This window comes from Streptomyces sp. NPDC041940 (genome assembly GCF_055589465.1).
The window spans coordinates 359,510-416,544 of sequence record NZ_JBVJBP010000003.1; the positions used below are offsets into that span (position 1 = coordinate 359,510).

48 protein-coding genes and 1 pseudogene (2 of these 49 running past the window's edge) are annotated in these 57,035 nt (G+C 70.5%); 25 read left to right on the forward strand and 24 right to left on the reverse strand.

From position 1 onward, the window contains the following. Nucleotides 1–344: the beginning of a molybdopterin-dependent oxidoreductase gene (locus ACZ6I3_RS08930; RefSeq protein ID WP_469412990.1), read on the reverse strand. It extends 889 nt beyond the left edge of the window; only the first 344 of its 1,233 coding nucleotides appear in the window; its start codon is at nt 342–344; the stop codon falls past the left edge of the window. Between the two features lie 81 nt (nt 345–425). Between ACZ6I3_RS08930 and ACZ6I3_RS08935 the strand changes: the two are divergent. Then, a pseudogene (locus ACZ6I3_RS08935) lies at nt 426–1,851 on the forward strand (hypothetical protein). Here the strand turns inward: ACZ6I3_RS08935 and ACZ6I3_RS08940 are convergent. Further along, complete coding sequence (locus tag ACZ6I3_RS08940; RefSeq protein WP_469412992.1) at nt 1,810–2,439, reverse strand: peroxiredoxin-like family protein; 630 nt, start codon at nt 2,437–2,439, stop codon at nt 1,810–1,812. The pseudogene ACZ6I3_RS08935 and the gene ACZ6I3_RS08940 overlap by 42 nt on opposite strands. A 70-nt stretch (nt 2,440–2,509) precedes the next feature. Here ACZ6I3_RS08940 and ACZ6I3_RS08945 point away from each other — a divergent pair, with 70 nt between their 5' ends. Further along, complete coding sequence (locus ACZ6I3_RS08945) at nt 2,510–3,124, forward strand: TetR/AcrR family transcriptional regulator (protein ID WP_469412993.1); 615 nt, start codon at nt 2,510–2,512, stop codon at nt 3,122–3,124. Nucleotides 3,125–3,146: 22 nt separating this feature from the next. Here ACZ6I3_RS08945 and ACZ6I3_RS08950 read toward each other — a convergent pair whose 3' ends face one another. The 6 genes from ACZ6I3_RS08950 to ACZ6I3_RS08975 form a co-directional block, all read right to left on the reverse strand. After that, complete coding sequence (locus ACZ6I3_RS08950; protein WP_469412994.1) at nt 3,147–4,358, reverse strand: NAD(P)/FAD-dependent oxidoreductase; 1,212 nt, start codon at nt 4,356–4,358, stop codon at nt 3,147–3,149. A gap of 102 nt (nt 4,359–4,460) precedes the next feature. After that, nucleotides 4,461–5,405 carry an RNA polymerase sigma factor SigJ gene (gene sigJ, locus ACZ6I3_RS08955; protein WP_469412997.1) on the reverse strand — a complete coding sequence of 315 codons (945 nt, stop codon included), beginning with the start codon at nt 5,403–5,405 and terminating at the stop codon, nt 4,461–4,463. Nucleotides 5,406–5,451: 46 nt separating this feature from the next. Continuing rightward, a complete protein-coding gene (locus tag ACZ6I3_RS08960; RefSeq protein WP_469412999.1) occupies nt 5,452–6,456 on the reverse strand; it encodes a TAXI family TRAP transporter solute-binding subunit in 1,005 nt (334 codons plus the stop codon). Further along, the gene (locus ACZ6I3_RS08965) at nt 6,453–7,844 is read right to left on the reverse strand and encodes a sensor histidine kinase (protein ID WP_469413000.1); all 1,392 of its coding nucleotides are present in this window, start codon (nt 7,842–7,844) and stop codon (nt 6,453–6,455) included. The genes ACZ6I3_RS08960 and ACZ6I3_RS08965 overlap by 4 nt, the downstream gene beginning before the upstream one ends. Before the next feature lie 26 nt (nt 7,845–7,870). Further along, on the reverse strand, nt 7,871–8,530 hold the full coding sequence (locus tag ACZ6I3_RS08970) for a response regulator transcription factor (protein WP_469413002.1): 660 nt from the start codon (nt 8,528–8,530) through the stop codon (nt 7,871–7,873). Nucleotides 8,531–8,552: 22 nt separating this feature from the next. Further along, nucleotides 8,553–9,902, reverse strand: a complete 1,350-nt coding sequence (locus ACZ6I3_RS08975; RefSeq protein ID WP_469413004.1) for an MFS transporter — start codon at nt 9,900–9,902, stop codon at nt 8,553–8,555. Nucleotides 9,903–10,147: 245 nt separating this feature from the next. Between ACZ6I3_RS08975 and ACZ6I3_RS08980 the strand changes: the two genes are divergently transcribed. Continuing rightward, on the forward strand, nt 10,148–12,604 hold the full coding sequence (locus ACZ6I3_RS08980; RefSeq protein WP_469413006.1) for a SpoIIE family protein phosphatase: 2,457 nt from the start codon (nt 10,148–10,150) through the stop codon (nt 12,602–12,604). A gap of 192 nt (nt 12,605–12,796) precedes the next feature. Beyond that, the gene (locus ACZ6I3_RS08985; protein ID WP_469413008.1) at nt 12,797–13,222 is read left to right on the forward strand and encodes a hypothetical protein; all 426 of its coding nucleotides are present in this window, start codon (nt 12,797–12,799) and stop codon (nt 13,220–13,222) included. Nucleotides 13,223–13,246: 24 nt separating this feature from the next. On the opposite strand, the gene ACZ6I3_RS08990 is transcribed toward ACZ6I3_RS08985, so the two are convergent. After that, entirely contained in the window at nt 13,247–14,434 is a 1,188-nt protein-coding gene (locus tag ACZ6I3_RS08990; protein ID WP_469413009.1) for a polyamine ABC transporter substrate-binding protein, read from the reverse strand. Between the two features lie 152 nt (nt 14,435–14,586). On the opposite strand from ACZ6I3_RS08990, the gene ACZ6I3_RS08995 reads away from it, so the two are divergent. Continuing rightward, nucleotides 14,587–14,997 carry an MmpS family transport accessory protein gene (locus ACZ6I3_RS08995; protein WP_469413011.1) on the forward strand — a complete coding sequence of 137 codons (411 nt, stop codon included), beginning with the start codon at nt 14,587–14,589 and terminating at the stop codon, nt 14,995–14,997. A 52-nt stretch (nt 14,998–15,049) separates the two neighbouring features. On the opposite strand, the gene ACZ6I3_RS09000 is transcribed toward ACZ6I3_RS08995, so the two are convergent. The 3 genes from ACZ6I3_RS09000 to ACZ6I3_RS09010 form a co-directional block, all read right to left on the reverse strand. Next, nucleotides 15,050–16,699, reverse strand: coding sequence for an alpha/beta hydrolase (locus tag ACZ6I3_RS09000; protein ID WP_469413013.1), 1,650 nt, complete (start codon nt 16,697–16,699; stop codon nt 15,050–15,052). 196 nt (nt 16,700–16,895) lie between these two features. Further along, entirely contained in the window at nt 16,896–17,066 is a 171-nt protein-coding gene (locus ACZ6I3_RS09005) for a hypothetical protein (RefSeq protein ID WP_469413015.1), read from the reverse strand. Continuing rightward, entirely contained in the window at nt 17,063–17,566 is a 504-nt protein-coding gene (locus ACZ6I3_RS09010; RefSeq protein WP_469413017.1) for an acyl-CoA dehydrogenase family protein, read from the reverse strand. The genes ACZ6I3_RS09005 and ACZ6I3_RS09010 overlap by 4 nt, the downstream gene beginning before the upstream one ends. A gap of 507 nt (nt 17,567–18,073) precedes the next feature. On the opposite strand from ACZ6I3_RS09010, the gene ACZ6I3_RS09015 reads away from it, so the two are divergent. The 4 genes from ACZ6I3_RS09015 to ACZ6I3_RS09030 all read left to right on the forward strand — a co-directional run bounded on the left by ACZ6I3_RS09015 (nt 18,074) and on the right by ACZ6I3_RS09030 (nt 21,390). Next, on the forward strand, nt 18,074–18,946 hold the full coding sequence (locus tag ACZ6I3_RS09015; protein WP_469413018.1) for an alpha/beta fold hydrolase: 873 nt from the start codon (nt 18,074–18,076) through the stop codon (nt 18,944–18,946). Nucleotides 18,947–19,093: 147 nt separating this feature from the next. Next, a complete protein-coding gene (locus tag ACZ6I3_RS09020; RefSeq protein WP_469413020.1) occupies nt 19,094–19,714 on the forward strand; it encodes a DinB family protein in 621 nt (206 codons plus the stop codon). A 189-nt stretch (nt 19,715–19,903) separates the two neighbouring features. Further along, nucleotides 19,904–20,728, forward strand: coding sequence for a hypothetical protein (locus ACZ6I3_RS09025; RefSeq protein WP_469413128.1), 825 nt, complete (start codon nt 19,904–19,906; stop codon nt 20,726–20,728). Then, nucleotides 20,725–21,390: a class F sortase gene (locus ACZ6I3_RS09030; protein WP_469413021.1), complete on the forward strand. Its 666-nt coding sequence runs from the start codon at nt 20,725–20,727 to the stop codon at nt 21,388–21,390. The genes ACZ6I3_RS09025 and ACZ6I3_RS09030 overlap by 4 nt, the downstream gene beginning before the upstream one ends. 10 nt (nt 21,391–21,400) lie before the next feature. Here ACZ6I3_RS09030 and ACZ6I3_RS09035 read toward each other — a convergent pair whose 3' ends face one another. Beyond that, entirely contained in the window at nt 21,401–21,772 is a 372-nt protein-coding gene (locus ACZ6I3_RS09035; RefSeq protein WP_469413024.1) for an antibiotic biosynthesis monooxygenase family protein, read from the reverse strand. Nucleotides 21,773–22,224: 452 nt separating this feature from the next. Between ACZ6I3_RS09035 and ACZ6I3_RS09040 the strand changes: the two genes are divergently transcribed. Further along, on the forward strand, nt 22,225–22,866 hold the full coding sequence (locus ACZ6I3_RS09040; RefSeq protein ID WP_469413026.1) for a superoxide dismutase: 642 nt from the start codon (nt 22,225–22,227) through the stop codon (nt 22,864–22,866). A gap of 197 nt (nt 22,867–23,063) precedes the next feature. On the opposite strand, the gene ACZ6I3_RS09045 is transcribed toward ACZ6I3_RS09040, so the two are convergent. Further along, nucleotides 23,064–24,428: an APC family permease gene (locus ACZ6I3_RS09045; protein WP_469413027.1), complete on the reverse strand. Its 1,365-nt coding sequence runs from the start codon at nt 24,426–24,428 to the stop codon at nt 23,064–23,066. A gap of 278 nt (nt 24,429–24,706) precedes the next feature. Here ACZ6I3_RS09045 and ACZ6I3_RS09050 point away from each other — a divergent pair, with 278 nt between their 5' ends. Beyond that, nucleotides 24,707–25,729, forward strand: a complete 1,023-nt coding sequence (locus ACZ6I3_RS09050; RefSeq protein WP_469413029.1) for a TerC family protein — start codon at nt 24,707–24,709, stop codon at nt 25,727–25,729. A 16-nt stretch (nt 25,730–25,745) separates the two neighbouring features. Here ACZ6I3_RS09050 and ACZ6I3_RS09055 read toward each other — a convergent pair whose 3' ends face one another. After that, a complete protein-coding gene (locus tag ACZ6I3_RS09055; RefSeq protein WP_469413031.1) occupies nt 25,746–27,227 on the reverse strand; it encodes an aldehyde dehydrogenase family protein in 1,482 nt (493 codons plus the stop codon). Nucleotides 27,228–27,634: 407 nt separating this feature from the next. Here ACZ6I3_RS09055 and ACZ6I3_RS09060 point away from each other — a divergent pair, with 407 nt between their 5' ends. Then, complete coding sequence (locus ACZ6I3_RS09060; RefSeq protein WP_469413129.1) at nt 27,635–28,984, forward strand: DEAD/DEAH box helicase; 1,350 nt, start codon at nt 27,635–27,637, stop codon at nt 28,982–28,984. A gap of 98 nt (nt 28,985–29,082) precedes the next feature. On the opposite strand, the gene ACZ6I3_RS09065 is transcribed toward ACZ6I3_RS09060, so the two are convergent. Then, entirely contained in the window at nt 29,083–30,093 is a 1,011-nt protein-coding gene (locus tag ACZ6I3_RS09065; RefSeq protein ID WP_469413032.1) for an Lrp/AsnC family transcriptional regulator, read from the reverse strand. 104 nt (nt 30,094–30,197) lie between these two features. Between ACZ6I3_RS09065 and ACZ6I3_RS09070 the strand changes: the two genes are divergently transcribed. Together ACZ6I3_RS09070 and ACZ6I3_RS09075 are read left to right on the forward strand one after the other, a co-directional pair. After that, nucleotides 30,198–31,514 (forward strand): metal-dependent hydrolase family protein, encoded by a 1,317-nt coding sequence (locus ACZ6I3_RS09070; protein WP_469413131.1) that lies wholly within the window; start codon nt 30,198–30,200, stop codon nt 31,512–31,514. Between the two features lie 12 nt (nt 31,515–31,526). Then, nucleotides 31,527–33,083: an AbgT family transporter gene (locus ACZ6I3_RS09075; RefSeq protein ID WP_469413033.1), complete on the forward strand. Its 1,557-nt coding sequence runs from the start codon at nt 31,527–31,529 to the stop codon at nt 33,081–33,083. Between the two features lie 61 nt (nt 33,084–33,144). On the opposite strand, the gene ACZ6I3_RS09080 is transcribed toward ACZ6I3_RS09075, so the two are convergent. Further along, complete coding sequence (locus ACZ6I3_RS09080; protein WP_469413034.1) at nt 33,145–33,792, reverse strand: TetR/AcrR family transcriptional regulator; 648 nt, start codon at nt 33,790–33,792, stop codon at nt 33,145–33,147. A gap of 204 nt (nt 33,793–33,996) precedes the next feature. Between ACZ6I3_RS09080 and ACZ6I3_RS09085 the strand changes: the two genes are divergently transcribed. Together ACZ6I3_RS09085 and ACZ6I3_RS09090 are read left to right on the forward strand one after the other, a co-directional pair. Then, nucleotides 33,997–35,061, forward strand: a complete 1,065-nt coding sequence (locus ACZ6I3_RS09085) for a medium chain dehydrogenase/reductase family protein (RefSeq protein WP_469413036.1) — start codon at nt 33,997–33,999, stop codon at nt 35,059–35,061. Between the two features lie 117 nt (nt 35,062–35,178). After that, complete coding sequence (locus ACZ6I3_RS09090; RefSeq protein ID WP_469413038.1) at nt 35,179–35,787, forward strand: ABC transporter permease; 609 nt, start codon at nt 35,179–35,181, stop codon at nt 35,785–35,787. A gap of 896 nt (nt 35,788–36,683) precedes the next feature. Here the strand turns inward: ACZ6I3_RS09090 and ACZ6I3_RS09095 are convergent. Beyond that, complete coding sequence (locus ACZ6I3_RS09095) at nt 36,684–37,301, reverse strand: TetR/AcrR family transcriptional regulator (protein WP_469413040.1); 618 nt, start codon at nt 37,299–37,301, stop codon at nt 36,684–36,686. Between the two features lie 187 nt (nt 37,302–37,488). Between ACZ6I3_RS09095 and ACZ6I3_RS09100 the strand changes: the two genes are divergently transcribed. After that, nucleotides 37,489–38,946 (forward strand): aldehyde dehydrogenase family protein, encoded by a 1,458-nt coding sequence (locus ACZ6I3_RS09100; protein ID WP_469413041.1) that lies wholly within the window; start codon nt 37,489–37,491, stop codon nt 38,944–38,946. Between the two features lie 123 nt (nt 38,947–39,069). On the opposite strand, the gene ACZ6I3_RS09105 is transcribed toward ACZ6I3_RS09100, so the two are convergent. Beyond that, on the reverse strand, nt 39,070–39,267 hold the full coding sequence (locus ACZ6I3_RS09105) for a ferredoxin (protein ID WP_469413043.1): 198 nt from the start codon (nt 39,265–39,267) through the stop codon (nt 39,070–39,072). Nucleotides 39,268–39,314: 47 nt separating this feature from the next. After that, the gene (locus tag ACZ6I3_RS09110; RefSeq protein ID WP_469413044.1) at nt 39,315–40,535 is read right to left on the reverse strand and encodes a cytochrome P450; all 1,221 of its coding nucleotides are present in this window, start codon (nt 40,533–40,535) and stop codon (nt 39,315–39,317) included. A 160-nt stretch (nt 40,536–40,695) separates the two neighbouring features. On the opposite strand from ACZ6I3_RS09110, the gene ACZ6I3_RS09115 reads away from it, so the two are divergent. Further along, nucleotides 40,696–41,367, forward strand: a complete 672-nt coding sequence (locus ACZ6I3_RS09115; RefSeq protein ID WP_469413046.1) for a TetR/AcrR family transcriptional regulator — start codon at nt 40,696–40,698, stop codon at nt 41,365–41,367. Further along, the gene (locus ACZ6I3_RS09120) at nt 41,364–42,416 is read left to right on the forward strand and encodes a threonine aldolase family protein (protein ID WP_469413048.1); all 1,053 of its coding nucleotides are present in this window, start codon (nt 41,364–41,366) and stop codon (nt 42,414–42,416) included. Before ACZ6I3_RS09115 ends, ACZ6I3_RS09120 begins: the two co-directional genes overlap by 4 nt. Before the next feature lie 54 nt (nt 42,417–42,470). On the opposite strand, the gene ACZ6I3_RS09125 is transcribed toward ACZ6I3_RS09120, so the two are convergent. Further along, entirely contained in the window at nt 42,471–44,237 is a 1,767-nt protein-coding gene (locus ACZ6I3_RS09125) for a sulfatase (protein WP_469413050.1), read from the reverse strand. A gap of 35 nt (nt 44,238–44,272) precedes the next feature. Further along, a complete protein-coding gene (locus tag ACZ6I3_RS09130; protein ID WP_469413052.1) occupies nt 44,273–45,223 on the reverse strand; it encodes a formylglycine-generating enzyme family protein in 951 nt (316 codons plus the stop codon). Between the two features lie 123 nt (nt 45,224–45,346). On the opposite strand from ACZ6I3_RS09130, the gene ACZ6I3_RS09135 reads away from it, so the two are divergent. Further along, nucleotides 45,347–46,612: a cytochrome P450 gene (locus ACZ6I3_RS09135; protein ID WP_469413054.1), complete on the forward strand. Its 1,266-nt coding sequence runs from the start codon at nt 45,347–45,349 to the stop codon at nt 46,610–46,612. Nucleotides 46,613–46,713: 101 nt separating this feature from the next. Here the strand turns inward: ACZ6I3_RS09135 and ACZ6I3_RS09140 are convergent, their stop codons facing one another. Together ACZ6I3_RS09140 and ACZ6I3_RS09145 are read right to left on the reverse strand one after the other, a co-directional pair. Beyond that, on the reverse strand, nt 46,714–47,676 hold the full coding sequence (locus tag ACZ6I3_RS09140) for an EamA family transporter (protein WP_469413056.1): 963 nt from the start codon (nt 47,674–47,676) through the stop codon (nt 46,714–46,716). 105 nt (nt 47,677–47,781) lie between these two features. Beyond that, a complete protein-coding gene (locus ACZ6I3_RS09145) occupies nt 47,782–48,759 on the reverse strand; it encodes a quinone oxidoreductase family protein (RefSeq protein WP_469413058.1) in 978 nt (325 codons plus the stop codon). 136 nt (nt 48,760–48,895) lie between these two features. Here ACZ6I3_RS09145 and ACZ6I3_RS09150 point away from each other — a divergent pair, with 136 nt between their 5' ends. The 5 genes from ACZ6I3_RS09150 to ACZ6I3_RS09170 all read left to right on the forward strand — a co-directional run. Then, the gene (locus tag ACZ6I3_RS09150; protein ID WP_469413060.1) at nt 48,896–49,240 is read left to right on the forward strand and encodes an ArsR/SmtB family transcription factor; all 345 of its coding nucleotides are present in this window, start codon (nt 48,896–48,898) and stop codon (nt 49,238–49,240) included. 254 nt (nt 49,241–49,494) lie between these two features. Then, nucleotides 49,495–51,942 carry a glycoside hydrolase family 2 TIM barrel-domain containing protein gene (locus ACZ6I3_RS09155; protein ID WP_469413062.1) on the forward strand — a complete coding sequence of 816 codons (2,448 nt, stop codon included), beginning with the start codon at nt 49,495–49,497 and terminating at the stop codon, nt 51,940–51,942. A gap of 30 nt (nt 51,943–51,972) precedes the next feature. Further along, on the forward strand, nt 51,973–54,081 hold the full coding sequence (locus ACZ6I3_RS09160; protein WP_469413064.1) for a hypothetical protein: 2,109 nt from the start codon (nt 51,973–51,975) through the stop codon (nt 54,079–54,081). Nucleotides 54,082–54,115: 34 nt separating this feature from the next. Beyond that, nucleotides 54,116–56,464 carry a glycoside hydrolase family 3 N-terminal domain-containing protein gene (locus tag ACZ6I3_RS09165; RefSeq protein ID WP_469413066.1) on the forward strand — a complete coding sequence of 783 codons (2,349 nt, stop codon included), beginning with the start codon at nt 54,116–54,118 and terminating at the stop codon, nt 56,462–56,464. A 182-nt stretch (nt 56,465–56,646) separates the two neighbouring features. Then, nucleotides 56,647–57,035, forward strand: the 5' portion of a protein-coding gene (locus tag ACZ6I3_RS09170) for a TetR/AcrR family transcriptional regulator (protein WP_469413067.1). Its footprint extends 229 nt past the window's final position; the window shows 389 of its 618 coding nt (coding positions 1–389); its start codon is at nt 56,647–56,649; its stop codon lies beyond the right edge, outside the window.

Below are 57,035 nucleotides of genomic sequence, written 5' to 3' on the forward strand. Positions count from 1 at the left end.
GGCGGCAGCGCGAACAGCCTCGGTACCACGGACCAGAGCTTGGCCAGCAGCACGGGGATCAGGGCGATGCCGAGGGTGACGTGGACGCCCTGGTTGAGCCGGTAGAGCCAGTGCGGGTTCGTCGGCCATGCGAACAGGTAGAAGCCCAGGACTCCCTTGTCCGGGGTCTTGTCGTTCACCGGCGACAGGCCCGGGTTGTACGCGGCGTAGGAGACCAGTCCGGTCACGAACAGCACGGTGATGCCGACGAGCAGGACGAGGCCCAGCACCGAGGTGAACCAGGGGCCGCGCAGGGGGCTGCGCCAGAAGCCCGGGGAGGAAGGAAGCCGTGGGTCGTCTCGCATGTCCCGACGGTAGGCCCGGACCACCCCCGGAAAGGGCAGGCGACCCATGACGAAACGCTGACGTCCGGCCCGGACAGCGGCATGCGCCCGCCCCGCCGACCTAGCGTTCCGACTGTGAACCGCTCCCTCCGCCGTGACCTGTACGCCGCCGGGGCCGCCGCGCTGCTCGTGACGGCGGCCGTACTGATCGGCCGCCATATCCAGGGCACCAGCCGCACGCTGTTCGTCGACTGGCCGCCCCTGCTGGCGTCCTGGGGGCCGCACGCGGGGCCCAGCCCCCCCCCCCCCCCCCCCCCCCCCCTCTCCCCCCCCCCCCCCCCCCCCCGGCACTCCCGCGGCCGTCCTGGTCGCGATCGCCACCGCGGCCTACGGTCCCACTCTCGCGGCCCGCCTCCCCTGGCGCGCTCTGCTGCCCGCCGCCTGGGGCACAGCCATGTCATGGATCTGCTCCCTCGCCCTGATCGACGGCTGGCACCGCGGCATCGCCCACAGGCTCACCAGCCGCTACGAGTACCTCCAGGTCATCGACCGTTTCGACGACATCCCGGCGGCGTTGCGGGACTTCACCCACCACATCCTTCTCGACTCCCCCGACAACTGGCCCGCCCATGTCGCCGGCCACCCGCCCGCGGCCACACTCACCTTCGTCCTGCTGGACCGGATCGGGCTGCGGGGCGGTGGCTGGGCGGGCATGTGGTGCGTCACCGTCGGCGCGACGGCCTGCGTCGCCGTGCTGGTCACGATCCGTGTCCTGGCCGACGAGACGCTCGCCCGCAGGACGGCCCCCTACCTCGTCCTGGCACCGGCCGCCGTGTGGATGGGCACCTCGGCCGACGCGTACTTCGCGGCGGTGGCGGCGTGGGCGGTGGCGCTGCTGGCACTGGCGGTCACGCGACGGTCGCTCTGGTGGGCGGGCGGATCGGGTCTGCTGTTCGGACTGACCTGCTACCTGTCGTACGGCCTCACACTCGTCGCGCTGATCGCGGCGGCGGTACTGGCGCTCGGCCGGCACGGGATCCGGGAGCGCCCCGCCCTGCTGGTGCCGCTGCTCGCCGGACTGGCCGTCGTTCCCACGGCGTTCACGCTCGCCGGGTTCGACTGGTGGGAGGCCTACCACCTGCTGGTCACGCGCTACCACCAGGGCGCGGGCGGCATCCGGCCCTACGGCTACTGGGTGTGGGCCAACCTGGCCTGCACGGTGCTCATCACGGGCCTGGCGACCGCGGCGGGCCTGCGCCGGGCGGGTGCGGTGCTGCTGCACCGCCGCACCGACACCCCCGACCGGGCCGCCGAGACCCGCCTCGCGCTCCTCGTGTCCGCCGCGTGCCTCGCCCTGCTGGTCGCCGACCTGTCCGGGATGAGCAAGGCGGAGACGGAACGCATCTGGCTGCCCTTCGCGATGTGGCTCCTCCCGGCGTGCGCGTTCCTGCCCGGCCCCCGCGCCTGGCTCAGCGCCCAGGCACTGCTAGCCCTGCTGCTCAACCACCTGCTGCTCACCGGGTGGTGAGGTCCGTACCGACGGACGCGGCGCTCGGTTCGCCAGTTCCAGCAGTTCGTCGACCGACCACTGGTCGTAGACGTGCTCGCCGTACTTGGCGGCGATGACGTGGCCGTCGGGCGCGATGAGGAAGTCGGCGGGAAGACCGAGCCGGCCGCCGTGCGGGCTGGTCGCGGGCAGGTGCTCCCGCCCGCGGACAACCTCCCGGACGCCGCTGAGGACCGCCCGCACGATCGGTGCCCAGGCCCGCGGGCTGAGCAGGGCGCGGGGCGAGCGTTCCACGCCGAACTCCGCGTACAGCCGTCTGGCGGGGTCGGCGACGACGGCGAACGGGAGACCGGGGGTGTGGGGCGACAGTTCCTCGGCGGGCGAGTGGAAGACCACGACTTCGCGTACACCGGCGGCCGCGATCTCCGCGTGACGCCGCACGATCGACCGCAGGTGCAGGTTGCAGACCGGGCAGCCGGCGAACCGCCGGAACTGGAGGTGGATCAGCCGGTCCGGGTCGGGAACGGCGACCTGGTCGCCGGAGACAGCGGTGAGCGTGCGTGCGTTCACGGTGGACCCTGGCTCCACCGGACTACGGGACAGGCGCATGGACGTTCCCTCCGTTGGCGTACGGTATACGCCTACCAGCGTAGGCGTATGCCGTACGCTGTCAACCGTCATGCCACGCCCGCGTTCCCTCACCCCCGATCAGCTCGCCTCGGCCGCCCTCGCCGTCATCGACCGCGACGGGCTCGCCGGGCTGTCGATGCGCGCCGTCGCCCAGGAGCTCGGCATGAGCACCATGGGGCTCTACCGCTACGTGCACGACCGTGAGGAGCTCGAACGGCTCGTCGTCGAGCTCGTGCTGAACGCCGTGGACACCGAGCCACCGGATCCCGACGCGTCATGCCGCGAGCGGATCGAGGTCATGGTGCGGCGTCTGCGCGACACCGTGGGTGCCCATCCGGCGGTCGTCCCCCTGACCATCACCCACCGGCACCACTCCCTCGGAGTGCTGCGCTGGTCGGAGACGGTGACCGCCATCCTCACCGAGGCGGGGATCGAGGGCGAACGCCGGGTCGTCGCCCTGCGCGGCCTGCTCGGTTACGTCATCGGAGCGATCCAGCTGGAACACCTCGGCCCCCTGTCCGGCCCGGGGACGGCGGACATCACCGAGCTGCCGCCCGCCGAGTTCCCCCACATGACCCAAACCGCGCGAGACGCCCGGAACATCGACGCGGACCAGGAGTTCCTGGGAGGGCTCGCCATGCTGCTCGACGGCCTCGGGGCGTGAGGCCGTCGGGCCGGCGGGCGCGTCAGGCCGCTGCCCTGAGCGGCGAATCCGCCCCGGCCGGCTGCCGAACGACGTGGCGGCGGCGGGTCGGCAGGCCGAGCAGCGGGTTGGCGACGCCCCAGGCCGCGCCCTTGCAGATCACTTCCTTGTAGACGGCGGCGAGCCGGCCCGTCAGGGCCGCCCGGACGGCGCGGTCGTCGGCGGTGACGTACTGGATCAGGCCTTCCTTGCGGCCCAGTGAGATGCACTGGTTGAAGTAGCGCAGCGGCACGTTCGGGAGCTTCCGGCCGGTCAGGCGGGCCGCGATGGCGTCGGCGGCCTGCCATGCCATGGGGGTGCCGGAGGCGCACGACATCCGCAGCGGCTTGTCACCGGGGCCCATGGCCAGGGCCGCGTCGCCGATGGCGTACACGTCCGGGTGCGAGACGGAGCGCATCGTCCCGTCGACCAGGATCTGGCCGGTGCCGGAGACGTCCAGGGTGGTGGCCTGCGTGAGCGGGTGGACGGCGAAGCCGGTGGTCCACACGGTGACGGCGGCGGGGATGGTCCCGCCGTCGGCGGTGGTGACGTGATCGGCCTCGACGCCGGTGACGGAGGCGTGCTCGTGGACGGTGATGCCGAGCTTGCCGAAGACCTTCCGTACGTGTCGGCGGCCCTTGGGCGAGAGCCAGTCGCCGAGTTCGCCGCGGGCGGCGAGGGCGACGTCGAGGTCCGGGCGGGCCTCGGCGATCTCGGTCGCGGCCTCCAGGCCGGTGAGCCCGCCGCCGACGACGACCACGGACTCTCCGGCGTCCAGGCGTGCCAGGCGCTCGCGCAACCGCAGTGCGCCGGGGCGGCCGACGATCTGGTGGGCGTGCTCGGCGACGCCGGGGACGCCCTGGTCGTTCCAGCCGCTGCCGAGGGCGTAGACGAGGGTGTCGTACGCCAGCTCCTCGGCCTGCGGCTCCCCGGCACCGTTCGCGTCGACGACGGTGACGGTCCCGCGGTCGGCGTCGACGCCGGTGACCTGTGCGAGCTTCAGTGCGACGCCGGTGCCCGCGAACATCTCGCTGAAGGGCCGGGGCCTGAGGTCCTGACCGGCCGCGAGCTGGTGCATCCGGACCCGCTCGACGAAGTCGGGCTCGGCGTTGACGAGGGTGATGGCGACGTCTTCACGGTGCAGCCGCCCGGCGAGGCGGCCGGCGGCGATGGCTCCGGTGTAGCCGGCTCCGAGGACGACGATGCGGTGCTGCATTTCGGGCTCCTGTCGTGAGCGGGATTCGCCCCTTGAACCGGGCGGCCCGTCGTTTCCTGACAGGAACGTCGTGTGAAGCACGTCACATCGTCGTCGGCGGGGTCAGAAGACCCTGAGCAGGGGATCTCCGTGGTCGGTGGCCGCCCACCGCCTGGTCGCGCGTTCGAGCTTGTCGGGGTTGACCTGGTTGCGGAACGCGGCGATGCCGTCGGCGGTGATCTCCAGACACATCACGCCGATGACCCGGCCGTCGAGGACCACCACCAGGGCCGGGTCGCCGTTTGCGGTCGTGGCGTAGACGTCCGGTGAGCCGCCGACCAGGTCGCGCTTGGCCTTGCCGGGCTTGAACAGACCCCGCATGAACTTGGCGACCGCGAGGGCACCCTCGAACGCCTTGGCGCGGGCCGGGACCTTCCCGCCGCCGTCGCCGACCGCGATGGCGTCCTGGGTGAGCAGCCGCACGAGCGGCTCGGTCCGGCCGCTGGTGGCGGCCGCGAGGAACTCGTCGACGACCCGTCGGGCGGTGGCCTCGTCGATCTCGGTGCGGGCCTTGCCGTCCGCGACGTGCTTCTTGGCGCGGTGGAAGATCTGCTGGCCGGCGGCCTCGGTGATGTCGAGGATCCCGGCGATCTCCCGGTGCGGGTAGCCGAACGCCTCGCGCAGGACGTACACCGCCCGCTCGTTGGGGGACAGGCGCTCCAGCAGGGCGAGGACCGCGTACGAGACCGATTCGCGCTGTTCGGCGGTGTCGGCCGGGCCGAGCATGGGGTCCCCGGCGAGCACCGGCTCGGGGAGCCACTGGCCCACGTAGGTCTCGCGCCGCGCACGGGCCGAGGTGAGCTGGTTGAGGCACAGGTTGGTGAGCACCTTCGTCAGCCAGGCCTCGGGAACCTCGACGCGGTCGATGTCGGCGGCCTGCCAGCGCAGGAAGGTCTCCTGCACGGCGTCCTCGGCCTCGCTCGCGGAGCCCAGGAGACGGTAGGCGATGGCCTCCAGGCGGGGCCTCGCTGCCTCGAACCGGTCCACGTCGTTCATGGTCAGGGCCATGACCGGGATCCTAGCCCGCGCGCGTCCGGCGGCCGAGGGACAGGCCCTACCCGTGCAGTTCGCGATAGGCGGCGACCGCCCCGGGATGCAGGGGTACGGCGCCCGTGGAGATCAGGCTGCGGGCGTCGAGGAACTGCGTGCCGAGGGCCGGGGCCGGGACCAGGCGGGCGGCCCGGCGGACCAGGACGTGGGTGAGGGCGGCGGCGACGGGGGCGGGGAGGTCGGGGCGGCAGAGCAGGAGGTTGGCCACGCCGATCGTGGGGACCTCGGGGGTCTTCCGGTACGCCCCGGCCGGCACCGACACCGCCTCCAGGCCCGACCCCGCCGGGCCGAGGCCGGCCCGCAGCCGGGGCAGCAGGCCGGACAGGGGCAGCAGCCGGATACCGGGGTCCGTGTCGAGCCCGGACAGCACGGGGAGCGGTACGCCCCCGGCGACGAGCAGGGCGTCGATCGTGCCGGCCCGCATCGCACGGGCCGCCTCCGGCATCAGCAGATGCCGGACCTCTACGTCGGCGCCGGGGGTCAGCCCCGCGACGCGCAGCAGCCGGTCGCCGAGCACCGCTCCGCCGGACGCGGCCGCACCCAGCGAGACGGTGCGGCCCGCCAGGTCGGTCACGGTGTGGAGGGGGGCGTCGGCGCGCACGGCCAGTTGCAGGTAGTTCTCGTAGACCCGGCCGATCGCACGCAGCGGGACACGGCGGCCGAACGGTGCGGTGCCGCCGTACGCCGCCCACGCGATGTCCGACAGGGCCGGTGCCACATCGGCCCGGCGGGCCTGGAGCAGCCGTACGTTGTCCACGCTGCCCTCGCTGGTGACCACCTCGCAGGACAGCCGCGGGTAGACGTCAGTGACCTGGGCGGCGAGCAGCCGGCCGAACGCCGTGTAGAAGCCGTCGGTCTCGCCGGTCGCGATCCGCAGCCCTCCCCGCGGGCCGCTGTCCGCGCGCCGTGCGTCGGCCGCCGCCGAACCCGCGAGCAGGCCGGTGCCCGCCACGCCGAGTGCGGCGCGCAGCGCGGTGCGGCGGGTCGTGCCGCGGACGGGGCCGGTCATGCCGGGTGCCCCTGCGGGAGCACGACCCGGACGCGCAGGCCGTGCGGTTCGGCCGCCGTGAACTCGACGTGTCCGGCGTGACCCGCCACCAGCCGCTCGGCGATCGCCAGACCGAGACCGCTGCCGCGTACCTCGCGGTGCCGTTCCGAGCGCCAGAAACGGGTGCCCGCCCGGGGGAGTTCGCCGGTCGCGAGGCCCGGCCCGTCGTCCCGTACCTCGAGCACCGCGTCCGGGCCCTCGACGAGACAGCGCGCCTCCACGCGGGCGCCGCTCCCCGCGTACTTGATCGCGTTGTCGAAAAGGATGTCGGCCACCTGGGCCAGCTCTCCCTCCGGACAGGCCATGAGAACGGCGGGGCCGGGGGCGAACTCCAGGCGGACTCCGGCCTGTTCGGCCACCGGCCGCCACAGTCCGGCCTGGGCCGCGGCGACCGCTGTCGCGTCGCAGCACGCCTTCCGCGCGTCCGTGACGGCCAGTTCGCCGGCCCGGTGCTCGGCGTTCGCGAGGGCGAGCAGGTCGTCGAGGAGGAGTTCCATGCGTTCGAGTTCGGACGTCACCCCGGTGTAGGTGCGGGTGGCGGAGGTGCGCAGATGGGGCTGGAGCGAGTCGACGCGCAGCCGCAGGGCGGCCAGGGGGTTGCGCAGCTGGTGCGAGGTGTCGGCGACGAGCCGGCGCTGCTGCTCCAGCGCGGTGGTGACCCCGTCGGCCATGCGGTTGAAGCCGGTGGCCAGCTGGCGCAGCTCCGGCGGGCCACCGGCCCGCGCGTGCTCGGGCGGCAGCCCGGCGGCCAGGGTGCCGACCGCACGGTCGAGGCGGTGCAGCGGCCGCACGACCCACCGCGTGGCCCGGCGGGCGAGCAGCACACAGGCCACGGCGAACAGACCGGCCCCGGCCAGGACGAGCGCCCAGCGCAGGGCGATGTCGTCCGCCGCGACCCGCACCGAGGCCCGCAGCACCACCGCGCCGGACACCCTGGTGCCGGTGCCCACGGGACGGGCGAGCAGCCGGTCGGCCCGGGACCAGGGCCGCAGCGTCCCGCCGGGGGAGACGGGCTGGTTGCGCAGCGCCGCGTCGACGAGCCGGGCGACGGCCGGGTCGGCGGCGCGCAGGCCACCCGTCTGCACCACCGGGGCGCGGCGGGCGTCGACGACCACGACGGCCTCGCCGTACAGCTCGGTGTAGCGCAGCACGTCGGCGGTGAGCGCGCCGGTGTCGTCGCTCTCGGCGGCCTGCTCGGCCAGCCCGGCGAAACGGTCGAGGTCGGCGGTGCGCGCCGCGACGAGCTGCTGGGTGCGCTGCGCCGAGGTGACGGCCAGCAGCGGGACGGCGAAGCCGGCCACGGCGAGGACCACGAAGGCCAGGACCACGGTGAGGACGCGGGTGCGCATGAACAGGGCCTGCCGTGAGAACCGGCTCAGTCGCCGAAGCGGTAGCCGAAGCCGCGGATGGTGGTCAGCACCTCGGGACGGCCGAGCTTGGCCCGCACCTGGGTGAGGTGTACGTCGAGCGAGCGCGACACGGCGAGGAACGCGTCGCCCCACACCTCGTCCATCAGCTGCTGGCGGCTGACCGCCGTGCCGGCCCGGGCCGCCAGCGCGGCGAGCACCTCGAACTCCTTGGTGGTCAGCCGCACCTCCGCGCCGCCGACCGTCACCCGGCGGGCGTCGAGGTCGACCTCGACGTCGGCGACGCGGACGGTGCGCGCCGCCGGGGCGGCGGGTGTCGTGGCGCGGCGGGTGACGGCCTCGATACGGGCCAGCAGCTCGGCCAGCCGGACCGGCTTGACCAGGTAGTCGTCGGCGCCCAGCCGCAGGCCGCGCACCACCGACCGTTCGTCGCCCCGCGCGGTCAGCACCACCACCGGCAGGGGGCTGACCGCGCGTAGCTTGCGCAGCACCTCCAGGCCGTCCAGGTCGGGCAGGCCGAGATCGAGCAGCAGCAGGTCCGCCTGCCGGTGGCGGGCGAGGACGTCCTCGCCGCGCCTGACCCTGGCCGGCGCGTGGCCGTTGTCGTACAGGGCCTCGGTCAGCGCGCCCGCCACACCGTCGTCGTCCTCGGCCAGCAGCACCCGCACGGCTGCCTCCCTTCCCGCTTCGTCAGTCGCGAGACCGGGAATGGTCCTCGTCCAGCGGCGACGCGTCGGAGGTCTCGCGCATCCGAATGTAGACGAGCAGCGAGATCAGGACACAGGCGGTCACGTAGTAGAAGTACCAGTTCTCGTGTCCGGCCTTCTTGAACCAGAGGGCGATGTACTCGGCGGTGCCGCCGAACACGGCCACGGTCAGCGCGTACGGCAGGCCGACGCCGAGCGCCCGGATCGAGGTCGGGAACAGCTCGGCCTTCACCACCGCGCTGATCGAGGTGTACAGGGAGCTGACCGCCAGCGGCCCGACCATGAGCAGGAACGCGTACACGGGGTCGCTGGTGTGCGACAGCAGGGTGAGCGAGGGCACCACCACCACGGTGCCCAGCGCTCCGAACGCGATCAGCAGGGGGCGCCGCCCCACCCGGTCGGAGAGCAGCCCCATCACCGGCTGGAGCAGGACGAACACGAGCAGTGCGAAGAAGTTGATCCAGGCGGCCGTCGGCTTGGCGATGCCGCTGGTGTTGACCATGAACTTCTGCAGGTAGGTCGTGTACGTGTAGAAGAACAGCGTGCCGCCCATGGTCAGCCCGACGACGACCAGGCACTGGCGCGGGTAGGACAGCAGCAGCCGCAGGCTGCCGCGGGCCGGGCCGTCCTGCTCCTTCTCGCCTTCCGAGGCGGCGCGCTCGAAGCTCTCGGACTCGTCCATGCCGCGCCGCAGCCACAGCACGATCACCGCCCCTGCGGCGCCGACGACGAATGCGATCCGCCAGCCCCAGGAGTCCATCTGCGCGGGGCTGAGCACCTGCTGCAGCGCGATCTGCAGGCCGAGCGCCGTCAGCTGCCCGGCGATGAGCGTGACGTACTGGAAGCTCGAGTAATAGCCGCGGCGGCCTGGCGTGGCCACCTCGGACATATAGGTGGCGGAGGTCGAGTACTCACCTCCCACCGAGAGCCCCTGCAGCAGCCGCGCGGTGACCAGGAGGACCGGCGCGGCGACCCCGATCGAGCCGTACGACGGGGTCAGCGCGACGATCAGCGAACCGGCCGCCATCAGCGTCACGGACAGTGTCAGCGCCGCGCGGCGGCCACGGCGGTCGGCGTAGCGGCCCAGCACCCAGCCGCCGATCGGCCGCATCAGGAAGCCGACCGCGAATACCGCGGCGGTGTTCAGCAGCTGGGCGGTCTGGTCGCCTGAGGGGAAGAAGACGGACGCGAAATAGACGCTGAACGCGGTGTACGCGTACCAGTCGTACCACTCGATCAGATTGCCGATCGATCCGCGCATGATGTTGCTGACGACCCTGCGTTCGTCGCGACGCGGCTTGCGCGCACGCTCGGCGGTGGTCTGTGTGGCCATCGGAACTCCCTTGTCTGCGGCCCGGAAGCACACAGAGTCGATGGCCCGAACAGGGCAGCTCAACGCCGGGAGCCAAGTCCTTACAGTCCCTTAGGGCTTCCCCGAGCCGAGTGATCGGCACGGGGACGGTGAGCGCGGAGATCCGCTCAGCTGGTGACCCCGAATGAATACTCAATTATCCTGGTTTGCACTCGATACCGTGTATAGCGATCAGGGTCCGGTGCTGCTCTGGGCAGGATGGCGCGATGACGCAACCGGGAACCACCGGGGACGAGCCGGTTGCGGAGCCGGCGCGGTCCGACGGCGAGGCGGCGACGGCCAAGGCGGTCGTGGACGCCCACGGCAGGCTGACCGGGTGGAGCGACGGCGCCCGACGGCTGCTGGGGTACGAGGAGCCGGAGGTCACGGGCCGTTCCGCGACCCTGCTCCTCACCGAAGCGCCGCCCACCGGCGCGCTGCGGTCCATCGCGGGACTGCGCCGGTGGAACGGCTCGGTGGACCTCCGCCACAAGGACGGCAGCCTCGTCCGGGTGAGCCTGCTGGCCCACCGCCGTGAGCCGGACCCCTCCCGCGACGGCCGAGGCACCGAGTGGCTTCTCGTCTCGCCGCTCACCCGCTCCCGTACGGAGCTCGACGAGGACAGCCTGCTCGGGTGGTCACTCACACAGTCCCCGTGCACCACGGCGCTCTACGACACGCGGCTGCGGCTGCTGCGGGCCAACGCGGACATGGAACGCGTGATGGGTCTGACCGAAGCCGAGATGCGCGGGCTACGGGTGTCGGAGATCGTCCTCGACGCGGAGAGCGACCGCACCGAGGACCTGATGCGGCGGGTCCTGGAGACCGGCGAACGACAGCAGCTGCGGGCCGCCCTGCACCTGTCCGGCGACCGGTGGGAGAGCCTGTGGTCGGTGACCCTGGCGCCGGTCCACGACCCCGGCGGCACGGTGCGGGGCGTCCTCCTGTCCGCCCACAACATGACCGCGGAGCACCTGGCCCGGCAGCGCCTCGCCCTGGTCGCCGAGGCCGGGGTCCGTATCGGCACCACCCTCGACCTGACCCAGACCGCGCAGGAAATGGCCGACGTCGCCGTCGGACAGCTGGCGGACTTCGTCACCGTGGACCTGCTCCCCGACATCGAGGACGACCAGGAACTGCGGGCCATGACCCTGCCCGGTCCGGTCATGCTGCGCCGGGTGGCCAACCAGTCGGTGCTCCCGGGCTGCCCCGAAGCCGTGGTGGAGCTGGGCACGGTCGCCGTCTACCCGAACGTGTCACCGGCGGCCGAGGTCCTCGCCTCGGGGCAACCCCTGATCCACGAGGTGACCCCGGCCGGGGTGGCCAGGTGGGAGAGCCAGGCCCCGGACCGGGCGGAACGGGTACGACGCTTCGGCTTCCACTCGGTCCTGGCGGTGCCGATGCGGGCCCGCGGCATCACGCTCGGCGTGGCCACCTTCACCCGGCACCGGACCCCGGAACCCTTCACGGAGGACGACCTGCTCCTGGGACAGGAGATCACCGCCCGGGCGGCTCTGAGCATCGACAACGCCCGCCGCTTCGACCGGGAGCGCACCACCGCGCTGACCCTGCAGAGCAGCCTGCTGCCGCAGGGACATCCCCGGCAGCCCGCGGTCGAGACAGCCTCGCGCTATCTGCCGGCCAGCGCGCAGGCCGGTGTGGGAGGCGACTGGTTCGACGTCATCCCGCTCTCCGGCGCCCGGGTGGCCCTCGTCGTCGGTGACGTCGTCGGGCACGGGATCCAGGCCTCGGCCTCCATGGGGCGCCTGCGCGCGACCGTGCGCACCCTGGCGGACGTCGACCTCCCGCCCGACGAGCTCATGACGCACCTGGACGATCTGGTGGACCGGCTGTCGGCCGAGGGCGAGGACGCACCCGGCAGCGTCGCCGACATAGGCGCCACGTGCCTCTACGCCGTCTACGACCCGGTCAACCGGCGCTGCTGCGTGGCCCGCGCGGGCCATCCCGCGCCGGCGCTGCTCATCCCCGGCAGCGAGCCGTTCCTGCTCGATCTTCCCGCCGGGCCGCCCCTGGGCCTTGGCGGACTGCCGTTCGAGTCGACGGAGATCGAGCTGCCCGAAGGCAGCCTGCTCGCGCTCTACACCGACGGTCTCGTCGAGGCGCGCGGACGCGACATCGACCAGGGGGTCGACGACCTGCTCAAGACACTGGCCCGGGCGGGATCCTCGCTGGAGAGCACCTGCGACGACGTGCTGCAGGCTCTGCTCCCGGACCGCGCGGCCGACGACGTGGCGCTGCTGCTGGCCCGGACCAAGGCCCTGGACGCGGGCCATGTGGCCACCTGGGACGTACCTCCGGAACCGTCCGAGGTGGCGCGGATCCGAAGCAGCGTCACCCGGCAGCTGCGGGAGTGGAACCTGGAAGAGGACGCGTTCGTCACCGAACTCGTGGTCAGCGAACTGATCACCAACGCCATCCGCTACGCCGAGCCGCCCATCGAACTGCGCCTCATCCTCGACCGCAACCTGATCTGCGAGGTGTCCGACACCAGCAGTACCGCACCACACCTCCGCCGCGCCCTCACCTACGACGAAGGCGGCCGCGGCCTGCTCCTGGTGGCCCAGCTCAGCCGGAGGTGGGGCACCCGCCACGCGCGCCGCGGAAAGACCATCTGGGCGGAACAGGCCCTGTCGGCCGGCGACTCCGGGCCGGCCGCGATGTGATCCGGCGGTGCCGGTGGCCTCGGACAATCCTTCGGACAACATCCGGACAGGCCTCCTGCCAGGCCGGACACCGAGGGCGCTTGTCCCGGACGGCTCACCTCTTGTCCGCACTTCTCCGCCCCGGCAATCTCTGTCTCGCCCGACCGAACGGGCGAGACAGAGATTCACCGCCGGCACAGGGGAGAAGAAGAATTGCGTATTCAACACGCTCTTGCGAGCGGGGTGTTCGCTTCCGCGCTCGTCCTGGGGGTCGCCACATCACCCGCCTCCGCGGCGGACGGTGTGCAGCGCGCAGGCCTGAGCTCCAAGGTTCCGGACGACCGTTACTGCGCGGTCAGCGACTGGGACGGCAAGGCCTGCTTCGACGGGTACGGCGAATGGTTCTACCTGCTGGACGACTACGACGACCACGTGCCCATCGCCATCAAGTGGAGCCACCAGAAATTCAACGGTACGTGGCGCAGCGGCGTCATCTACAGCGACCGCGGCCCGGGAGTCTGGACGAGCCTGAACAAGAGCTTCGAAGAAGGCCTCTTCGTCACCTACGAACTCTGCGACTTCGACGTGTCGACGAAGCAGGCGTACAACTGCGTCGGTCCGGGCTGGGGGCCCACGTAGGGCTTTTCGGGAAGTCCCGCAGCCCTACAGCCCTGCGATCCCGTTCCACCGCTTCCCGAACTCCACCCGCTCCGTCGACGTGATGTCACGTGCGACGGCGAGCCGGCCGCGCAGCCCCGCGTCAGGGAAGATCAGCGGGTTCTCGGCGAGCGCGGCCGTCTCCTCGTCCTTGGCGGAGGCGAGGACCTCCTGGGCGGCCGGGACCGGGCAGACGTAGTTGACCCAGGCGGCGAGTTCGGCGGCGACCTCGGGATCGTAGTAGTAGTCGATCAGCCGCTCGGCGTTCGCCTTGTGGCGGGCGAGGTTGGGGATCATCAGCGACTCGGCCCACAGCTCGGCGCCTCCTTCGGGGACGACGAACTCGATGTCCGGGTCGTCCGCCTGGAGCTGGATCACATCACCCGAGTACGCCTGACAGGCCAGGACGTCCCCGCTCGACAGATCCTTGATGTAGTCGTTGCCGGTGAAACGCCGGATCTGACCCCGGTTCACCTGCTCCTCCACCTGGTCGCAGACCGTGTGGAAGTCGTCGGCCGTCCACTGGGTGATGTCGACGCCGTTGCCCTGCATCAGCAGTGCGAACGCCTCGTCCAGACCTGACAGCAGCGTGACCCGGCCCTTCAGGTCGCTCGCCCACAGATCGGAGACCTGCCGTATCTCCCGGCCGGTTCTGCGCCGGTTGTACGCGATCCCGGTGATCCCGGACTGCCACGGCACCGTGCACCTACGGCCGGGATCGAAGGCCGGCGAACGCAACTGCGGGTCCAGGTACCTGGTCACGTTGGGCTGCCGCGCCCGGTCCATCTCCTGTACCCAGCCGAGCCGCACGAACCGCGCGCACATCCAGTCACTGATGACGATCAGATCGCGCCCGGTGGACTGATGGTTCATCAGCGCGGGACTGATCTTGCCGAAGAACTCGTCGTTGTCGTTGATCTCCTCGACGTAGTCCACCGATACGCCGGTGCGCTTCTCGAAGCCCTCCAGGGTCGGTCGCCGCGCCTGGTTCTCGTCGTCGGTGTCGATGTACAGCGGCCAGTTCGCCCAGATCAGCCGCCGATCGGTGGCGGAGAGATCAGCGGCGGCCCGGTCGCCGGGCCGGACATACGCCGCCGGGACACCGCACCCGGCGAGTCCGCCGAGCGCTGCGCCGGAACCCAGCGCACGCAGCAGGGTGCGGCGGGAGAGCGGAGGGATCGTCGTCAGGGGCATTCGGGCAGCATGCCCCGCCCTTCCGCCACCGAACAATCGGCATCACGTCCTGAAGCCTTCCGAGCTGCGCATCATTGGCGGCATAACCGTTTGACTCGACTTTCCCTTTGCGGTTGGCTGCGGGCTCGACTTTCAAGATCCGGGGGGATCCCATGCACCGCACCATCCGCGCGGCCGTCTGTTCCGTCGCCGTCGCCGCTCTCGCGTTCGGCCTCAGTTCCTGTTCCGAGGCGGTCGACCAGGTCGACAAGGCCGTGGACGAGACGTACGAGGTCACCTACGAGGTGACGGGGAAGAACGTCGACTCGATCGAGTTCCACGGCGGTGGCGGCAAGGCCCTGGAGCCGAAGACCGAGTCGGTGTCGAAGCCCGAACTGCCCTGGAAGAAGACGGTCAAGCTGCGCGGCATCATGCCCGCGGCGGTCATGCCGGTCGCCGCGGATCCCGAAGGCGCGCAGGTCGCGTGCAAGATCACCTACAAGGGCAAGGTCCTTGAGGAGCAGAGCGCCAAGGGGCTGTTGACCGCCGGCGGCTGCACCGCGGAGTCCCCGGTCACGGGGTGACTCGGGAGGTCCGAGCGGGACCCCGCCAGGAGGTCCCGCCCTGCGACCGGGATCAGAAACGGTCCGGGGCGCGCTCCGGGAGCGGGGACCCGGGGAGTGCGTCCCGCTTCCGGTGCTTCCGTGCCTCCGCGTTCGAGTCGGCCGTCGCCTCGCAGGTCACGTCCTTCGCGGGGAGCCTGCCCGAGACCAGGTACCCGGTGACGGTGCCGTCCGTGCAGGCGTTGCCGTTCGGGTAGACGCCGTGGCCCTCGCCGCCGAGGACGGTGACCATCTTCGAGCCCCTCAGGGTTGCGTGCAGGGCCTGGCCGCTGGGCAGCGGGGTCTGCGAGTCCCACTCGTTCTGGACGACGAGGGAGCGGACCTTGTTGTTCACCTCGGTCGCCGGTTCCGCGGACTTGTCCCAGAACGCACAGGGCTTGATGCTGGACGCGAAGTCACCGTAGAGCGGGTACCGGCCCTTGTCCTCGATGGCGTCCCGCCGGTAGCTCTCAGGATCGCGGGACCACGCGGCCGAGTTGTCGCCGCACACCACGGCCCAGAAGCTCGCCGTCATGTTGTCGGACGGCACCTCGGCGGCATCGGCGGCGGCGCCTGCCGTCCCGGTCCGCCCGGATCCGGTGAGCGCCGCGAGCTTCTTCGCGGAGGCGGGCTCGCCGGCCGCCGCCTTCCTCAGCTCCACGATCGCCTCGGTGGCTTCCCGAGGGCTGAAGACCGCCCCGCGCATACCGCTGCGGATGTCATCACCGGTGACCGGCTGCCCCTCGAGTTCGATGGGCTTCTCCTCTGCCTGCGCGACCAGGTCCCAGAAGGTCCGGTCGACCTCCTTCGGGGTGCCACCGAGGCCGTACTTCTCCGAACGCTCGGCGGCCCACCCGGTCCACCGGTCGAACGCGGGCTCGGCGCCCTCCGCCCACCACTGGATCATCCCTCGCCAGGCGCGTGCCGGATCGACCGCGCTGTCCAGCACGAACCGGTCGGCCCGGCCCGGGAAGAGCTGGGTGTAGACGGCGCCCAGGTAGGTGCCGTACGAGTAACCCACGTACGAGATCTTCTTCTCACCGAGGATCGCCCGGAGCAGATCCATGTCGCGCGCGGTGTTGCGTGTGGTGATGTGCGCGAGCGTGTCGCCCGCCTTCTCCTCGCACTTGTTCGCGACGTCGCGTGCCCAGGCGACGTCCTTGTCGAACGTCTCCTCCTTGTACGGCCGCAGCCAGTTCTCCTCCTCCGGCGTCAGATCGCAGGAGACCGGGCTGCTCCGTCCCACACCGCGCGGGTCGAAGCCGATGAGGTCGTACTTCCGCTGTGCGGACTCGGGGAGCCTTTCCTGCAGCCCCAGCGGCATGTAGAGCCCCGGCCCGCCGGGGCCGCCCGGGTTGGAGAACAGGACGCCGTGGCGCTTGCCGGGCGCGGTGCTCCTGATCCGGGATATCGCCAAGTCGATCCGCTTGCCGCCGGGGACCCGGTAGTCCAGCGGGACTTTGATCGTGGCGCACTCGAACTCTGCCGGAGCGTCGGCCTCGCAGCGCTTCCACTGCGGCTTTTGCTGCACATACCGGTCCAGCGCGCCCTTGGCGGCTGCGGACGAAGCGGCGGTCGACGGGGCGGCGGCCGGAGCGGCGTTGGCCGTCGAGGTGGCGAGCGCGGGAGCCAGCGTTGCCGTGACACTCACGGCCAACAGGGGCGCGAGACGTCGTCTGCGCACGATATCGATCCTTCCGGTCACATGTTCGGACGGGAAAGATCCTTCCGGAACCCGCGACGCATGCGGATCACTCGTTGGGGCTGAACTCCCCTCCACCCTGGGGATGACGCAACACCCTTGTGTGGTACCCGAGTTGTAGGAAATTGGCCCCGTCGGCCTTCGTCTCGACGGGAACACGGTGCGGGTCCGACGGATCTCAACCGCGCCGGTGCCGGGCCGCAGGGTGGGAGGCGGGCAGGCGGTCGCCCTGGCCGAACAGCTTCTGGCGCAGGGTGCCCTCCTCGTACGCCGTCTTCAACAGGCCCCGCTTCTGCAGCACCGGCGCCAGCTGGTCGGCGAAGTCCGTGAAGGTGCCGGGGCTGGTCACGTACGCGAGGTTGATGCCGTCGACACCGGCGTTCCGCCAGTGCTCGAGTTCGTCGGCGATCCGCTCAGGCGCCCCGGCGACCGGCCGCGTCCAGGCGCGCGCCCGCAGTACCTCGCCGAACGTCCAGGTCTTGTCCGGCGCCCCCTCCACCAGTGACCGGTGCCGCGCTCGGACGCGGCGTTGCCGAACAGCTCACCGGCGACGACCGCCGGATACCAGCGGGCGCGCTCGTCCACGGTGCCCTGGCTGATGAGCAGTTCCACGAAGCCGAAATGCGGGCGCAACGCCTGTGCCACGTTCGAGTCGGCCTCGGACAGATCGATCACGAGGCGGAACAGATCGACGAGCGAGCCGCCCGCGCCACCGTGCTCCCGAGGCACCCGCAACGCGCCGAGCCCGCTGTCACGGACCAAGGCAACGCTCTTGTAAGGCAGTTCACGCGCGGCCTCCAGCGGTGCGGCGTCGGCGCGGATGCGGTCGAGGAGCTCGGGCGGCGCCACGGGGAGGGCGTGCGGAGGGACGCGAGAGGGTATGACGGAGCCTCCGAGGGCGGGGCGGGGCGCGTGTCGGCGAGCGCACGGGGGCGGAGGACGGCACGGCGTGGAGCCGCAGCGAAACTGGATGGGGAGAGCGTGCGGAGGTGGGGCGCGGACGCCGGCCCGCGGAGAGGGCTGTGCTCAGCCCTCCGGGCTTGCCGTCACCTTCGGACCGGATGACCGGATCTCACGGGCGCGACGTATCGTCGGACCGTTCCGGGACGCCAGAAAGGTGACGTGTGACCTACGCGGCGGCGCTGCGACAGACGGCGCTCGAGACACGCGACGGATCGACATGACGTCGCTGTGTGAGCTTCTGCCGGTCGAACATGATCGACATTGAACCAGACGGCTGTTCCCGTGGTCGAGACGGCTTTGACGAAGCGGCTATCGGGATTTCCTTCCACGGGCCCTGCGGTTCTGCGATACGATACGTCTCGTCTAGTCATTGTCTCGCCCTGGAGGAGCACCATGGAGCGCTTCATCGACGCCGCACGCGGTGTACGCCTCTGGACGGAAGACCGGGGCGCCGCCGACGCGCCTCCGCTGCTTCTGATCATGGGGGCGCAAGCACCCGGCCTGGGCTGGCCGGACGAACTGGTGGACATGCTCACCTCCCGCCATCGCGTGATCCGCTACGACCATCGCGACACCGGTCGCTCCACCTGGGCCTTCGACCAGCGGCCCTACCCCATCCACCAGCTCGCGGAAGACGCCCTCACGGTGCTGGACGGCCTCGGCGTCGAACGCGCCCACGTGGTGGGCATGTCCCTGGGCGGCATGCTCGCCCAACTCCTCATCGCCGACCATCCCGACCGGTTGCTCAGCGCGACGCTGATCGGCACCAGTGCGCTCAGCACCGTCCCGTACGTCCAGCCGGGCGGAACGAGGACCCCGCCCGAGGAACTCCCCGGTATCGCACCCCGCCTGCTCGAGATGTGGTCCCGTCCCGTGGCGGACCTCGGCCTGGAAGCGGAGGTGGAGCGGCGGGTCGAGCACTGGCGGATCCTGGGTGGCGGTCAGCTTCCCTTCGACGCCGAATACGCCCGCGCCCTGGAGCGAAGGGTCATCGAGCACACCGGGCACTACGCCACCAGCACCGCGCATGCCCGCGCCGACGCGTCCGGCCTGGATCGCACCGAGCAACTCGCCCGGGCCGCCGTGCCCGCCCTCGTCACCTCTGCTCCCGCCGAACCGGTCTTTCCGCCGCCGCACCCCGACCACCTCGCCCAGGCGATTCAGGGCGCACGCCTCATCGAGATCCCCGGCATGGGGCACGCACTCCCACGCGAGGTTCACACGCCGCTCGCCGCCGCGATCCTGGACCACACCGCCACACGCTGATGCGCGGCGGGGGCCGGAATGCGGGGCTCTCTCGACGGTCGACCGGGGACGAGTCGGCGCCAAGAACGAGACGCGACCCCGGTGTTGGCTGTGCCAGGCTGGCGAATCGCCCAAGGCCAGTCCGACAGTTCGACACAGGAGTACCCGATGACGACGCCGTCCCGCCTGTCTCCGCTGCTGGAGCAGTTCGACTTCGCACGCGAGCGCCTCACCAACCGCATGGCAGGGCCCGTCATGGACAGCGGCGACGGGACGGACACCCGAGTCGGCCCCATGACCGACGACGAGTACCTCTGGGAGCCGGTGCCCGACTGCTGGTCGGTACGGCGGCGCGTGAACGGGCCGGGACCGCGCGCGACTCTCCTCGCCGGTGCCGGCGACTGGGGGCGCGACGCCGCCTCCTACCCCCACCCCTGGCCCCCGCCCTTCACCACCCTCGCATGGCGCCTCAGCCACCTCAGCGAGATGCTGACCCTGCGCGCCGACCACACGGCCGGTGCCCACGCGCTGACCCGCGACGACTACCAGGCCGTCGGGGACGCCACAGGGGCGGTCGCCGCCTTTGACGCCGGTGCCGCGGCCTGGCGGAAGGCGCTGCTCGGCGTGGACGACGCGGCACTCGACACCGTGGGGTACTGCACTTACCCGCACGGCAGCGACTCGGAAGAGCCGTTCATCGACATCGTGTGGTGGGTCAACCAGGAACTCCTCCACCACGGGGCCGAGATCGCCCTGCTGCGCGACCTCTACCGCGCCCGACATCACTGAGTTCTCCTCGGCTTTGAACATCGACGAACCCTGATGCGTTCAGTAGGTAACTGCACATGAGTTGCAATAAGCCCGGCGGGGGTGACGGCGCCCATCGCCACCGAGTCGCCAACTCACATGCGAGCAAAAGGTGTTGATGTACGACCGAGGTGCGGTTCTCTCGACCGGAGGCCGCGGAATGGAACGAATCTGATGTCCAAGCGAACCGGCCGTCTCGCGGTGCTCGCCGCTCTACCCGCCGCCGTACTGCTCACCGTCGGCGCCTCGTCTCCGGCGCTTGCGGAGTCGGACACCCCGGCCTTCCAGCTCGACCTGGAGCAGCTGAACGACTCCGGCTCCAAGGGCACGGCCCTGGTGAGCCTGCGCGGCGACGAGATGACGGTGTGGATCAAGTCCGAGGGCATGGTGCCGGGCCAGCCCTCGGCGCAGCACCTGCACGGGTCGACCGAGGGCCACGACTTCGTCTGCCCGGACGGCAGCGCCGACACCAACAAGGACGGGATCCTCAACAACACCGAAGCCACCGTCCACTACGGCGACATCAACATCGCGCTCACCGTCTCCGGGGACACCGACGCGGCGACCAGCGGGCTGGCGGTGGACCGGATGCCGGTGGCCGACGACGAGGGCAAGATCTCCTACAAGCGGACCATCAAGGTCGGGCAGGACGTGGTCGAGAAGATCAAGGACCTGCACATCGTCCAGCACGGCATCGACCCCAACGGCAACGACAAGTACGACTTCGAGGGCGCCGGAAAGAGCGAACTCGACCCGAAGCTGCCCCAGGAGGCGACCGCGCCCACCAACTGCGGCGAGGTCAAGGGTGCGGCGGTCGGGTCCGTCCCGGTCGGCGGGATCGAGACCGGCAGCGGCGCCGAGCAGTCGGGCATGTCCCCGGGCATGATGATCGGCACCGCCGGTGCCGCCTCGGCGGCGGTGGCCGGGGTTCTGTTCGCCGTGCGTCGGCGGAAGGCGTCCGGTGGCGTGGCGGCGGAGACCGGGGGCGCCGCGTGAACCGCTCGGCCGGGAGCGCGCGGGCCGGGGAGCGGCGCGTCCTCACTGCTCTGATCGCCGTGGCCACCGCTTCCCTGCTGCTCACGGCCTGCGGGGGCCAGGACACATCGGCCTCGCAGACGTCCCCGGGGCAGAGCGCGACCGGCGGGGCGGCGGGCGGTGAGGCGCCGGGCGCGGGCTCGGCCGCCGGCCAGGTGGTCGCCGCCCTGGACCGGTCGGTTCCGCAGCAGGTCAGCATCCCCTCCCTCGGCATCTCCAGCGGCCTGGAGACCCTGAGGCAGAGCAAGGACGGGGTGATGACCACCCCCAAGAACCCGGATCTGGCGGGTTGGTACGAACCGGGGCCCACTCCCGGCTCCCAGGGGCCCGCGGTGATCGCCGGGCATGTGACCTGGAACGGCGCGGACGCGGTCTTCAAAGGGCTGAAGACGTTGAAGGCCGGCGACGCCGTCGAGGTGAAGCGCCAGGACGGGAAGACGGCCACCTTCACCGTGGACCGCGTCGAGGAGTACCCGAAGAAGGAGTTCCCCACGCTGGAGGTCTACAAGAACCTCGACCACGCGGGGCTGAGGCTGGTCACCTGCGGAGGTGAGTTCGACGCGGACCGGCACTACTACCCCAACAACGTCGTGGTGTTCGCGAGCATGACGGGCGTCGCGTAAGGGCGCTGGGTCAGGTCGCCGGGGCACGGTTGTCTCTCGCCGGCCCGCCGGCCCGGCGATGCGTGGACCGCACCCGGAACAGACGTGGCTGCACGTCCGTCGCGATCTTCGCGGCCTGCTCCATATGGACGCGGGCTTCCGGGTTGGCCAGCATCGCGCGGTAGTGCTCCTCGGACTCCCACTGGGCGTAGTTGATGACCCGCTCGCCGTCGTGGGAGGCGTGGAAGTTGGCGTGGAGGAAGCCCGGTTGGTGCTTCATCGTCTCCTCCGTGGCACGGGTGAGTAGCTCGATGAGTTCGTCCTGGCGGTCGGGCGAGACGGTGAAGACGTTGATGAGTGTCGCCACCGGGCGGGTGCTGTCGATCTGAGCCGTAACGGTCATGCGACTATTTCTCCCCTTACGGGACGGAGGGGCGACCGAGGCGGGTCCGTATTCCCCCGATCGGACGCGGACCCGCGCCGCCCTTGACGTCCGGACCGTCACGCCCGGCCTCTTCTGCACCTCATAAGTTGTTGCAAGAGATGTGCAATAAGGGCCCCGATGATGTGTACTGGTGGCGAGTGGCGGCTGGTCGAATCTCAACGCGATGCCGACACCTGCCAGGTGCGGGGCGCCGTCCCGCCTGACAGCGTCCGTTCCAGGACGTCGCCCCGCACCCACTCTGGTCGATCAACCACTCGCGGCAGCGCCCCGGGGCATGAGCAGCCCGCCGACCGCCCGCCGCTTCGCGACACGGCGCAGGTCCTAGGTCCAATGCCTGATCGAAAAGGTCTCGCTCCTACTGTTAGCGTGCAGCTGCATACCACTCGCAATAACGTCGGAGGACGTTGGACATGGCGGTTTACACGCTCCCGGAGCTTCCGTACGACTACTCGTCGCTGGCGCCGGTGATCAGCCCCGAGATCATCGAACTGCACCACGACAAGCACCACGCGGCATACGTGAAGGGTGCCAACGACACGCTGGAGCAGCTCGCCGAGGCGCGCGACAAGGAGACCTGGGGCTCGATCAACGGCCTGGAGAAGAACCTGGCCTTCCACCTCTCCGGCCACATCCTGCACTCCATCTACTGGCACAACATGACCGGCGACGGCGGCGGCGAGCCTCTGGACAAGGACGGCGTCGGTGAGTTGGCGGACGCCATCGCCGAGTCCTTCGGTTCGTTCGCGGGCTTCAAGGCGCAGCTGACCAAGGCGTCGGCGACGACGCAGGGTTCCGGCTGGGGTGTCCTCGCCTACGAGCCGCTGAGCGGGCGCCTGATCGTCGAGCAGGTCTACGACCACCAGGGCAACGTCGGCCAGGGCTCGACCCCGATCCTGGTCTTCGACGCCTGGGAGCACGCCTTCTACCTCCAGTACAAGAACCAGAAGGTCGACTTCATCGAGGCGATGTGGCAGGTCGTCAACTGGCAGGACGTGGCCAAGCGCTACGCCGCCGCCAAAGAGCGGGGCGACAGCCTCCTCCTGGCGCCGTGACGCCGTAACACCCCGCAGTCGTCCTGCTCGTGATCGTCTTCTCAACCTTCACCGGGCAGGCGGCACAACGAAGGGCTCTCGCACGGACGTGACGTGCGGGAGCCCTTCGCCGTTCCCTCAACTCGCGCTCCGCGTGGTCTCGTTGAAAAGTCGTCGAGCACCGGTCCCCGGATCCGTCACCCGCGCGGAGCGAGTGCTCAGGCCTCGCCGCGTACCTTCAGCACCGCCTTGTTGAGCGCCCACAGCCCGATCCCGATGGCCAGCAGCACGCCCGCCCGGATGTAGACGTCCGCGGGCCGGTCGGACAACGGGCTGGCGAGGATCAGGGCGCTGATCGCACCGAGCACGGGCAGTGCGGTCGGCGTACGGAAGTGCTGGTGGTCGACGGGGTCGCGGCGCAGGACGAGGACGGCGATGTTGACGACGGCGAAGACGCACAGGAGGAGGAAGGACGTGGTGTCGCCGAGGCCCGCGATCTCCCCGGTGGAGACCAGGCCGATCGCCAGGAGCGAGACGAAGACGATGCCGACGACCGGGGTGCGGCGCCGGGGCAGCACGCGGCCCAGGGCACGGGGCAGGATGCGCTCGTTCGCCATGCCGTAGCAGAGGCGGGACGCCATCATGATGTTGATCAGTGCCGAGTTGGTCACCGCGAACAACGCGATCAGAGCGAAGAGTTTCGGCGGGAAGTCGAGCCCGCCGGCCTTGACGACCTCCAGCAGTGGGCCGCTGGAGCCCTCCAGCACCCGATAGTCGACGAGCAGCGAGGACACCAGGGCGACCAGGACGTAGACGGTGCCCGTGACGGCGACACCGATGAAGATGGCGCGCGGAAACGTCCGCACCGGATCCTGGGTCTCCTCCGCCATGTTGACGGAGTCCTCGAAGCCCACGAAGGCGAAGAACCCGAGGGCTGTCGCCCCCAGCACACTGGTGAACAGCGCGAAACCCGTGCCCTCTGACTGAAACTCGCCCAGCCGTGAGGGCTCACCGTCGCCGGCCAGGACGGCCCAGGCGCCGATCGTGAGAATGACGAGCAGCCCGGTCAGTTCGACCACGGTGAGGACCACGTTGGTCTTCACGGACTCCGACACCCCTCGCAGGTTCAGGGCCGCCAGGGCGAGGATGAACAGGATCGCGATGAGGGTGGGCGGAAAGAAGTCCGTGAACTCGGACAGGTAGTCACCGCTGAAGGCGCGGGCCGCCGCACTCGCCGAGGAAAGGCCCGAGCACATCACCATGAAGGCGACGATGAAAGTGAGGAACGGGACCTTGAACGCCTTCTGGGTGTAGAGCGCGGCACCGGCCGCCTTCGGATACTTCCCGACGAGTTCCACGTACGAGGCGGCCGTCAGGACGGCCACGACGAAGCCGATGACGAACGGCAGCCACAACGCCCCGCCGACCTTGCCCGCGACCTGACCGGTGGTGGCGTAGATGCCGGTGCCGAGGATGTCGCCGATCACGAACAGGACCAGCAGTCTGGGGCCGATGGCGCGCCGCAGCGGCGTGTCGTCCGCGCCTTCCGATGCGGCGGCTGCGTCGTTCCCGGTTTCGGTCACGGAACACTCCCTGAGACGGTCGGCACGGAACAGAACAACCTCTCGCCTGCCCGGCAGGCCCGTCAGTGATGCCTTGGCGTAGTGCAATCGGGGACCTGCCCGCAGGGCGCGCACCATCGAGCTGACGCGTCTCGGTGACAGCCCGGCCCGGGGCAGCGCCGGGCTGACGGGCCCGGGCCGCCGCGCTCCGCGCCTGGGTCGCTCAGCGCTGCGGATTGCCGCAGACTCCTGTATGAGGGGCCGCGGACCCGGCGTGGGCCCCGGAGAGGGTGACCGGCGTGCTCGAGGTCCCGCTCTGGCTGTGGGGAGCGTTCGCCGCGACGGTGGTGGTGTCGCTGGCGGTGGACCTGCTGGCCCACCGCACCGCGCACGTCATCGGCTTCAAGGAGGCCACCGCCTGGAGCGGCCTGTGGGTGGGCCTCGCCCTGATCTTCGGCGGTGTCGTCTTCCTCGTCCTGGGCGGCACGGCCGGCACCGAGTACACCACCGCGTGGCTGCTGGAGAAGAGCCTGTCGGTGGACAACCTCTTCGTCTTCGCGGTGATCTTCGCCTACTTCAAGGTGCCCCGCGCCTACCAGCATCGCGTCCTGTTCTTCGGTGTGATGGGCGCCCTGGTCTTCCGCGGGATCTTCCTCTCCCTCGGCGTCGCCGTCGTCAGCCGCTTCACCGCCGTCCTGTTCGCCTTCGCCGCCATCCTCTTCTACAGCACCTACAAACTCCTCAAGGGCGAGGAGGAGACCTTCGATCCCGGCAAGAGTTTCGCCCTGCGGCTGCTCCGCAAGATCGTTCCTGTCAGGGACGAGTACGCCGGCATGAGGTTCTTCGTGAAGGAAGCCGGCAAACGCGTGGCCACCCCGCTTCTCGCGGTGGTGGCCGCGATCGAGGCCGCGGACCTGATCTTCGCGGTCGACAGTGTCCCCGCCGTCCTGGCGGTCAGTGACGACGCCTTCATCGTCTACACCAGCAACGCGTTCGCGATCCTGGGGCTGCGAGCCCTGTACTTCCTGCTCGCGGGCCTGCTGGACCGCTTCCACTACCTGAACAAGGGTCTCGCGATCATCCTCGGCTTCATCGGCGTCAAGCTCATCCTGCAGGCATCGCACAAGCTGATCAGCCCCAGCATCCCGGAGATTCCCTCGCCGATCAGCCTCGCGGTCATCGTCGTCGTCCTGGCCGCTTCCGTCACACTCAGCCTGCTGCGCCCCGCCCCGGCACCTCCCGCCGCCCAGGAGAAACAGCCGGCCCAGAGACCGGGCGCGGCCGCCGAGAACACGGATGATCCGCCGCGCAGAGCGCGCTGACATCACGGGGGTCGAGTCACTGGCCTGTAAGGCTTCCCGGCACCGGCCCCGGTGCTGTCATCCAGCGCCACTGGGTGAACTGTTCCAGACTGGCCGTGCCGCCGATGCGGGAGCCGTTGCCGGAGATGCCCATGCCTCCGAAGGGGGCGTTCGCGGCGTCTTTGGCGGAGACGTCGTTGATGTGGACCATGCCGGTGCGCAGCCGCTCGGCGACAGCGGTCGCCCTCGGTACGGAGCCGGAGTGCACGGCAGCCGTCAGACCGTACGCGGTGTCGTTGGCGATCTCGACGGCCTCCGCCTCGCTGTGAAAGGGAAGGACCGGGGCGACGGGACCGAAGATCTCCTCGGTGAAGGCGGGCATGGCCCGGTCGACGTGGTCCAGGACGGTGGGCGGGTAGAAGAGTCCGTCGCGTCGGCCGCCCGTGAGCACGCGCGCCCCGACGGCCACGCTCTCGTCGACGATGCGCTCGATTCTGGTGGCCTGCCGCTCGCTGATGACCGGTCCGACGCTGACGCCCGCCACGCGGGGGTCGCCGACGCGCATGGCCTCCGCGTGCCCGACCAGCGCGTCGGTGTACGCCTCGACCAGATCGGCGTGGACCAGATGACGGCCGGCGGCGACGCACGCCTGCCCCTGGTATCCGAAGGTGCTCATGGCTCCGGCCAGGGCGGCCGCCTCCACGTCCGCGTCCTCGAGCACGACGAGCGAGTTCTTCCCGCCGAGCTCCAGGGAGACCCGCTTCAGCCCCTCACCCGCCACACGGGCCACGGCGCGACCGGCCTCGGCGGAGCCGGTGAACGCGACCATGGCGACATGGGGATCCGCCGCGACCGCCTGCCCGGTCTCCGCGCCGCCCGGAAGGACGTGCAGCACCGCGTCGGGCAGTCCGGCGTCCTCGAAGAGCCGCGCGACGAGGACACCCCCGGACACCGGGGTGAGCGGGTCGGGTTTGAGCAGCACGGTGTTGCCCAGCGCGAGGGCGGGCGCCAGCGCGCGCATCGCGAACAGGAGCGGCGCGTTCCAGGGGTTGATGACACCGACGACGCCGAGCGGCACCCGCCACGCCAGACTCGTGCCACCGGGGGCCTGAGGAGCCAGGACCTCACCCCGAGGCAGGGACGCCAGTCCGACGGCATGCGTCAGTTGCGCGAGGGCGGCGATGATCTCGTAGTCTCCCTTGGCGGGGACGCCGGCCGACTCGCGGACGATCCAGTCGCGGAAGGTGTCGCCGCGTTCGCGCAGGGCGGCGGACGCGCGCAGCAGAACCTCGGCACGATCGGCCGGAGCCACCGCCGCCCAGTCGTCGGCAGCCTGGGCGGCCCGAGCGCCGGCCCGGGCGACGTCCGCGGGGGAGGCGATGCCGACGTTGGCCAGCGCCTGCCCCGTGGCCGGTTCGATCACCTGGCGGGTGCCGCCCTCGGACTCGCGCCAGCCCGCGCTGTAGATCTTCCCGGCCCACTCGGCTGGGTCCGGCCACCTCGTGCCGTTGACCGCCATGGATGCCGCCCTCCGCCCGGAGATCGGTGCCGCCGTCCTGCCCTGAGGATCATTCGCACCTATCGGCCACTCTCGTTGTCCAGTGTCGTAATAGGTGACGGTGCGACGCATCTCGGGTTCGGGGCGCTGCCGGGCAGCCGGCCGCAGGGCCACGCTCCCGCACCGGGACGGCCACCGGCTCACCGCCAGCCCCATCAGAAGGACTCGGGGCGTGCCCGTGCTAGCGTTGACCGTTTGCAGGGTCGCCGTGTCGGTGTTCCGTTGGTTGTCCCCGGCTGGTGATCGCGTCCCCGCCGCGCCTTCCTCGGTACGGTCCCTTCGGAGGAAGGCTTTCTGTGAGCGAATCTGTACGTGACGCTGCCCGGCGGCAGGACGATGCGTCCGAGGCGTCGGGCGCCACTTCGGCGCTGCCCGCCGTGGCGTCCTTCGCGCAGCTGGGGCTGCCGGTCGAGGTTCTGCGGACGCTGGACGAGCACGGTGTGACTGTGCCGTTCCCCATCCAGGCGGCGGCGCTGCCGAACGCGCTCGCGGGACGTGACGTCCTGGGCCGGGGCCGCACCGGATCCGGCAAGACGCTCGCCTTCGGCCTGGGGATGCTCGCCCGGACGGTCGGGCAGCGCGCCCAGCCCAAAGAGCCGCTGGCGCTCGTGCTGGTGCCCACCAGGGAGCTGGCGCAGCAGGTCGGTGAGGCGCTGACGCCGTACGCCGAGGCGCTGCGGCTGCGGATCGCGACCGTGGTGGGTGGAGTGTCCATCGGACGGCAGGCCGCCGTGCTGCGGGACGGCGCCGAGATCGTCGTCGCCACGCCCGGTCGGCTGCACGACCTCATCGAGCGGAAGGGCTGCCGACTGGGACGGGTGCGCATCACGGTGCTGGACGAGGCCGACCAGATGTGTGACATGGGGTTCCTGCCGCAGGTCACCGAAATCCTCGACCAGGTGCGTTCCGACGGGCAGCGGATGCTGTTCTCCGCCACGCTCGACCGCGACGTCGACCAGTTGGTACAGCGCTACCTGCGCGATCCCGCCGTCCACTCCGTGGACCCCTCGTCCAGCGCGGTGTCCGCGATCGAGCACCACGTCTTCGTCGTGCACGGCCCGGACCGGTACGCCGTGACCACGGAGATCGCCGCCCGGGACGGCCGCGTCCTGCTGTTCCTGGACACCAAGCACGGCGTCGACCAGCTCACGCGGCATCTGCGGGCCAGCGGCGTGGCCGCCGCGGCCCTGCACAGCGGGAAGTCCCAGCCGCAGCGCACCCGGACCCTGGCCCAGTTCAGGAACGGGCAGGTCACCTCGCTGGTGGCGACGAACGTCGCCGCACGCGGCCTGCATGTCGACGACCTCGACCTCGTGGTCAACGTCGACCCGGCCACCGACCCGAAGGACTATCTGCACCGCGCGGGCCGCACGGCCCGGGCCGGCCGCTTCGGCACCGTCGTGACACTCGTCCTGTCGGGACAGCGCCGCGAGACGAGCCAGGTCATGGCCGACGCCGGCGTCGCCCCCAAGGTCATCAAAGTGCGGTCCGGCGAGGCGGAACTGAGCCGGATCACCGGTGCCAGGGCCCCCTCCGGAGAGCCTCTCGACGGCGGGCCGACCGTACCGCGCCCCAAGAACCACAATGCCCCCTTCCGCGGCCTGGGCAGCTCCAAGGACGCGAAGAGCGGCTCCGGTGGCAAGCCGTCCCGCAAGAGCAGCGAGGCCCGCAAGCTCGCGGAGGCCCGCAAGGCGGCCCGGGTACGGCGCGGCGGCTGAGCCCGGCTTCCCGGCCTGTCCGGGCGATGCCCTTGTCCACGGGGCCGGCCCGCCCCGGCCATGAGCGCTCAGCGCTGGGGCTGCCGGCGGCGGGACGGTCAGTCGAGCCGCTCCAGCGGGACCGCCGCCACGCTGTGCCCGCGTCGGTCGAGGATGCGGCCGACGTTCTTCTCCGTACGCAGCACCACCGCGCGGTCGGCGACGCGGAAGCCCAGATGGGCCATCTCCTGCTCCAGGTGCGCCTCGAGGCGGTGCACGTCGTGGACGCCCCGCAGCCACACGTCGAGGATCAGATTGTGCGGCCCGGCGGCGACGGTGCACAGGCGCAGTTCCGGCAGGGTCCGCAACGCCGCCGCTGCCGCGTCCAGGTGCCCCGCCGGTACGGAGGCGAAATACACGGCGGTGACCGGCCAGCCGGTGAGCGGCCGGGCGAGGCTGCAGCGCAGGACCAACTGGCCGGCAGCGAGCAGGTGGCCGATCCTGCGGCGGGCGGTGGCCACGCTCGTACCGGTGTGTCCGGCGAGTTCGCTGAGCGGCATCCGGCCGTCTTCGCCCAGGGCCACCACGAGGCGCCGGTCGAGCGGGCGCAGCGGCTCGGGGGGCACGGGTGGCCCTACCGGCGGGTGCAGCAGGGCTCGCTGCTCCGCGGACAGAGCGCGCAGCCGCCACCGGCTCCCCTCGAACGGGGCGGCCGTGATGACGTGTGAGCGAGTCGAGCGGACCCCGGGGCACCGGGCGACGCGCTCGCCGATGTAGTCGGCGAGCTCATCGAGGCCGTAGGCCCAGACGATGGCCAGGATGTCCCGGGCGCCGGATGTCTGCTTCACACTCAGGGTGGCGACGTCGCGGGCGAGGACCTCGGCGACCCGGGTGGCCTGCGCGGCCGCGGTGACGATCTCGACCTGGGCCATCACCCGGTCGTCCGTCGCCGGCGCCATATGACCGCTCACCCAGGCCGCCCCGCTGTCGGTGAGCCGCTGCCAGCGGCGCGCGACGGTGACCGGGTCCACGCCGAGTACCCGGCCCACCAGGGACCAGGGGGCGCGGGGCTGGATCTGCAGGGCGTTGACGATGGCCAGGTCCAGCTCGCTGAGTTCCTGATCCTGCATTCCGCGTGCTCCAGTGAACGAATCCTGCAAATCAGCGTGCGTGCTGCTGAAAGACCTGAGGCTACCGCGACATCCGACCAGCACAAGGAGCGGTAGCAGTGGCCCTGAAGATCATCAACGCGCGGATCGTCGACGGCACCGGACGCGCGCCCGTGTCCGACGGTGTGGTCGTCACGGACGAGCACGGCGACCTCGTCCATGTCGGCCGCGCCGAGAACGCCCCGGCCACCCCGCCGGACACGCGTGTACTGGACGTGGCGGGCCGCACCGTACTGCCCGGCTTCATCGACTGCCATGTGCACCTCGGCGCCGAGAACGGCCGGGCGCTGTCCGAGCGCTTCGCCCTGGACGACACGGTGGGGACCTTCCGCACCGCCCGCCGGCTGCGCCGCACACTCGATGCCGGCATCACCACCGCCCGCGACCTCGGCGGCCTGCCCGCCGGATTCCGGGTCGCGGTCGCCGAGGGCCTGATCGAGGGGCCCCGGCTGCACACAGCGATCCGCATCATCGGCCACACCGGCGGCCACGCCGACTTCACCACCCCCTCGGGCATCGACACCAGCGGCGGCGTCGGCGAGATCGCGGACACCCCGTCCGAGGTGCGCAAGGCGGTGCGGCGGCTGCTGCGTGAGGGAGCGGACGTCATCAAGCTCTGCGCGACCGGCGGCATGGGAAGCCCGCACGACCAGCCCGAGGACGAGGGACTCACGGAGGAGGAGATCCGCGCGGTCGTGGACGAGGCACGCCGACACGGCGGACGCCCGGTGGCCGCGCACGCCCAGGGCACCGCCGGCATCCTCAACGCCATCCGGGGCGGCGTCACCAGCATCGAGCACGGCTATGGCCTGGACGCCGAGGCCCGTCAACTGGCTGGAGAGCAGGGCGTGTTCGTCGTCCCCACCCTGTCCACCGTCTTCGACGGCATCGACAAGGAGACCATGGCGCCCTACCACTACGAGAAGAAGACGCGCTGGTCCGGCATCACCAAGGAGAACATCTCCGCCGCGATCGCGGACGGGCTGCGGATCGCGATGGGCACCGACGCCGCGATCAGCCCGCACGGTCAGAACCTTCGCGAACTGCTGCACCTCGTCTCCCTGGGCATGTCCCCGGCGGACGCCATCGCCACCGGTACCCGGGTCGCCGCCGAACTCCTCGGACTCGACGACCGGGTGGGCACGCTGGAGACCGGCAAGGCCGCGGACCTCGTCGTGTGCGACGGCGATCCGCTGGCCGACATCTCCTTGCTCGCCGAACCCGCCCACATCCGCTGCGTGATCCAGCAGGGCGTCGTACGCAAGAACACCCTCACCGAACGAACCGAACGAACCGAACGAACCGAACGAACCGAACGAACCGAACGAACCGAACGAACCGAGCGCATCGACCCGCGCGACCGGGCCCACCGTACCGACTGAGAGGCGACCGCCATGCAGGAGACCCTCGCATCGTCATCCCCGGCACAAGCCGCCGGCGGATACGGCAGCGGCCGGCTCATGGGCGGCCTGGAGCGCCTGGGCAACCGGCTTCCGCACCCCTTCTACCTCTTCACCGCCCTCTTCGCCCTCCTCGCCGTGGTCTCCACCGCGCTGGCCTGGGCGAACGTCGGGGTGACGGTGCCTGGCCAGAACGAGCGCCTCGAGATCCAGGGGCTGCTCACCGGGGGCGGCATCAGCTGGTTCCTGGAGCACGCGCTCACCAACTTCACCGGCTTCCCGCCGCTGGGCACCGTCCTGTTGATGATGATGGCGGTCGGTGTCGCCGAGCGGACCGGCCTGCTGGAAACGGCGGTCCGGGCGACCGTCGCCAAGGCGCCGAAGTGGCTGCTGCCGTATGCGGTGGCGTTCGTGGCCTGCCAGGGCCACGTGATGAGCGACATCGCGGTCCTGGTGATCCCGCCGCTGGCCGCCCTGGTGTTCAAGGCGGCCGGCCGCCACCCGGTCGCCGGCCTCATTGGTGCCTTCGCCTGCGTATGTGCCGGCTACTCCGCGGGCTTCACGGTGGGTGCTCTCGACGCTCTGTACGCGGGCATCACCGAGAAGGTCGCGGCCGTGCTGCCGGCCGGACAGGAGGTGCCCACGCATCTCCTCGTCAACTACTTCTTCACCGCCTCGGCCAGCGTGGTGCTCGCCCTCATCGGCGGCTTCCTGACGGCCCGGGTGCTGGAGCCGAGGCTGCCCGCCCCGGTCACGGCCGAGTCGTCCGACGACGAGTCCGCCGGTATCGGCGCGGAGCAGAAGCGCGGACTGCTCTGGGCCACGGCCGCGGTCGGTGCGTATGCCGCGATCGTGCTGGTCGCCTGGCTGCTGCCCGGCAGCCCGCTGCGCGGCGAGGGCGGCGCGCTGGTGCCGTCGCCCGCGCTCAGCGGGATCGTGCCGATCCTGTTCGGCGCGTTCGTGATCGCGGGCGCGGTGTACGGGGTGAAGGCCCGTACCGTCACGCACCGCAACGACATCCCGAAGATGATGGGCGAGTCGGTCACCTCGATGTCCGGCTACATCGTGCTCATCCTCGTCATCGCGCAGTTCATCGCGGTCTTCACCTGGTCCAACCTGGGCACCCTGCTCGCGGTGGAGGGCGCGGAGCTGCTGAAGTCCGCGGGGCTGACCGGCTTCACCGCCCTGGTGCTCTTCGTGCTGGTGGTCAGCGTGCTGAACTTGCTGATCAGCTCCGGGTCGGCGTTGTGGTCACTGATGGCCCCGGTCTTCGTGCCGACCTTCATGCTCATCGGCATGTCCCCGGCGCTGACCCTGGCGGCCTTCCGGATCGCGGATTCGGCGACCCAGATGATCTCGCCGCTCAACCCCTACCTCTTCCTCTCCCTGGCCCTGATGCGCCGCTACGAACCAGGCGCGCAGCTGGGCACACTGATGTCCCGGCTCGCGATCTACATCCTGCCCTTCATGGGGGCATGGCTGGCCGTGCTCGGCGTCTTCTACGCCTTCGACCTGCCGCTCGGACCCGGGACCGGAATCCACCTGCCATGACCGTCCGGCAGCCGTGCGCTCGTATGCAGAACTCAAACGGAGCGCTGACGATCGCCGCGCTCTAGTGCGAGGTCAGTTTGGCCACCCTGGCGATGATGGCGTCGGCGACGCTCTCCGCGGGCCACGGGAAGATGCGGATGACTGTGTACTGATGTGCGAGGCCGTGCATGGAGATCCAGAGGGTGACGGCATCCAGTTCCGGGTCGGTGACCGTCGACTGTCCCGCGGCGGCACAGTCGGCGAGGGCGTCGGCCAGAATGCGCAAGGCCGGCGCGCCTAGGTCGGTGAGCTGCTCCTCCGTCAGGGAATTGTCGCCCAGGGTTGGCATCCACAGACCGCCGAACATCGTGCGGTAGCGGCCGGGGTGGTCCTGCGCGTAGCGGAGGTAAGCGCGGCCGAGGGCGTGCAGCCGCTCCCGCGGATCGTCGCCGGCGTGCTCGGCGGCCTCGCGCAGATGGGCTGCCAGCGCGGCGAACTCCCGTTCCACGACGGCCAGCATGATGGCCGGCTGGTCGGGAAAGTGGCGGTAGATCGACGGGGCGGCGATGCCGACCTTGCGCGCGACCGACCGCAGGGTGATCGCCCGCTCGTCGCCGGTCTCGTCCAGCAGCGCGGAGGCGGCATCAACGATGTCCTCCCTCAGCCGGCCGCCCTCGCCACGCCGGTTGCGCACGCGGGCCACTTGTTGAGGTGTGTCCAGACCAGTCACGTCAGCCTCATTCATCTTCGTAATCTTACGCATACAAGTTTATGAGTGTTAGCCCTTCTCGGCAGCGACGCCGCGCACCTCCCCTCCCGCCCCCACTCCATCGCCTAACGCCGTAAGTTTACCGCCGATACCTCTTGCGGGACGGGAGTTAACGCACATAGCCTTACGTCTGTAAGCGCACAGCCGAAACCTTCAGGGGGACTCATGACCAGCACCGCCACCACCCTCGCCACCGAGATCGTCCTGCCCGGCAAGGTGGAGCCGAACGGCCTGCACCTGCGCACGCAGGAGATACCCGCCCCGGCCGCCGGCCAGGTCGTCTTGCGCATGGAGGCGACCGGCGTCAGTTTCGCCGAGCAGCAGATGCGCCGCGGCAAGTACTACGACCAGCCGCCCTTCCCCTTCGTGCCGGGCTACGACCTGGTCGGCACCGTCACCGCGATCGGCCCGCAGGTGGATGCCGCGCTCATCGGACGCCGGTTCGCCGCCATCACCAAGACCGGCGCCTGGGCCAGCCACCTGCTGGTCGACGCCGCGGGCCTACTGCCCGTCCCCGCGGAGGTCGACCCCGCAGCCGCCGAAACGGTCATCGTCAACGGCGTCACCGCATGGCAGATGCTGCACCGCGTCGCCGAAGTCCGGTCCGGGCAGACGATCGTGGTCCTGGGTGCCAACGGAGGCGTCGGCTCCACCCTCGTCCAGCTGGCCCGCCACGCCGGCATCACCGTGATCGGCACCGCCTCGCCCCGCCATCACGACCTCGTCCGCGAGCTCGGCGCCATGCCCCTCGACTACCGCGACCCCGACTTGTACGCCCGCATCCGCGAGATCGCGCCCGACGGCGTCGACGCCGTCTTCGATCACGTCGGCGGTGCCGCCATCGCACAGTCCTGGCGGCTCCTGCGCCGCGGCGGCACCCTGGTCTCCTACGGCAGTGCCGCCACCAAGGACGAGGACGGCAGCTCCCAACTCCCAGTTCTGAAGCTGTTCGCACGGCTCTTCGCCTGGAACGCCCTGCCCAACGGCAAGAGCGCCCACTTCTACAACCTCTGGGCCGGCAAGCGCCGCAACCAGAAGGCCTGGCATCGGCGGATGAGCAACGACCTCACCCAGGTCCTGCTGTTGGTCGCCCGCGGCGTCCTCGCCCCCCAGATTGCGGCCACCTTCGACCTCACCGACGCCGCCGCAGCCCTCGAACTCGCCGAATCCCGCACCGTAGCCGGCAAGGTCGTCATCCTTCCCCAGGCCCAACCCTCGCAGCCTCACTAGCCGTTGGGCACGCCAGGCCTGCCTGCTGACCCGGCGCCACCCTCTGCTCCGCGCTAAGCCCTCATCTCCCGTCCTCGGCCCAACACACCACTCTCAATACCCCCCTGAGGTATATTCATGAATCCCGTCATCGCCACCGCGGACCCGTCGACCCCGGTCCGCCCCGCCTCCGGAGACGTCGCCAACCTCGGCACCTACATCTGCTTCGGCCTCGCGTACGTCCTCGGTCACGGCTCCGCCGCCCTCTCCCAGGGCGACAGCCCCTTACTCGACCTGCCCGGCTGGCTGCCCATGGTCCTCCTCGGCAGCGGACTCGCCCTCGGCACCGTCCAGGCCACCCGCGCCGCCCTGCGCGCCCAGCGCGCCGCCACCGACCCCGCCGCCGTCCGCACCGGCCAACTCCTGGGCGTCGCCTGGGTCACCGCACTCGCCGCGCTCTTCCTGGTCATCACCGGACTCAGTGCCACCGTCGACCACCCCGACATCCAGACCTTGCTCTGGCCCACCGGCTCCGGCTTCGTCGTCGGCCTCATGTACATCGCCGAGGGCGCCGCCCGCCGCAACCTCCTCCACTACACCCTCGGCACCTGGCTCGCCCTCACCTCCACCGCCGCCCTCCTCCTGGGCACCCCCGACTTCTATTGGGTCCTCACCCTCGCCGGCGGCGGCGCCTACGCCCTCGCCACCCTCCTCGAACACCGCCGCCTCGCCTCCGGCCGGCACTGACCCTGCGGCGGACGTCATTCACCTCCGAATCGAGCAATGTCATATCTGCCCGAGACCGGGTGGGGGATGCTCAACCTTTCGGGTGGCGTCGTCACGGCAGGCAAGGGGTGGACCGACGACGGTGTCGTGCCGGACGGCCGTCTGTTCCGGAACCAGGCCGGCAACTACGTGCTCGCCGCGCGGGCCAGAGCATGGAGGCTCTCGTCCGCCACTGCGCCAAGGTTCTGGACGGAATCCGGGAGCAGGCCAAGTGGGACCACGTCAGGCGCCCTTTCATGTGCCCTTTAGAAGAAGCCCAGCTTCTTCGCCGAGTACGACACCAGCAAGTTTTTCGTCTGCTGGTGGTACAGCAGTTACACCCAAGCTGACCAGCGAAAAAGGCAGTTGGAGCGGATTTCTGGCGGAGGCTGGTCCGGAAATGGTCCGGATCTTGGTGTGGCGGTGTCAGCTCGGGTCATGCTTCGGCTGCAGTGGGAGCGATTGGGGTCGGACGGGTTAGGGGGCGGTCTGGGGCGGTGCAACGTCCGACGTGGGCGCTGTGGGTCGTCAAGGGGTCACCTAGAGAGCTGAGGAGGTCGATACCTGGGTGCAGGTCACGGCGTCTTCGACGCCCAGGCGGCCTGGGAGTGGACTGGCCCGGACGAGGGGTCCAGGACCGAGACCAAGTACGGCAGGATCCAGGCCTGGCAGGCCGGCCGAGTCGACCTGGCAACTGTCAGTGCGACGGATCTGCGCGTGCAGTCGAGCATCCACGCGGGCGACTGCGTCTGGAACTCGCGCCGCTGCTCAGGCGTGTGCGGGTCACGGGGGAGTGATCGTCAACCGGCGGGGCCGCGAACAATGTTGCGCCGTGACGATCCTCCGCGCTTTCGAGGCCGTCGGGGGGCGACGGCACGTCACACCGCGGAGTCCCCAGGGGTCTCGTTGTCACCCGGTGAACGGTGAGTATGTGCGGGCGCCGCGCCCTCCAGCGTCAGGGTGAGCGCGCGGGACGCGGCTGCCGCGCGAGCAGCCGGTGACTCCAGTTCGTGGAGGGCGCCTCTGATCATCGAGGTGAGCAGGAAGACATCGTCCACCGACAGGTCACGCCGGAGCAGGCCCGCGGCTTTCGCTTCGCTCAGTGGAGCCCTGACGATCTCGGCCAACCGCGCCTTGGCCGTCGCCGCCGCCGGGCGGAGGGCCGGGTCCCGCCGGGCGAGCGCGCCCAGGGCGTGGGAGCCCACCATGCGTTCGACGATGCCGCGCATCAGGACGAAGAAGGCGGCCGGGTCTCCGGCGTGGTCGGTGGCCAACCGCTCCAGTTCGTCGACCTCTTCGGCCATCACCGCGACCGCGAGATCGCTGCGATCGGGGAAGTTGCGGTACAGAGTCGCCTGACCGACCCCCGCACGCCGTGCGACCTCGGACGTCGGGAAGTCGCCGGATTCCGCGAACAGCTCTCTGGCCGCGTCCAGGATCGCCTGTCGGTTGCGCCGGGCGTCCCGCCGCCTCGGTTCCTGGTTCGCCGTGGTCATGCCGTCAGGCTACCGGACGGCATGTCCGTATTTTGCAATCCCTCCACCAGTAGATGTCTAAGGCTTCCCCGAATAAGTGGACAAGCTGTCCGGAACGTCGATACGGTCGCCGTACCGGACAAGCAGTCCGGTTCAGCTTGGTCACCGCCTGGACAAGATCCGACGGCCATCGGCAAGGAGACCGGCCATGACTGCCACCAGCCCCCCACCCGTTCACCTGCGTCTCGGCGGCAAGAAACTCGCTGTCGGGTCGGGCGGAACACACCAACACATCAACCCGGCGACAGGCCGACCCGACGCCGATGTCCCTCTGGCGGGTCCGGAGGAGGTCGACGAGGCGGTACGCGTCGCGCATGAGGCGTTCGCGGCCTGGCGAGCCACCCGCCCGGCGCGGCGGCGCGATCTGCTGCTGCGGCTCGCCGACCTCATCGAGCAGCATGCCGAGGAGTTCACCCGACTCGGCACGACCGACAACGGCACGCCTGTCGCCATCACCTCGCGGTTCCCGGCCGGGGCGGCGGAGTGGACCCGCTACTACGCGGGCTGGGCGGACAAGCTCACCGGCGAGACGCACGCCTACCCCATCGACCAGGGGGAGCTCGCCTACACCCTCGCTCAGCCGTACGGCGTCATCGGCGTGATCATTACGTGGAACGCGCCGCTCAGTTCGCTGGTGATGAAGCTGCCGGCCGCGCTGGCCGCCGGGAACACCGTCGTCGTCAAGCCGTCGGAACTCACCCCGTTCAGCGGCGAGTTGTTCGCCGACCTCGTCGAGGAGGCAGGGTTCCCCGCGGGAGTCGTGAACATACTGCCCGGAACGGGCGAGGCGGGGGCGCGACTTGTGTCCCACCCCTTGGTCAAGAAGATCACCTTCACCGGCGGCCCGGAGACGGGGCGCAAGATCCTGCACGGCTGTGCCGAGAGTATGAAGCCGGCGGTGATGGAGCTGGGCGGCAAGTCCGCGAACGTCGTCTTCGACGACGCGGACCTGAATGTCGCCTGCACCCGGGGCGCGTTCAGGTCGGTGGGCTCGATGAGCGGCCAGGGTTGTGCGCTGGCCACCCGCATGCTCGTTCAGGAAACCGTCTACGACCAGGTCGTGGAGCGGGTTGCCACAGTCGCCCAGTCCATTGCCGTCGGGGATCCCTTCGATCCGAAGACCGCGTCCGGCCCGATCGTGAACCAGGCGGGCTTCGACCGCATCCTCGGGATGATCGAGCGAGCGAAGCGGGACGGCGCCCGGCTCGTCACCGGCGGCGCGCCGCACAAGCTTGACGGTGAACTGGCGGGCGGCTACTTCATGCAGCCCACGGTGTTCGCGGATGTCGATCCCCGCTCCGAGCTCGCCCAGCGTGAGGTCTTCGGTCCCGTACTCGCCATCACCCCGTTCACCACGGACGACGAGGCCCTCGCCATCGCGAACGGCACGGAGTACGGGCTCTCCGCCTATGTCGAGACGACCTGCCTGGCCCGGGCGCGACGGTTCGCGGACGAACTCGTCGCCGGAGAGGTGCTGATCAACGGCGCGACACCGACTGCCGCACACCGTCCGTTCGGCGGGCTCGGGCTCAGCGGCCTCGGCAAGGAGGGCGGAAGGGCCGGTATCGAGGAGTTCCTCCAGTTCAAGGCGGTGGCGATCGCGTAAGGGGCCGTTTTCGCGGCGTGCGACAGGTTGATCGCCCGAACAGTGCCCCTGTTCGGGCGAACCATCTCGATGCACGGGTGACCATGCCGGCCGAGAAGAACGTGCCCTGCCCCTCGTTCCCGCTCAGCTCTCGGCGAGTGCGATGGCCGCTGCGGGGCAGACGGCCGCCGCGTCCCGGACGGCCGTGTGCTGGTCCTCGGCGGGTTCCGCGTCGAGGAGCACGACGATGCCGTCCTCGTCGCGCTGGTCGAAGACGTCCGGTGCGGCCAGGACACAGCTCCCGGCCGCGCAGCACTTGTCCTCGTCCACGGTGATCTTCATGGTGGCTCCATTCCTCATGGTCGGTACGTCGGGCTCGGCGGGGTGCGTCACCATCGCACGGGTACTTCGCGCAGCCCGCCTACGGTCAGCCCCTCGACTTGCTGCAACTCCTCGACCGGCACGGCCAGTTCGAGGCTCGGCAGGCTGTGCAGCAGGACCTCCAGGACGACCTGGAGTTCGGTGCGGGCCAGGGACTGGCCCAGGCAGGAGTGGATCCCGCCGCCGAAGGTGAGATGGGGGTTGGGGCTGCGGGTCAGGTCCATCGCGTCGGGGTCGGCGAAGACCTGCTCGTCGCGGTTGGCGGCGGACAGGGAGCAGAACACCGTGGCGCCGGCCCGCACCACCGAACCGTCGACCTCGAGGTCCTCGGTCAGATAGCGCCTCAGGCCGTAGCCGCCCAGGTTGGCGTCGGAGCGCAGTACCTCTTCGACCGCGGTGCGGACCAGGGAGGGATCGGCCAGCAGCTGTTCCCAGCGGGTGCGGTCGGCCAGAAGCATGGCGACCATCTTGCCGATCATGTTCGCGGTGGTCTCGTGGCCGGCGACCAGCAGACCCATGCCCGTGCCGACGAGTTCGGCGTCGCTGAGTCCCTCGCCCTCCACGCGGCTCTCCTCGATCAGCAGGCTGAGCACGTCCTCACCGGGCTGGGCGCGCTTGGCCGCGACGAGGTCGTTGATGTAGGTCAGGAAGGCCGTGTAGGCGGCCTTGGTCTCGTCCTTGGTGTAGCGGTCGACGTTCAGGAAGGCGTCGGACCAGTACGAGAAGCGGTCCCGGTCCGCGGCGGGGGCGCCGAGAAGGTCGCAGATCACGTAGACCGGCAGCGGGAAGCCGAGCGCGGCCTTGAGGTCCGCCGGTCTGCCGCTCTTGACCATGCCGTCGACGAGACCTTCGGCCATGGCCGTCATGCCGGGGCGCAATGCCGTCATGCGCTTGGCGGTGAAGTACTTGCCCAGCAGCCGCCGCCACCTCAGGTGGCCCTCGCCCTTGAGCGGGACGGCCACGGACAGGTCGCTGTCGGTCGATGCGCCACCGCCCCCTTCCGGGGCGATCCTGGCGCCGCCGTCCTCGGCGGTCGGGCGGGAGAAGCGGGCGTCGGCCAAGAGAGCTCTGACGTGGTCGTAGCGGGTCAGGAGGGTGCAGGTGTCTCCGCTGGGGAGTTCGGCGGTGGCCACTGGGCACTGGTCGCGCAGCCGCTTCCACTCGGCAGGAGGATCGAGAGGCCCGTCGGACGGCAACGGCAGGCGAACGGGGGAGTCGTGCTGACTCATCTGACATCTCCGTGTGGGGGGAGGGCGTGAATCCCGTCATTTAAATCAAAGGGTTTATTTAATGTAGTGCCCACGTGATCCTTCTTCAAGGCCGCCCTGGAGATCTGGCCGAATCGGACCCTCGGTGACATGCGATACGGCGTATCGTACGATGACCCGTATGCCTCGGCACTCACCCTCACTGAACCGTGCGACCCCGGATCGCATTGCCGAAACCGCCCTCCTCCTGATCGACGAGGGCGGCCCTGAAGCGTTGACGTTCCGTGCGCTGGCAGCGCGACTGGAGATCTCCCTCGCCTCGCTCCAGCGCCGGTGCACCGACCTGTCCGGCCTGCTGGACCTGTGCATCGACCATCTGGCCGCCCGGCTGCCCGAGGTCGGGCCGGACACCGACTGGGCCGCCGCCACCGAGACCCGGTTCACCGCGCTCTACCAGCTGCTGGCGGCCCATCCGGGACTGCTCGCCCTGCGCGGCACGCGGCCCTGGCTCGGTCCTCATCTGCTGGCACGCCTGGTCGAGCCGCAGCTCGCCGACAGCCTTGCCGTCGGCATGACCCCGCAGGAGGCGATCACCGCGTACCGGCGGATGTATCTGCTCACTCTCGGAAGCGCCGGCTTCGTCGACCACCGCGACACCAAGACCGCCCAGGCAGCCACCCGCACCGCGCTGGCAGCGCTCGATCCGGAGGAGTTCCCGGTGCTGAGCGGCAACCTCGCCGCCATCGTCCCCGCGGTCACCGACCACGAGGTCTACCACGGCGCGCTGCGCCAGCTCATCGCCGCCGCCGTCGCCGCACCCTCCGTCCACGAACAGCAAGGAACCCGGTCATGAGCACCACCACTCCCACCGCCCGCGTCTTCAGCAGCGACAACGTCGCCGGCGCTTCCCCGGAGATCGTCGACGCCGTGACCCGCGCGGCCTCCGGCCAGGCCCTCCCGTACGGCGCCGACACCATCACCGGCGATGTCCGGCGCCGCCTGTGCGAGATCTTCGAGCGCGACGTCGACGTGCTGCTCGTCTCCACCGGGTCCGCCGCCAACGCCCTGAGCCTGGCCGCGCTGACCCCGCCCTGGGGCAGCGTGCTGTGCCACCGCGAGAGCCACATCAACAACGACGAGTGCGGGGCACCCGAGTTCTACACGGCGGGCGCCAAGCTCGTCCCGCTCGGGGGTCACGACGCGAAGATCGACCCCGCCGAACTGCGGGCGGCCGTACGCCACAAGGCCGGGGACGTGCACAGCGTGGAGCCCTCGGTGGTGAGCATCACGCAGGCCACCGAGACCGGGTCCGTGTACACCCTCGACGAACTGCACACCCTCGGTGGGATCGCCAAGGAGGCGGGCCTGCGCCTGCACATGGACGGCGCCCGCTTCGCCGGAGCCGTCGCCGCGCTCGGCTGCACCCCGGCCGAGATGACCTGGCGGGCGGGGGTCGACCTGCTCTCCTTCGGCGCGACGAAGAACGGCACGATGACCGCCGACGCGATCGTCGTCTTCGACCGCTCCCTCACCGCGGAACTCGCCTTCCGCGCCAAGCGGGCCGGCCAGCTCGCCTCCAAGATGCGCTTCCACGCCGCCCAGTTCGAGGCGTACCTGACCGACGAGCTGTGGCTGCGCAACGCGAGCCAGGCCAACGCGATGGCCGCGCGGCTCCAGGAGGGCCTGAAGTCGATACCGGAGGTCGGACTGCTCGGCGCGGCCGACGCCAACGTCCTCTTCTGCCGACTGCCGCAGCAGGCCATCGATGGTCTTCTGGCCGACGGCTACGCCTTCTACCACGACCGCTGGGAGCCGGGTGTCGTCCGCTTCGTGACCTCCTTCGCCACCACGGAGCAGGACGTCGATCACCTCGTCCGGGCCGTCGGCCGCCACGCCGCCTGACCCAGGGCCCGGACGCGGGCCCTCATCGGATGGTGCCCCCGTCGTCGTGCCCCCTCACAGTGCCGCCAGTTCCTCCGCGAGCACGCGCAGCGTCGCCGTGGGGAACATGCCGCCGGACAGGGCTGCCAGGGAGATCAGGGACGTCGAGCCGATCGTCTGGAGGAGTTCGGTGTCCACCAGAGTGGGGGCGTGGGTGCGCAGGACCTCGACGGCTCTGGGGTCGGAGACGAGCGCTGTGATCGGGGTGCGCAGGGAGAAGCGGCCCGCGGGGAAGTCCTCAGGCCGGGGGAGTGGCTCGGCGGCCTGTTCGGCCTGGTGACGCTGCTCGCGCACCAGCAGGTGCGTGTCGGTCACCGGCCCGTCGGAGGGCAGGCCCAGGCGCTCGTACTGGCTCGGCGGGGCGTCACTCGCCCGCATGAGGCCGACGAGCAGGTTCGCCATGCGGAGCTCCACCGCGTCGTCGATGATCGGCGTGCGCTGCTCCGGGTCGGTCCGCAGGTCGTAGAGGAGCGTGCCGAAGCGGTACGGGTTGAAGAACGTGTGCCCTGTCGTCCGGATCGTGCGGACGCCCTTGGTGAAGGCGAACGGCTCGGCCAGTTCGAGGTCGGACAACTCCTCGGCTGTGAAGCGCCCCCGCATGTGGGTGGGCATCAACGTGTGCTCGAACAGCGGGGCGTTGTCGGCGGAGACGGGTGCGCGCATGTATACGTACCGGCCGTCGGTGACGTTGACGTGGCCGCCGTGGATGCCGAACAGTCCTGCCTCTCGGACCGGTTCGTCGGAGGCGACCGGTAGGGGGCTGCCCTGCATGTCGGCGGGGCGGTCCACGCCGAAGAACTCGAGCAGGGTGGGGGCGAGGTCGATGGTCTGCACGAGCGCTTCGCGGCGCTCTCCGGCGACACCCGCCCGCGGATCCCAGACGAACAGCGGGAGATGGACCAGCTCGTTGTACCAGGGCTGCACCGACTTGCCCCACCAGTCCTTCTCGCCGAGCAGCAGGCCGTGGTCGGTGTTGACGATCAGCAGTGTGTCCCGCCACATGTCGTGTTCGTCCATCATGTCGAGGACGCGGCCGAGGGACTTGTCGCACATGGACAGCAGGGCGGCGTACTCGCGGCGGGCATGCTGGACCTGTGCCTCGGTCTCGGTGACCTGTCGGTAGTCGGGCCAGTCGAAGTGCGGGCCGTCGTAGTCCTCGGGATACAGGTCCTTGTACTGCTCGTGGCTGAAGAACGGTTCGTGCGGGTCGAACGTCTCGATCTGCACGAACCAGCGGTCCTGGTCGTGGTTGGTGCGGATGAAGTCCAGGCCCGCGTCGAACGTGAGGGTCTGGGGGTGGCGGTCCTCCCTCCGCATGTACAGCCGGTTGACCCAGTCCTGCCGGTAGCCTTCCAGTCGCAGCTCCTTGACGTCCTGCTCGGGCATGGGCGGATCGGCGACGTGCCCCTTCCACGGGTCGCCCTCCTGGCCGCGGAAGAACTCCCAGGTGTTGTACCGGCCGTGGTAGGTCGCCCCGCCGTCCTCCCAGTAGTGGGGGTGGTCGCTGGCCAGGTGGGTGTGCACTCCGGCGCGCTTGAGCAGTTCGGGCATCGAGTCGTCGAACGGTTCCAGCGGGCCCCAGCTGCGGTGCAGGAAGTTGTGGCGCCCGGTGTGTATCTCGCGCCGGGCCGGCATGCAGGGCATGGATCCCGCGTAGCAGTTGTCGAACGTGGCGGTCCGCTCGGCAAGTCGCGCGAAATTGGGGGCGTGCGTCCAGTCACAGCCGTAGGGCGGCAGCATGTGCCGGTTGAGACTGTCGAACATCACCATGATGGCTTTCATGCCGTGGTGCTCCTTCGGCTGTCGGTCGCGTGTCTTCAGGCGTCTCGCGCGCAGCGGAACCCGGTGTGGCCGCTGGCTCCGTCGGGTGTGCTGGCGGTACGGGCGGCGACGCGGTACCGGTTGCAGTACGACGTGTGGCACAGGTGGGAGCCGCCGCGGATCACCTTGTCCTGTCCGGTGGCGGGACCCTTCGGGTCCGTCGCCGAACCGGCCGGGTGGTCCACGGACCACCAGTCGGCGCACCATTCCCACACGTTGCCCGAGGCGTTGTAGAGGCCGAATCCGTTGGGCTCGAAGGCGTCGACCGGTGCCGTGGCCCGGTAGCCGTCCGCCGCGGTGTTCCTGGTGGGGAAGACGCCACGCCAGATGTTGCAGCGGTACGCGCCGCCCGGGTCGAGTTCGTCGCCCCAGGGATAGCGCTTCTGCTCCAGGCCGCCGCGGGCCGCGTACTCCCACTCGGCCTCGGTGGGCAGCCGCTTGCCCGCCCAGGCGCAGTAGGCGGCGGCGTCGTTCCAGGAGATGTGCACCACCGGGTGGTTCTCGCGGCCGTCCAGTGTGCTGCCCGGGCCCTCGGGCTGATCCCAGCGGGCCGCGGTGACACCGCACCACCAGGGCGTGCGAGCCGGGCGGGGCGCCCCGCGCCGTAGTGCGCCGGGCAGGAAGCCCGCGAACACGTAGGACCAGCCGATGCGCTCGGCCTCGGTGACGAACCCGGTGGCGTCGACGAACTCCGCGAACTTCTCGTTGCTGACAGCGTAGGCGTCGAGGTGGAAGGCGCTGAGACGCACCGTCCGCACCGGCCCTTCGCCGTCCCCCGGGAAGCCCTCGGCGTCGTCGGAGCCCATGAGGAAGCCGCCCCCGGGGAGCCGCACCATCCCCTCCAGCGATCCCCGGTGCTCCGCGCGCTGCACGGCCCTCGAGGCAGCGGCTTTTCCACTGCCCCGAGGGGCACAGCAGGCGGGGCGCGCGGCAGGGCTGGTCTCCATGGTGCTGGGCTCCTGGTCGGGTGGGGCGTGAGAGCTGCGGCAACTGTAGCCGCTAATTTTTTAGAGTGATAGATTTTAGTCACTCGCGCGACCTGGAAGCATCGGCCCACAGAGGAGAGCGACATGACACAAGTCGTCAACCAGCCCAAGCCGACGCGGCCCTACCACGGGGCCGACATCTCCAGCCGGCAGTTCTGGTCACAGGCCTTCGATGAGCGTGAGCGGACCTTCGCCCGGCTGCGGGCCGACGGCGGAGTCACCTGGCACGAGCCGATGAACGACGGTCAGCCGGGCGGTGAGCGGGGCTTCTGGGCCCTGACCCGTCACGAGGACATCGTGGCCGTCAGCAGGAACCACGAGGTCTTCTCCTCGGCCGAGGGCGTCAGCGTTGCCCCTCTGCCCAAGGAGGTCCAGCGGACGACCTCCTTCTTCCTGGTCATGGATCCGCCCGATCACATGGCCTTCCGCCGTCTGATCAGCGCGGCCTTCACGCCCAGGCAGATCGCGCGCATCCAGTCGCAGATCGAGTCCGACGCACGGGACATCGTCGCCGGGCTGGTCGGCGCGGGCGACATCGAATTCGTGTCGTCGTGCTCGGCTCTCCTGCCCATGCGGACCATCTCCGACATGGTCGGTATCGCCCCGAGTGACCGGGCGGCCGTCGCAAAGGCCGCCGAGGTGCTGTTCGCGGGGCCCACCGAGGAAGACCGGGCCGCGGGCGTCGACGGTATGGCTCTGGTGGAGCGGCAGGTCCAGGTTCTGCGCGACGCGGCGATCGAGATCGCCCAGGACCGACGGCGCCGGCCCAAGGATGATCTGATGACCAACATCGTCCAGGCGGAGATCGACGGCCGGCGGCTCACCGACGAGCAGATCGGCGCTTTCATGGTCATGATGTCCACCGCAGGCAACGACACCACGAAACAGACCACCTCGCACACGATGCTGGCCTTGTCCAGGAACCCCGAGCAGCAACGGTGGCTCATGGAGGACTGGCCCGGGCGCATCGGCACGGCCGTCGAAGAGTTCGTGCGTTACGCCTCACCGGTGATGAACTTCGCCCGCGTGGCCAAGGCCGACACCGAGATCCGCGGAACCACGATCCGGGCCGGCGAGAAGGTGGCCCTCTTCTACTGCTCGGGAAACCGCGACGAGTCCGTCTTCGACAGGCCCGGCGACTTCGACCTCTCTCGGTCACCGAACCCGCATATCGGATTCGGTGGGGGCGGAATCCACTTCTGCTTGGGGCACACGGTCGCCAAGGCCCAACTGAAGGCTCTGTTCCGCGAGCTGCTGACCCGCGTGCCCGACATGGAGGTGGGGGAGCCCGAGTGGCTTCCGCACCAGTTCGTCCACGGCATCAGGAGTCTGCCGGCCCGTATCCGCTGACGGTGCCGGCGTCGGCCCTGCCTGTGTCGTCGGGGTCGACCCCGAAGCCGCCGACTCCACGGCTCACCGGATCACGGTGCGAGACCCTGCCGCCCGCGGCATCACTCGACCGGAACCGCAGGCCGTTCGTGCTCGGCTGGAGCGTCCTGCGCCGGATCGCCCTTGGCGGACACGCGCGACCTCGTTCCCTCCCTGGCCCCCAGGAGCGTGGCGGCGACGGAGGCACAGGCGACAGCGGCGATGCCCAGCCACTGCGGCCAGGCAAGCTGCTGCCCCAGGATGAGCAGGCCGAACAACGCCCCGGCCGCGGGCTCCAGGCTCGTCAGCACGCCGAACACGCGAGGAGGGATCCGGCGCAGTGCCTCCAGGTTGCACGAGTACGGCAGCACGCTGGACGCCACCGCCACCACCGCCGCGACCCACAGCACATCGGGGTCCAGTAGGGCGCTTCCCCCCTGGGCGATTCCATAGGGAGCGCTCAGCAGGGCAGCCCACAGAATCGCCAGCGCGAGGCCCTGGCCGCCACTGAGGGTGCGCGCCATGCGCGAGGAGACGAGGATGTAGCCGGCCCAGCAGCACGCCGCCGCCGCGGCCAGGGCGAGACCCGCCGGGTCGAGAGGGACGCCGCCCCCGCCGAGCAGCAGGACTCCGCCGGCGGCCAGGCATGCCGGGAGCAGGTCGGACGCCCGGCGCGAGCCGGCCAGGGCGATGACGAACGGACCGAGGAACTCGATCGTGGCCACAGCCCCCAGGGGGATGTACTTCACCGCCTCGTAGAACGCGAGATGGTGCCCCGCCAGCAGGGCTCCGGCGCCGATCACCGTCACCCGGGCGCCCTTCGCCGAGGTCAGCGCCTGCCGTCGCGGGCGCCACAGCAGGCAGAGCAGCGCACCCGCGATGAGCAACCGGAGGAAGACGACGCCCGCCGCACCCACCTGGGGATACACCTGCGGTGAGAAGGCCGCACCGAACTGGATCCCGCACACGCCCCCCAGCACGAGCCCGGGGGCCGGTATGCGCCCCACGATTCCGGCCGGTCCACGTGTGGCCGTGCTGTCATGCATGTCTGCTTCGAGTTCCTGTCGTACGGGACGCGGGCGCGGGACGGGTTGCCGGCTTTCGCCGTCCGTCGTTTGAGCTGCTCTGGAATCCTCCGGGCGTGGCTGTTCTCAGTCGGCCACGCGCAGCAGCAACTTGCCCGTCGACATGCGCCCGCCCATCAGCCGATGGGCCTCGGCCGCGTCGGCCAGCGGGAACTCCGCGGTGACCGGAAGCCTCACGGTGCCGTCGGAGACCTTGCGGAAGGCTCGCTCGGCAAGCGCCCGCAGTGCCTCGGGCGCTGCCTGCGCGAGAGCCAGGATGGAGAAGCCCCCGACCGAGCGGCCCTGTGCGTAGAGCTCGGGCTGCCCGACCTGCCACGGCTCCTGACCGCTCGCGTTGCCGAAGGACACCAGGCGTCCGAAGGCGGCCAGCACGTCGAGACCGCGGCGCAGGGTATCGCCGCCGACCGGGTCGAGGACCAGGTCGACGCCACTGCCGCCAGTGGCGCGACGGACATCCTCGGCGAAGGAGCCGGTGGTGAACACCTCGTCGTAGCCGTGCTTCAGGGCGTGCCCGGCCTTGGCCGTCGAGGAGACCACGCCGTACACCGCGCCGGCGCCGGCCGCCCGGGCCAGTTGCCCGGCCACCGTGCCGATGCCTCCGGCGGCTCCGTGCACCAGCACGGACTCGCCGGCCCCCAGTCGCCCCACCTCATGCAGCAGGGCGTGGGCGGTCGGCACCACGGTGGGGAGCGTGGCCCCGGTGCGCAGGTCGACGCCCTCGGGGAGCGGGAAGACGGTCGCGGTCTCGGCGAGAACCACCTCGGCGTAGGCACCGCCGCCGACGAGTGCGGCGACCTCCTGGCCCGGGCGCAGTCCATCGACGCCTTGGCCGACGGCCCTGATCCGCCCGGAGACCTCAAGGCCCGGGCGGAAGGGCAGCGAGGCCACCCGGTAGCCCTCGGCTCGCGCCTTGAGGTCGGCGAAGTTCACGCCGACGTAGGCGGCGTCGATGGTCACCTGGCCCGGCCCCGGCTCGGGGATGTCGGCCCGCACGATCGTCAGCACCTCGGGGGCGCCGTACTCCTGGAACTCGACTGCACGCATGAGAGGAACGCACCCTTCGAGGAAGTGTTCAATGAAAACCGAACACTGGGACTGTAAGATATTCATCGAACACTGGGCAACCGCCGAGACGCTCCGCGAGCGGCGCTCCGGCGGTGTGCGGGACGGGGAGAGGTGCATGTCGAACCAGGCTGCGGGCGGCAGTCATCGTGCGGCGCCGGTGCACACGGATCCCGCGGATGTGTCCGTCCTCACCGCGCTGTCCGCGCTCGCCGACCCTGTGCGCATCCAGCTGATCCGCGAGCTGGCGGGCTCTCCCGACTGGACGCGCAGTTGTGGCAGCTTCGGCGTGTCCGTCGGCAAGGCCGCCAAGAGTCATCACTTCGCGGTCCTGCGCGGCGCCGGGCTGGTCGAGCAGCGTGACGAAGGGCCCAGGCGGGTCAACCGGCTGCGCCGCGAGGAGTTCGACGCGCGCTTTCCCGGGCTGCTCCAGCTGATTCTCCGGGACGACGTCACCGGCTGACGTTCAGCGCTTGTGGCCGTTCCCGCGGCCTCGCTGCCGCTCTGCCCGTAGCCCGTTGCGTCTTCGTCGAGCGGGGTGCCCTCTCGATCTCCGGTGTCTCCGGTCGGTTGGCGTGCGCCGGCTCACCTCTGGCCGCGAAATTTTTAGAGTGATAGATTTTCGGCACTGGCACCTATCGCGGTCACTCCCGGCGATGCCGTCCGGGCAGCGCTTCGCGCCCCTACGACGGCGAGCCGACAACTCATGGAGTCCACATGATCCGCACGTCCTTCAACGACGGCTGGCAGGTCCGGCCCAAGGTCAACCCCTTCGCCGAACTGTCCGGTCAGGTGGTCCCCTTCCAGCCGGTGACGCTGCCGCACGACGCCCTGATCGAGCAGCGGCGGATCGCTCCGGACGGCGACGTCACGATGGAGAACGCCGCGGGGGCCTACTTCCCCGGCGGAGTCTTCGAGTACCGCAAGAGCTTCTCGGTCCCCGAGGAGTACCGGGGCAAGCGGATCTTCGTCGAGTTCGAGGGCGTGTACCGCGACGCGACCGTCCACATCAACGGCGACTACGCGGGCCAACGGCCCTACGGATACTCGCACTTCCGCATCGACGCCGACCGCTACCTGCGCTTCGGCGAGGGCGAGGAGAACGAGATCCGGGTCGAGGCCCGCACCCACCGGGACTCCCGCTGGTACACGGGGGCGGGGATCTACCGCGACACCTGGCTGCTCGTCGGCGACGTGGTCCGCATCGTGCCCGACGGCGTCCGGGTCACCACACCCGACATCGACGACTCGCGGGCCGTGGTCGAGGTCGCGACGGACGTAGCCAACGACTCGATCGAGGTCCGCACGATCCCCGTGGTCACCGCGATACGGGACAGCGCCGGGAGCATCGTTGCCACCGACACCTCCAAGGTCACGGTGTTGCCCAGGGAGTCGGTGACCGTCCGGCAGCGCCTGTACGTACCCTCCCCGGCCCTGTGGAGCCCAGAGGCACCGAGTCTCTACGACTGCCAAGTGTCCCTGGGGGACCTGGACGAGGAGAAGGTCACCTTCGGCATCCGCTCACTGCGCCTGGACCCCGAGCACGGCCTGCGCCTGAACGGCGAGACAGTGAAGCTCCGCGGCTCCTGCGTCCATCATGACAACGGGGTGCTCGGCGCGGCGACCCATGCCCGTGCCGAGGAACGCCGGGTGGAGATCCTCAAGGACGCCGGCTTCAACGCGATCCGCAGCTCCCACCAGCCGTTGAGCAAGGCGATGCTGGACGCCTGCGACCGCGTCGGCATGCTCGTGGTGGACGAGGCGTTCGACGTGTGGACCTCCGGCAAGAGCGAGTACGACTACAGCCTGAGCTTTCCCGAGTGGTGGGAACGCGACGTCGAGGCGATGGTCGCCAAGGACTTCAACCACCCCAGCGTCATCATGTACTCGATCGGCAACGAGATTCCCGAGACGGGCTCGCGCTTCGGTGCCGCGTGGGGGCGAAGGCTCGCCGAGAAGGTCCGGTCCCTGGACCCGACCCGCTACGTCACCAACGCCGTCAACGGCATGCTCGCGGTGATGTCCGAGCTGGGTGCCCTGCGAGAGCAGTGGATGGAGCAGGCGGCCGAGGACGGCGCCGGCATCAACACCCTCATGGCGGACGCCGGGGACGCGATGAACACCATCAGCTCCTCCGAGCTGGTCACCGAGCGCACGGCCGAGTCCTTCGCCCTCCTGGACGTGGCCGGCATGAACTACGCCGAGGCGCGCTACGCCCTCGACCGGGACCTTTTCCCGAATCGGATCATCCTGGGCACCGAGACCTTCCCGACCCACATCGCCGGCAACTGGCGGCTGGTCGGCCAGTACGGCCACGTCATCGGCGACTTCACCTGGACCGGCTGGGACTACCTGGGCGAGGTCGGTATCGGCAGACCCCAGTACCTCACCGAGGACGGGTTCCTGCACGCGCACAACGCGCCGTACCCGTACCTGGTGGCGGGGTGCGGTGACATCGACATCACCGGGCACCGCCGGCCCGCCTCCTACTACCGGGAGATCGTCTTCGGTCTGCGGTCCGAGCCGTACATCGCGGTCCGCAGGCCCGAGCACCACGGAAAGACCTGGACGGGGTCACCGTGGGCCTGGAGCGACAGCCTCGCCGGCTGGACCTGGCCCGGGTTCGAGGGTGAGCCGATCACGGTCGAGGTCTACAGCGACGCCGACGAGGTCGAACTCATCGGCAACGGGAACTCGTTCGGGCGGCGGCCGGTGGGCGCGGAGCACGGCTTCCGCACTGAGTTCGAGATCGTCTACGTGCCGGGGGAACTGGTCGCCATCGCCTACCGGGGCGGCGTCGAAACCGGCCGTACCAGCCTGCAGTGGGCCAACGGTCCGCTACGGCTGACCGCCGAAGCCGACCGGCAGGTCATCGGTGCGGCGGGCGGCGATCTGGCCTACGTCACCCTGACCCTGACCGATGCGATGGGCACCTGCCACACCGCCGCCGACCGCCTGGTGAGCGTCGAGGTCTCCGGAGCGGGCGAACTGATCGGGTTCGGCAGCGCCGACCCGTCGACCGAGGAGCGGTTCGACGCGACGGAGCGCCGCACGTACGAGGGCCGCGCGCTGGCCGTTCTCCGCCCCACGGGTGTCGGCAAGATCCGCCTCACCGCGACCGCGCCGGGATGCGACCCGGTGGACGTCGTCGTCACGGCCGAATAGCACCGCAGAGCCCCACCACCAGGAGACACGGTGACCAAGATCGACCGCGAGTCCCTCGTACGCCGCCACACCATCGAGATCAGCCGGCCCGACCCCTCCCACGTCCTGACCGTCGGCAACGGCGACTTCGCCTACACCGCCGACATCACCGGCATGCAGACCTTCGTCGACTACCACGACCAGTCCACCGCCTTCGCCGAGCAGCGGCTCGCCGTCACCAACGCGACCCTGTCGAACTGGGGCTGGCACTCGATGCCCAACCCCGACGGGTTCGTTCTCGACGACGCCATGTCGACGTATCGGACGGCACGCGGACCGGTGCGGTACCCGGACAAGTTCGACACCGCCTCGATGATGGGCGGTGAACTGGCCGACGAGTTCCGCGCCGGGGCCTGGCTGCACATGAACCCGCACCGGATCGACCTCGGCCGGGTCGGACTGCGACTGCGTAACGCCCCGGGCGCCGAGCCGGAGAGCGACCCCGGCGCGCTCACCAACCCCCGCCAGCGGCTCGACCTGTGGTCGGGCACGCTCACCAGCCGCTTCGAGTACGCCGGCCAGGAGGTCAGGGTCACCACGGTCGCCGACCCGCGGCACACACGGGTCGCCTTCCGGATCGAGTCGGAGCTGCTGAGCAGCGGCCTGGCCGGGGTCGTTCTCCGGTTCCCGTACGCGAGTGACGGCTTCTTCCAGACCTCCGACTGGGCATCGCCCGACCGGCACGAGTCGACACTAGAGCTGTCGGGGGAGCGGACGGCCCGCATTCGGCGGGTGCTCGACGACACGTCGTACGAGGTGCGGCTCGACTGGACCGAGGGCGCGCTGTCCGTGGCGCGGGAGCCGCACGAGTTCGAGCTGACCGGATCGGCGACCACGCTGGAGCTGGTGGTCGGCTTCTCTCCCGACGGAGAGTTGTCCGACGGCGCCTTCGCGTCGGTCTCCGATGCGGCCGCGGCTTGGTGGCGTGACTTCTGGATGTCCGGTGCGGCCGTCGACTTCGCGGGGAGCACCGACCCGCGGGCGGCCGAGCTCGAGCGCCGCGTCGTGCTGTCGCAGTACGTGACTGCCGTGAACAGCTCCGGCTCGCTGCCACCCCAGGAGTCGGGACTCGTCGCGAACTCCTGGTTCGGCAAGTTCCACCTGGAGATGCACTGGTGGCACGCGGCCCACTTCGCCGCGTGGGGGCGCCCCGAGCTGCTCGCCCGCAGCATGGACTGGTACCTGTCCATCCTCGACAAGGCGCGCGAGACCGCACGGCGGCAGAGCTACGAGGGCGCCCGCTGGCCCAAGCAGGTCGGCCCGGACGGCCAGGAGAGCCCGTCGGACATCGGCTCACTCCTCGTCTGGCAGCAGCCCCATCCCCTCTACCTTCTCGAACTGCTCCACCGCGGCCTGCCGGAGGACAACCGGCCGGACCTGGTCACCCGCTTCGCCGAACTCGTCGAGGAGACGGCCCGGTTCATGGCCTCCTTCGTCGAGGAGCGCTCCGGCACCTTCCATCTGCCCGCCCCGGTGATGCCCGCGCAGGAGTTCTACGATGCCAAAGCCACCGAAGACCCCACCTTCGAACTCGCCTACTGGTGGTACGGGCTGGAGATCGCCCAGACCTGGCGCGAACGCCTCGGCCGGGAACGCGACAAGCGATGGCAGCACATCCAGGACAACCTGGCCGCGCCGCACCAGCGGGACGGGGTCTACACGGCCGTAGCGACCGAGCCCTACCTGCGCCGTGACGACCACCCCTCACTGCTGTGCGCCCTCGGGGTCCTGCCCGCGGGCCCGCTCGTCGACGCCGGTGTGATGAAGGCGACGCTGCTGGACGTCCTCGGCGACTGGCAGTGGGAGTCCGCCTGGGGCTGGGACTTCCCCGTCATGGCGATGACCGCCGCCCGGGTGGGCCGTCCCGACCTGGCGGTGGCCGCCCTGCTCATGGACACCCCGAGGAACGCGTACTCGGCGGTCGGCCACAACCCGCAGTTCGGCAGCCTGCTGCCGCTCTACAACTCCGCCAACGGCGGCCTCCTCGCGGCCGTGTCCCTCATGGCGGCCGGCTGGGACTCCGCCGGCACCGACTGCCCCGGCTTCCCGCGCGACGGCCGCTGGCAGGTCCACCACGAGGGCTTCACCGTCTGGCCCTGACGGCCCGACGACTCACTGACGAAGGAAACCTGACATGGCCACTGGTGCATGGACCCCTGACGACATCCGGCGTCTGGTCTCCCGGCTCACCCTGGAACAGAAGGTCGCCCAGCTCGCCGGCCTGAGCGCCGCCGACCTGTTCACACGGGAACCGTCGGACGGCGGCGGCCCCACGGTCGACGCACGGCGTATCCACGACCTGCGCCCGCACGGTGTGGGACACCTGTCCCTGGCGTGGTTCCTGGGCGACGACGCCGACAGCATGCGAGGACTGCTCGCGCAGATCCAGTTCGTCGTCCGCGAGGTCTCACCCTTCGGCATCGGTGCGCTGGTCCACAACGAGGGCATCAACGGCTTCCTGCACGCCTCCGGTTCGCAGTTCCCCACGGCGTGGGGGCAGGCGGCGACCTGGGACCCCGAGCTGGTACGGCAGGCCGCCACGGTGACGTCGGCGCACATGCTCGACGCCGGGATCCAGCTGATGTTCTCCCCGGTGATGGACATCAACCGCGACCCGCGCTGGGGCCGTGTCCACGAGACGTACGGCGAGGACCCGGAACTGGCCGCACAGCTGTCCGTCGCGTTCGTGCGGGGCGCGCAGGCCGAGCCCGGTGTCCTCGCGACCGGCAAGCACTTCCTGGGCTACGGCTCCTCCGAGGGCGCGCTGAACCAGGCCGTCACGCAGCTGGGACGGCGCGCGCTGGTGGACGAGTACGCCGAGCCGTTCCGCCGCGCGATCGCGGAGGCGGGGCTGTCGTCGGTGATGAATTCCTACAACGAGATCGACGGCGTGCCCGCAGCCGCCAACCGCTGGCTGCTCACCGAGTTCCTGCGCGAGGCTCTCGGGTTCGACGGCCTCGTGGTCGGCGACTACGACGCGGTCAACCTGCTGCGCACCCACCACCGCACCGCCCGCACAGAGGGCGAGGCGGCAGTGCAGGCCCTGTCCGCCGGCCTGGATGTGGAACTGCCGAACAACGTCAACTACGTGTGTCTGGCGGACGAGGTGACCGCCGGCCGCCTGGACGAGAAGGTCGTCGATCTGGCCGTGGCGCGTGTGCTGACCATCAAGGCCCGCGTCGGGCTCGTCCCCGGCTTCGGGCCGGCCCCCGCACCGGCGGTACGTCCGGATCGCGAGAGGGCCGCCGAGATCCGGCGCGCCATCGCGACGCGCAGCACGGTCCTCCTCCAGAACGACGGCATCCTGCCCCTGACGCCGGGGGAGCGTCGAATCGTCGTCGTGGGGCCCGCCGCCGACGAACTGCGTATCCACTTCGGCGCCTACACCTCCGTCTCCAACGCCGAGATGCCGCTCGGCATGATGGCGGTCATGGAGGGCAAGGTCCCCGGCGTCGACCCGGCGACCTTCAACTTCACGGACATCTTCCAGACCCGCATGCCCGGCATGGACCCCACGTTCGAGGACGTGGCCCGCGACCTCCACCCCGAGGCTCCGACGGTGCTGGACGCAGTGCGGGAGCTGGACGCGAAGGTCGAGTTCGTGTCGCTGGGCCGGTTCGAGAACGACGGCTCCCTGGACTCGGGAACCGTGCGGGCCGCGGTGGCCGACGCCGACGTGGTTCTCGCGGTCCTCGGCGAACGCACCGGCTGGGTCGGCAACAACACGGCCGGCGAGGGCCAGTCGACGGCCTCGCCGACCCTGCCGGGCGACCAGGAGGAACTCCTGGAGCACCTGGCCGCCACCGGCAAGCCACTGGTGACCGTGGTCGTCTCCGGCCGCCCACTGCTCCTGGAGAGGGCGGCGCAGGTGTCCAACGCCGTCCTGCTCGCACCCCTGCTCGGCGAGGAGGCGGGCACCACCGTCGCGCACACCCTGTTCGGCCGGATCAACCCCAGCGGCAAGCTGCCCAGCACCTTCCCGCGCCACCTGGGCCAGATCCCGCTCTACCACGGCCACCACCACGGCAGCGGCTACGAGCACCCGACCGGCACCCGCCACGGCTACGGCGACCTCGCCACCCAGGGACCTCTCTACGCCTTCGGCCACGGGCTGTCGTACACGACCTTCGACGTAGCGCTCGACGAGAGCGACGACCGCCCGGCGGTCGAACTGGCCGGCGGTGTGATCCGGGCCCGGCTCACCGTGGCGAACACCGGCGACGTGGACGGCGAGACGGTCGTACAGCTTTACGCGCGTGACGAGTTCGCCACCGTCGTCCGCCCGGTACGCCAGCTGATCGCCTTCGCCCGCGTCGGCCTCGCCGCGGGGGAGACCCGGGACCTCACCCTCGAAGCCCCCGTCGAGCGGCTTCACTACACGCTGACCGACGGGCGCCGCGGCATCGAACCGGGCGACGTCACCGTACTGGCCGGACTCGCCGCCGACGCACTCCCCTGCGCGGCGACGGTCACGGTCGGCTGAAACGGCCGGCGGCTCCCGGTGCCCTGACACACCGGCGGCCGGCCGGCCGAGGGGCGGAGCGGGCGCCTCACCGACACCGGTGAGCGCGTCCGCTCCGCCGCGCCCTGAAGGCATCCATCCCGGCCCATCCGCACAGGCCACACCCGGCTTGTCCCCGCACGAGGTGAAGTACGGTCTGACGAGTGACGAACCAGCGAAAGCCACGAGGCCCGTACCGCAAGAGCGCGGAGCGACGGGAGCAGATCCTCCAGGCCGCTTACGAGGCCATCGACGAGTACGGGGAGAGAGCCTCTCTTCAGGACATCGCCGACCGGGTCGGGGTGACACAGCCGGCGCTGACCTATTACTTCCCCACCCGTGACGAGCTGCTGCTCGCGGTGCTGGAGCGGCGGGACGTGATGGGCAAGGCCTCCGCCGGTGCCGCCGCGGCGGAGCATCGGAACATGATCGACGGCATGGTCGCGAGCACCCGCCACACCACCGACCACCCCGGTCTGGCCAAGCTGTACGTCACGCTCTCCGCGGCGGCCACCGACCCCGAGAGCCCCGCGCACCGCTACTTCACCGAGCG

Coding starts and splice junctions, on each gene's coding strand:
- ACZ6I3_RS09065 (WP_469413032.1), bottom strand. CDS start 30,093: ATGCAGGATCAGGAACTCAGCGAGCTGGACCTGGCCATCGTCAACGCC.
- ACZ6I3_RS09090 (WP_469413038.1), top strand. CDS start 35,179: ATGAATCCCGTCATCGCCACCGCGGACCCGTCGACCCCGGTCCGCCCC.
- ACZ6I3_RS08990 (WP_469413009.1), bottom strand. CDS start 14,434: ATGCCCCTGACGACGATCCCTCCGCTCTCCCGCCGCACCCTGCTGCGT.
- ACZ6I3_RS08950 (WP_469412994.1), bottom strand. CDS start 4,358: ATGCAGCACCGCATCGTCGTCCTCGGAGCCGGCTACACCGGAGCCATC.
- ACZ6I3_RS09020 (WP_469413020.1), top strand. CDS start 19,094: ATGACGACGCCGTCCCGCCTGTCTCCGCTGCTGGAGCAGTTCGACTTC.
- ACZ6I3_RS09140 (WP_469413056.1), bottom strand. CDS start 47,676: ATGCATGACAGCACGGCCACACGTGGACCGGCCGGAATCGTGGGGCGC.
- ACZ6I3_RS09120 (WP_469413048.1), top strand. CDS start 41,364: ATGAGCACCACCACTCCCACCGCCCGCGTCTTCAGCAGCGACAACGTC.
- sigJ (WP_469412997.1), bottom strand. CDS start 5,405: ATGGCCCTGACCATGAACGACGTGGACCGGTTCGAGGCAGCGAGGCCC.
- ACZ6I3_RS09075 (WP_469413033.1), top strand. CDS start 31,527: ATGCAGGAGACCCTCGCATCGTCATCCCCGGCACAAGCCGCCGGCGGA.
- ACZ6I3_RS09110 (WP_469413044.1), bottom strand. CDS start 40,535: ATGAGTCAGCACGACTCCCCCGTTCGCCTGCCGTTGCCGTCCGACGGG.
- ACZ6I3_RS09130 (WP_469413052.1), bottom strand. CDS start 45,223: ATGGAGACCAGCCCTGCCGCGCGCCCCGCCTGCTGTGCCCCTCGGGGC.
- ACZ6I3_RS09015 (WP_469413018.1), top strand. CDS start 18,074: ATGGAGCGCTTCATCGACGCCGCACGCGGTGTACGCCTCTGGACGGAA.
- ACZ6I3_RS08980 (WP_469413006.1), top strand. CDS start 10,148: ATGACGCAACCGGGAACCACCGGGGACGAGCCGGTTGCGGAGCCGGCG.
- ACZ6I3_RS09085 (WP_469413036.1), top strand. CDS start 33,997: ATGACCAGCACCGCCACCACCCTCGCCACCGAGATCGTCCTGCCCGGC.
- ACZ6I3_RS08945 (WP_469412993.1), top strand. CDS start 2,510: ATGCCACGCCCGCGTTCCCTCACCCCCGATCAGCTCGCCTCGGCCGCC.
- ACZ6I3_RS08995 (WP_469413011.1), top strand. CDS start 14,587: ATGCACCGCACCATCCGCGCGGCCGTCTGTTCCGTCGCCGTCGCCGCT.
- ACZ6I3_RS08965 (WP_469413000.1), bottom strand. CDS start 7,844: ATGCGCACCCGCGTCCTCACCGTGGTCCTGGCCTTCGTGGTCCTCGCC.
- ACZ6I3_RS09100 (WP_469413041.1), top strand. CDS start 37,489: ATGACTGCCACCAGCCCCCCACCCGTTCACCTGCGTCTCGGCGGCAAG.
- ACZ6I3_RS09145 (WP_469413058.1), bottom strand. CDS start 48,759: ATGCGTGCAGTCGAGTTCCAGGAGTACGGCGCCCCCGAGGTGCTGACG.
- ACZ6I3_RS08960 (WP_469412999.1), bottom strand. CDS start 6,456: ATGACCGGCCCCGTCCGCGGCACGACCCGCCGCACCGCGCTGCGCGCC.
- ACZ6I3_RS09150 (WP_469413060.1), top strand. CDS start 48,896: ATGTCGAACCAGGCTGCGGGCGGCAGTCATCGTGCGGCGCCGGTGCAC.
- ACZ6I3_RS08940 (WP_469412992.1), bottom strand. CDS start 2,439: ATGCGCCTGTCCCGTAGTCCGGTGGAGCCAGGGTCCACCGTGAACGCA.
- ACZ6I3_RS09155 (WP_469413062.1), top strand. CDS start 49,495: ATGATCCGCACGTCCTTCAACGACGGCTGGCAGGTCCGGCCCAAGGTC.
- ACZ6I3_RS09040 (WP_469413026.1), top strand. CDS start 22,225: ATGGCGGTTTACACGCTCCCGGAGCTTCCGTACGACTACTCGTCGCTG.
- ACZ6I3_RS09125 (WP_469413050.1), bottom strand. CDS start 44,237: ATGAAAGCCATCATGGTGATGTTCGACAGTCTCAACCGGCACATGCTG.
- ACZ6I3_RS09095 (WP_469413040.1), bottom strand. CDS start 37,301: ATGACCACGGCGAACCAGGAACCGAGGCGGCGGGACGCCCGGCGCAAC.
- ACZ6I3_RS08975 (WP_469413004.1), bottom strand. CDS start 9,902: ATGGCCACACAGACCACCGCCGAGCGTGCGCGCAAGCCGCGTCGCGAC.
- ACZ6I3_RS09055 (WP_469413031.1), bottom strand. CDS start 27,227: ATGGCGGTCAACGGCACGAGGTGGCCGGACCCAGCCGAGTGGGCCGGG.
- ACZ6I3_RS09035 (WP_469413024.1), bottom strand. CDS start 21,772: ATGACCGTTACGGCTCAGATCGACAGCACCCGCCCGGTGGCGACACTC.
- ACZ6I3_RS09105 (WP_469413043.1), bottom strand. CDS start 39,267: ATGAAGATCACCGTGGACGAGGACAAGTGCTGCGCGGCCGGGAGCTGT.
- ACZ6I3_RS09165 (WP_469413066.1), top strand. CDS start 54,116: ATGGCCACTGGTGCATGGACCCCTGACGACATCCGGCGTCTGGTCTCC.
- ACZ6I3_RS09135 (WP_469413054.1), top strand. CDS start 45,347: ATGACACAAGTCGTCAACCAGCCCAAGCCGACGCGGCCCTACCACGGG.
- ACZ6I3_RS09115 (WP_469413046.1), top strand. CDS start 40,696: ATGCCTCGGCACTCACCCTCACTGAACCGTGCGACCCCGGATCGCATT.